At 61.3% G+C, this 57,671-nt stretch carries 41 protein-coding genes and 1 pseudogene; 12 read left to right on the plus strand and 30 right to left on the minus strand.

Annotation, left to right across the window (positions count from 1 at the left end; all coding sequences use genetic code 11):
• Positions 1–1,175 precede the first annotated feature (1,175 nt).
• The 8 genes from AC2ETI_RS28245 to AC2ETI_RS28280 all read right to left on the minus strand — a co-directional run bounded on the left by AC2ETI_RS28245 (position 1,176) and on the right by AC2ETI_RS28280 (position 11,265).
• Positions 1,176–2,093, minus strand: a complete 918-nt coding sequence (locus tag AC2ETI_RS28245) for a phytanoyl-CoA dioxygenase family protein (protein WP_030003108.1) — start codon at positions 2,091–2,093, stop codon at positions 1,176–1,178.
• A gap of 55 nt (positions 2,094–2,148) precedes the next feature.
• A complete protein-coding gene (locus tag AC2ETI_RS28250) occupies positions 2,149–3,447 on the minus strand; it encodes an NtaA/DmoA family FMN-dependent monooxygenase (protein WP_030003109.1) in 1,299 nt (432 codons plus the stop codon).
• A 66-nt stretch (positions 3,448–3,513) separates the two neighbouring features.
• Positions 3,514–4,377, minus strand: coding sequence for a phytanoyl-CoA dioxygenase family protein (locus AC2ETI_RS28255; protein WP_051636671.1), 864 nt, complete (start codon positions 4,375–4,377; stop codon positions 3,514–3,516).
• Positions 4,378–5,644: 1,267 nt separating this feature from the next.
• Positions 5,645–6,013 carry a hypothetical protein gene (locus AC2ETI_RS28260; RefSeq protein ID WP_037121664.1) on the minus strand — a complete coding sequence of 123 codons (369 nt, stop codon included), beginning with the start codon at positions 6,011–6,013 and terminating at the stop codon, positions 5,645–5,647.
• Between the two features lie 2 nt (positions 6,014–6,015).
• Complete coding sequence (locus AC2ETI_RS28265) at positions 6,016–6,789, minus strand: ABC transporter ATP-binding protein (RefSeq protein ID WP_483634703.1); 774 nt, start codon at positions 6,787–6,789, stop codon at positions 6,016–6,018.
• Entirely contained in the window at positions 6,786–7,529 is a 744-nt protein-coding gene (locus tag AC2ETI_RS28270) for an ABC transporter ATP-binding protein (RefSeq protein WP_030003113.1), read from the minus strand. Before AC2ETI_RS28270 ends, AC2ETI_RS28265 begins: the two co-directional genes overlap by 4 nt.
• Positions 7,522–9,780, minus strand: a complete 2,259-nt coding sequence (locus AC2ETI_RS28275; RefSeq protein WP_030003114.1) for an ABC transporter permease — start codon at positions 9,778–9,780, stop codon at positions 7,522–7,524. The genes AC2ETI_RS28270 and AC2ETI_RS28275 overlap by 8 nt, the downstream gene beginning before the upstream one ends.
• 60 nt (positions 9,781–9,840) lie before the next feature.
• Positions 9,841–11,265 carry an ABC transporter substrate-binding protein gene (locus AC2ETI_RS28280; protein WP_030003115.1) on the minus strand — a complete coding sequence of 475 codons (1,425 nt, stop codon included), beginning with the start codon at positions 11,263–11,265 and terminating at the stop codon, positions 9,841–9,843.
• Positions 11,266–12,445: 1,180 nt separating this feature from the next.
• Here AC2ETI_RS28280 and AC2ETI_RS28285 point away from each other — a divergent pair.
• Positions 12,446–12,808: pseudogene (locus AC2ETI_RS28285) on the plus strand (transposase); the annotation flags it as partial.
• Between the two features lie 110 nt (positions 12,809–12,918).
• Here AC2ETI_RS28285 and AC2ETI_RS28290 read toward each other — a convergent pair.
• Together AC2ETI_RS28290 and AC2ETI_RS28295 are read right to left on the minus strand one after the other, a co-directional pair.
• Positions 12,919–13,599: a GntR family transcriptional regulator gene (locus AC2ETI_RS28290; RefSeq protein WP_030003116.1), complete on the minus strand. Its 681-nt coding sequence runs from the start codon at positions 13,597–13,599 to the stop codon at positions 12,919–12,921.
• Between the two features lie 349 nt (positions 13,600–13,948).
• Positions 13,949–14,134, minus strand: a complete 186-nt coding sequence (locus tag AC2ETI_RS28295; protein ID WP_144440164.1) for a hypothetical protein — start codon at positions 14,132–14,134, stop codon at positions 13,949–13,951.
• Between the two features lie 254 nt (positions 14,135–14,388).
• On the opposite strand from AC2ETI_RS28295, the gene AC2ETI_RS28300 reads away from it, so the two are divergent.
• A complete protein-coding gene (locus tag AC2ETI_RS28300) occupies positions 14,389–14,997 on the plus strand; it encodes a TetR/AcrR family transcriptional regulator (RefSeq protein ID WP_276328054.1) in 609 nt (202 codons plus the stop codon).
• A gap of 770 nt (positions 14,998–15,767) precedes the next feature.
• Here the strand turns inward: AC2ETI_RS28300 and AC2ETI_RS28305 are convergent.
• Positions 15,768–16,649, minus strand: a complete 882-nt coding sequence (locus tag AC2ETI_RS28305; protein ID WP_030003119.1) for an LLM class flavin-dependent oxidoreductase — start codon at positions 16,647–16,649, stop codon at positions 15,768–15,770.
• Between the two features lie 184 nt (positions 16,650–16,833).
• Positions 16,834–17,619: an SDR family NAD(P)-dependent oxidoreductase gene (locus AC2ETI_RS28310; RefSeq protein WP_030003120.1), complete on the minus strand. Its 786-nt coding sequence runs from the start codon at positions 17,617–17,619 to the stop codon at positions 16,834–16,836.
• Positions 17,620–17,736: 117 nt separating this feature from the next.
• On the opposite strand from AC2ETI_RS28310, the gene AC2ETI_RS28315 reads away from it, so the two are divergent.
• Complete coding sequence (locus tag AC2ETI_RS28315) at positions 17,737–18,360, plus strand: TetR/AcrR family transcriptional regulator (protein ID WP_030003121.1); 624 nt, start codon at positions 17,737–17,739, stop codon at positions 18,358–18,360.
• A gap of 77 nt (positions 18,361–18,437) precedes the next feature.
• Here the strand turns inward: AC2ETI_RS28315 and AC2ETI_RS28320 are convergent, their stop codons facing one another.
• The gene (locus AC2ETI_RS28320) at positions 18,438–19,886 is read right to left on the minus strand and encodes a DHA2 family efflux MFS transporter permease subunit (RefSeq protein WP_030003122.1); all 1,449 of its coding nucleotides are present in this window, start codon (positions 19,884–19,886) and stop codon (positions 18,438–18,440) included.
• Positions 19,887–20,472: 586 nt separating this feature from the next.
• Between AC2ETI_RS28320 and AC2ETI_RS28325 the strand changes: the two genes are divergently transcribed.
• Both AC2ETI_RS28325 and AC2ETI_RS28330 read left to right on the plus strand, forming a co-directional pair.
• Positions 20,473–21,309 (plus strand): IclR family transcriptional regulator, encoded by an 837-nt coding sequence (locus AC2ETI_RS28325; protein ID WP_037121678.1) that lies wholly within the window; start codon positions 20,473–20,475, stop codon positions 21,307–21,309.
• A 115-nt stretch (positions 21,310–21,424) separates the two neighbouring features.
• Positions 21,425–22,060: a TetR/AcrR family transcriptional regulator gene (locus tag AC2ETI_RS28330; protein WP_051636674.1), complete on the plus strand. Its 636-nt coding sequence runs from the start codon at positions 21,425–21,427 to the stop codon at positions 22,058–22,060.
• Between the two features lie 524 nt (positions 22,061–22,584).
• On the opposite strand, the gene AC2ETI_RS28335 is transcribed toward AC2ETI_RS28330, so the two are convergent.
• The 10 genes from AC2ETI_RS28335 to AC2ETI_RS28380 all read right to left on the minus strand — a co-directional run bounded on the left by AC2ETI_RS28335 (position 22,585) and on the right by AC2ETI_RS28380 (position 35,263).
• The gene (locus AC2ETI_RS28335) at positions 22,585–23,421 is read right to left on the minus strand and encodes an SDR family NAD(P)-dependent oxidoreductase (RefSeq protein WP_030003125.1); all 837 of its coding nucleotides are present in this window, start codon (positions 23,419–23,421) and stop codon (positions 22,585–22,587) included.
• A 1,405-nt stretch (positions 23,422–24,826) separates the two neighbouring features.
• Positions 24,827–25,168 (minus strand): hypothetical protein, encoded by a 342-nt coding sequence (locus tag AC2ETI_RS28340; protein WP_030003126.1) that lies wholly within the window; start codon positions 25,166–25,168, stop codon positions 24,827–24,829.
• The gene (locus AC2ETI_RS28345; RefSeq protein WP_030003127.1) at positions 25,165–27,156 is read right to left on the minus strand and encodes a flavin-containing monooxygenase; all 1,992 of its coding nucleotides are present in this window, start codon (positions 27,154–27,156) and stop codon (positions 25,165–25,167) included. The genes AC2ETI_RS28340 and AC2ETI_RS28345 overlap by 4 nt, the downstream gene beginning before the upstream one ends.
• On the minus strand, positions 27,153–28,070 hold the full coding sequence (locus tag AC2ETI_RS28350) for an SDR family NAD(P)-dependent oxidoreductase (RefSeq protein ID WP_051636675.1): 918 nt from the start codon (positions 28,068–28,070) through the stop codon (positions 27,153–27,155). Before AC2ETI_RS28350 ends, AC2ETI_RS28345 begins: the two co-directional genes overlap by 4 nt.
• Positions 28,071–28,076: 6 nt before the next feature.
• Positions 28,077–28,964: an SDR family NAD(P)-dependent oxidoreductase gene (locus AC2ETI_RS28355; protein WP_030003129.1), complete on the minus strand. Its 888-nt coding sequence runs from the start codon at positions 28,962–28,964 to the stop codon at positions 28,077–28,079.
• 113 nt (positions 28,965–29,077) lie between these two features.
• Complete coding sequence (locus AC2ETI_RS28360; protein ID WP_030003130.1) at positions 29,078–30,040, minus strand: alpha/beta hydrolase; 963 nt, start codon at positions 30,038–30,040, stop codon at positions 29,078–29,080.
• Position 30,041: 1 nt separating this feature from the next.
• On the minus strand, positions 30,042–31,661 hold the full coding sequence (locus AC2ETI_RS28365) for a flavin-containing monooxygenase (protein WP_244891536.1): 1,620 nt from the start codon (positions 31,659–31,661) through the stop codon (positions 30,042–30,044).
• Between the two features lie 157 nt (positions 31,662–31,818).
• Complete coding sequence (locus AC2ETI_RS28370) at positions 31,819–32,787, minus strand: VOC family protein (protein WP_051636676.1); 969 nt, start codon at positions 32,785–32,787, stop codon at positions 31,819–31,821.
• Positions 32,788–32,836: 49 nt separating this feature from the next.
• Positions 32,837–34,021 carry an acyl-CoA dehydrogenase family protein gene (locus AC2ETI_RS28375; RefSeq protein WP_030003133.1) on the minus strand — a complete coding sequence of 395 codons (1,185 nt, stop codon included), beginning with the start codon at positions 34,019–34,021 and terminating at the stop codon, positions 32,837–32,839.
• A gap of 48 nt (positions 34,022–34,069) precedes the next feature.
• On the minus strand, positions 34,070–35,263 hold the full coding sequence (locus AC2ETI_RS28380; RefSeq protein WP_030003134.1) for a 3-ketosteroid-9-alpha-monooxygenase, oxygenase component: 1,194 nt from the start codon (positions 35,261–35,263) through the stop codon (positions 34,070–34,072).
• Positions 35,264–35,625: 362 nt separating this feature from the next.
• Between AC2ETI_RS28380 and AC2ETI_RS28385 the strand changes: the two genes are divergently transcribed.
• Complete coding sequence (locus AC2ETI_RS28385; protein ID WP_030003135.1) at positions 35,626–36,417, plus strand: IclR family transcriptional regulator; 792 nt, start codon at positions 35,626–35,628, stop codon at positions 36,415–36,417.
• A 1,769-nt stretch (positions 36,418–38,186) separates the two neighbouring features.
• Here the strand turns inward: AC2ETI_RS28385 and AC2ETI_RS28390 are convergent.
• The gene (locus AC2ETI_RS28390; protein WP_030003137.1) at positions 38,187–38,945 is read right to left on the minus strand and encodes an SDR family NAD(P)-dependent oxidoreductase; all 759 of its coding nucleotides are present in this window, start codon (positions 38,943–38,945) and stop codon (positions 38,187–38,189) included.
• 126 nt (positions 38,946–39,071) lie between these two features.
• On the opposite strand from AC2ETI_RS28390, the gene AC2ETI_RS28395 reads away from it, so the two are divergent.
• The 4 genes from AC2ETI_RS28395 (at position 39,072) to AC2ETI_RS28410 (ending at position 43,925) form a co-directional block, all read left to right on the plus strand.
• Positions 39,072–39,890 (plus strand): enoyl-CoA hydratase-related protein, encoded by an 819-nt coding sequence (locus AC2ETI_RS28395; RefSeq protein WP_030003138.1) that lies wholly within the window; start codon positions 39,072–39,074, stop codon positions 39,888–39,890.
• Positions 39,887–41,044: an acyl-CoA dehydrogenase family protein gene (locus AC2ETI_RS28400; RefSeq protein WP_051636690.1), complete on the plus strand. Its 1,158-nt coding sequence runs from the start codon at positions 39,887–39,889 to the stop codon at positions 41,042–41,044. Before AC2ETI_RS28395 ends, AC2ETI_RS28400 begins: the two co-directional genes overlap by 4 nt.
• The gene (locus tag AC2ETI_RS28405) at positions 41,041–42,129 is read left to right on the plus strand and encodes an acyl-CoA dehydrogenase family protein (RefSeq protein WP_030003140.1); all 1,089 of its coding nucleotides are present in this window, start codon (positions 41,041–41,043) and stop codon (positions 42,127–42,129) included. Before AC2ETI_RS28400 ends, AC2ETI_RS28405 begins: the two co-directional genes overlap by 4 nt.
• 809 nt (positions 42,130–42,938) lie before the next feature.
• On the plus strand, positions 42,939–43,925 hold the full coding sequence (locus tag AC2ETI_RS28410; RefSeq protein WP_483634704.1) for an alpha/beta hydrolase: 987 nt from the start codon (positions 42,939–42,941) through the stop codon (positions 43,923–43,925).
• Between the two features lie 277 nt (positions 43,926–44,202).
• Here the strand turns inward: AC2ETI_RS28410 and AC2ETI_RS28415 are convergent, their stop codons facing one another.
• The 5 genes from AC2ETI_RS28415 to AC2ETI_RS28435 form a co-directional block, all read right to left on the minus strand.
• Positions 44,203–45,621, minus strand: a complete 1,419-nt coding sequence (locus AC2ETI_RS28415; RefSeq protein WP_051636677.1) for an MFS transporter — start codon at positions 45,619–45,621, stop codon at positions 44,203–44,205.
• Between the two features lie 1,055 nt (positions 45,622–46,676).
• Positions 46,677–47,162 (minus strand): hypothetical protein, encoded by a 486-nt coding sequence (locus AC2ETI_RS28420; RefSeq protein ID WP_030003142.1) that lies wholly within the window; start codon positions 47,160–47,162, stop codon positions 46,677–46,679.
• A 218-nt stretch (positions 47,163–47,380) separates the two neighbouring features.
• Positions 47,381–48,490: an NDMA-dependent alcohol dehydrogenase gene (locus AC2ETI_RS28425; RefSeq protein ID WP_030003143.1), complete on the minus strand. Its 1,110-nt coding sequence runs from the start codon at positions 48,488–48,490 to the stop codon at positions 47,381–47,383.
• A gap of 814 nt (positions 48,491–49,304) precedes the next feature.
• Positions 49,305–49,928, minus strand: a complete 624-nt coding sequence (locus AC2ETI_RS28430; RefSeq protein ID WP_483634705.1) for a Dabb family protein — start codon at positions 49,926–49,928, stop codon at positions 49,305–49,307.
• A 10-nt stretch (positions 49,929–49,938) separates the two neighbouring features.
• Positions 49,939–50,286 carry a hypothetical protein gene (locus tag AC2ETI_RS28435; protein WP_030003145.1) on the minus strand — a complete coding sequence of 116 codons (348 nt, stop codon included), beginning with the start codon at positions 50,284–50,286 and terminating at the stop codon, positions 49,939–49,941.
• Positions 50,287–51,255: 969 nt separating this feature from the next.
• Between AC2ETI_RS28435 and AC2ETI_RS28440 the strand changes: the two genes are divergently transcribed.
• Positions 51,256–52,419, plus strand: a complete 1,164-nt coding sequence (locus tag AC2ETI_RS28440) for a CaiB/BaiF CoA transferase family protein (protein WP_051636678.1) — start codon at positions 51,256–51,258, stop codon at positions 52,417–52,419.
• Positions 52,420–53,184: 765 nt separating this feature from the next.
• Here the strand turns inward: AC2ETI_RS28440 and AC2ETI_RS28445 are convergent.
• The gene (locus tag AC2ETI_RS28445) at positions 53,185–54,666 is read right to left on the minus strand and encodes an aldehyde dehydrogenase (protein ID WP_030003148.1); all 1,482 of its coding nucleotides are present in this window, start codon (positions 54,664–54,666) and stop codon (positions 53,185–53,187) included.
• A 259-nt stretch (positions 54,667–54,925) separates the two neighbouring features.
• On the opposite strand from AC2ETI_RS28445, the gene acs reads away from it, so the two are divergent.
• Positions 54,926–56,857 (plus strand): acetate--CoA ligase, encoded by a 1,932-nt coding sequence (gene acs, locus AC2ETI_RS28450; RefSeq protein WP_483634706.1) that lies wholly within the window; start codon positions 54,926–54,928, stop codon positions 56,855–56,857.
• The last annotated feature ends 814 nt before the right edge of the window (positions 56,858–57,671 follow it).

Raw genomic sequence — 57,671 nt, forward strand, 5'->3', positions numbered from 1 at the left:
AATGCAGCGAAAGCAGTGATCGCAGGGTTCACCACCCGAACCGTTAACTGTTGATAGCACTGTGGAAATGATTCGCCAACATAAGGTTCCGCACGATACCGACGTCAAGGCTCGGCGTCACGATAATAGTGACGCTCGAAGCAGTGCTGGCGTGTGCACCAGAAGTACTACGCACGCGGACTCAGACCATGCTGTCCTGCGGCTGAGCGGCCCCGACCACCGAAACCCACGTGGGCAATTCCGTCGACTCAATACGAATTCTGCTGGCAACATCTGCTCGTCGCCGGCTCACCCTTGATCTCGAGGCAGTCGAATGGAATCCGCAAGGTCGACCATCTCGTCAACTACTCCGTAACCAGTGCTGATACGAGTTGCGAACCCGTGGAGCATCAAACCCTCGCCGAAAGGACTGAACGCCGACTACTAGAACGAACTCATCGACAATGGCCCAGCCCCAGGTACCGAGGTGTCGTTGGCCACCGCGCAATGGTTGCACGCAACCGAGGACCCCGAACGGCCACTAGGACGATCTCACCCGACCGCGCTGAGCAACCCACCAGGTCAGCTGCGCACCCTCAATCCGGCAGAGGCACTCACAATGTGAGCCGTCCGGAATCACATTGTGAGCCCTCCCGCCATGCCGGGGATGAATCTACCGAGGTTCGTCTGAGACCTCATCTCGCTTACCCCGTCGAGGCTGCCACCTCATCCAGCCCAGCTTGTCGTCTCACACGACACCTCCGCCATGGTGTTGTGTCCACTGGTTGGGCCTGGCCCATACACGGCCGTTGACTGGAGCGAAGGTTTGCCTCGGCATCCATCTGGTGCTCGGCGTCGCCGTTCCGAGTCGACATCCGAGCTCCCCAGGGACGGAAGCGCCTCCACAACCCGTCACGAGACGACATCCCCCGCAATGTTCAGCGTCCGTGAGCGCGTCCTGAAATGCCCCTCGAATATTTATGATGGAGAAAGGTCCAAAGGTCTGCTTCGACGGCATCCCGAAATTTGGAACACGTTGAATCCCACATCATTTACCTCCACCTGTGCTGGTATGCATGTTCGAGTGCACACCTGCACAGGCAGACTTCACAGCAAACCATTGGTTGGCCGAGAACTGCACCAGGTGGCGCCACGACATGAATCCATCGCTCCCTCGGCAGGCAGATGCGGTGGAACTAGTAGGCCATCGTGGGTGAGACGCAGAGTTCACGAAGCTCGCTGCCAGCGCCGTCCCATCGTTCGTAATAGCCGATGGTTGTTTCGCTGTAACCGAGCAGTTGGCGGAGCGCGACCGACGCTCCCTGCATGACCTTAGGCTCAACGATAACTGGAAAATTGATCATCGGCCGGTGCCATGGCATGCAGTAGCCGAGGTTGAGGGAAGCTCGTTCACGGTCGGTCGAAATGTTCGCCCCTGCACCATGTAAAAGCTTGTCCGTGTAGATGATCAGTGACCCGAGCGGCGCAATGGCAGGAATGGATTCGTAGTGCGTAGCGCCCGTGATGTCGACGTCTGCGAGATGGCTACCAGGCACAATTCTGGTCGCCCCGTTCTCTTCCTCGAACTCGTCCAATGTCCAGATGAACCGAGCCTGGAATGGGGCCGGCTGGTGGCGGATTCCGGTGCTGGCATCGGTGTGAATGGCTTGCTGACCGCTACCGGGGCGGGTGACATTTGCATCGTAACTGTGCACCAGATAGCTCTCATTGCCCACCGTGGGGCCAAGAATGTACTTAGTCAGTTCCAGCACGACTGGATGCTCCAAAATATCGCGGAACAACGGGTGCCTGTTCGGGAGACGATTGAGGCGACGGTTCTTCTTGTCCGGGTCGAACGCTCCGCCGCTGATCGCTGCTTCGTCTATTGCGGTTTCGCGGACAATTTCGTCAGCCAGGATCTGCCGCATCTGACGAATCTGATCGAGTGGGATTGCACCGGTGAGAATGGCGTATCCGGCACGATCGAGGTCCGCTTTCGCCTGATCGACGCTGTCCGTCGGCGTGGGCAATGGTCCGGCAAAGTCGAGGGGGACGAAGGTCGGCTTCGAACTGCTGCTGTCCGTATTTGTGTGAATTGTGGTGTCTGTGGCCATTGTTTCCGTCCTTGGTCGGTGGTGTGGGGCTCGTCGAGGGTAAGTCGCGGATGGATTAGAACTCGTGAAGTACGTTGCGGAGGGTGTCACCCTTGTACTGATCGCGCACCGCGCCAGCCCTTTGCAAAGCCGGGATCAGCTCGTCAGTCAGTGTTCCCAGATGCGAGGCTAGGCCAGCCCCTTCGATGAGGAATCCGTCGCCGCCGACCTCGTTCATCGCGTCGACCATCTGCTCGGCGATTACCTCCGGGGCGCCGGAGAGATCGAGTCCGCTCGTGTTGTTCCCGAAGTCGAGGGCTTGGCGAAGGGTCTTACCCTCGAGTCCCTGGCCCTTGATGTAATCCATCGCGCTCGTGTGGCCGCCGGCTTCCATGCTCTGGTCGACTGGGCCGTCGAGATCGTACTTCGAGAAATCGACGTCCATCGCGGTAGCCGCCATGACGATCGAGTACTCGAATGCAGCGTCGCTGTGAGCCCTGGGCTTCACTGCTGGACCGGTGAAGTGAACAGGTGTCAGGTAAACGATCTTGCAATCGTCGGGGTTGCGGCCATAACCCACCATTCGTGCCCGCACATCATCCCGGAACGCCTTCATTTCTTCGACACCGTCAGCAGCCAGCCCCACGATTACTTCCGCATACTTGGCTGCAAAGGCACGACCACGAGAAGACGCACCGGCCTGGCAAATAACAGGCTTGACCTGCGGTGAACGCACAGTATTCAAAGGTCCCCGAGATTTGTGGAACTTGCCCTCGAAATCGACTGTGTGGACCTTGTTGTGGTCGACGTACACGCCCGTTTCCGGGTCAGCAACCAACGCCCCCTCCTCCCATGACTCCCAGAGCTTGTTTGCCAACTCCAGATATTCGTCAGCGGCCTCGTATCGAGTTGCGTGTGGCGGCAATGCATCCAATCCGAAGTTGAGAGCCATATTCTTCTCACTCGACGTGACAACATTCCAGCCCACACGCCCGCGACTCAGCGAGTCCAGCGTGGAGAACAGCCGCGCCAGGAGGAACGGCGGATAAGCCGTTGTCGATGCAGTACCGATCACACCGATATGCTCGGTAGCTTGGGCCATCAACGCCATCAACGGCATCGGGTCATGCTTCGGCGAATACACCGCGTGCTTCAAGTCCATTTCCATCGAACTGCCGTACGTTTCAGCGATAGTCAGGGTGTCCTCGAAGAGAATAAAGTCGAACTTGGCCGCTTCGAGCCGACGAGCAAGTTCAATATGGTACGAGCCATCGGACCAGTCTGCGCCGATTGTCTTGTTCTCTTCGGAATCCAACCCCCACGCGGGTGCTCCGAACTTGGTGAAGTAGCCGAGGTGAAACTTACTGTTGGACATGGGTACAACTTTCAGATAGTGGCTGGTTCTATACTGTGGAATGCGAAGCCAATGTGGCGGTCGAGCTCATTCTTCGAAGAGCGCCGGCAACGGATCCGACAATGCGCCCGCGTGGCCCATGCCGTATAACGCGTCGTATCCCATGACCCTCAACAAGTCGGTGGGCAGAGTGCGGGCGATCTTTTGCGGACAAGCCAGGTATTGATTTTCTTCCTGCCGCATCCAAGACACGATGTACGGCAGCGAGAGCGCCCGGCGGATCTCATCGGTTGTGGTGTTGGCACCGCCACCGTGAACGAGCTTGCCCGAGAAAATCAAAAGAGAACCCTTGCTCATCTCGACGGGCACCGTGTCGGCCTGGGTGTAACTCTGCTCTTCGAACTGCTTCTTGTGACTGCCGGGCACGATGCGCGTCCCACCGTTTGCCTCGGTGATGTCGGTGACAGCCCAGATATTGTTGCAGTAGATCTTGAAGTCGGGCGTATACGGATATTCGCCGGCAACCATATCGTCGATGTGCAGCATCTGCGCGGTCTGGCCTGGTTCGATCGAGATCATTTCGGTCGATCCCAGTTGAATTCCGTGGGACGCCGACAGAAAACTCCGACCCACACCCAGAACCAGCGGATTCATGACGAGCTCACGGGCTGTAGGCGAATGCGCCATCAATCGACCCGTACGCCTGGTCTTGGTTCCACTGAAGTACTCATCGCCGTGCACTGACGAATCGATGTGCGGCTGCATCTCCTGCACGATTCGATCCATTGTGTCGCCGGAGACCAGCTCGTCGATGATGACGTATCCGTGTTCGTCCAAGACTGCAACGACTTCCTCGACCGTTGCAGTATTTGGGAGCCTCTGCAACGAAGCGGATGTAGTCAGGTGACCCGATTGGGGCAGTTCATGGTCTTCGTGAAGGGTTGCAGACATGACGAGTTGAGCCTCCTGTAGTCGAGCATGTGACATAAGTGGGCGCCAAACAGTCTGATGCAGTTGGTGTTCCGAAAATACTGACCAACACTGCCCAATGGCGTCAGGGCCATATTCTGCGCCGAAATGTTGTTCATCCAGAGACGGACGATCGTCCGAGTCTCTGCTTTGGAGCCTATGCCCCAACCTCGCACCCAGCAAGACAAACGAACCGATGTTACAAAAACGAAACAACCGGTGAAATTTGGCTGAACCGGCGACGCGCGTGCACCCTCGGCGGCCAAATCACGCGCCTGCCCTGCCGACGTAAGGCACTGCCTTGCAGAATGTTCGCGATTGGCCGGTCGCGGCGCTCCTCGCCGAAGCGCCAGTTAGAAGACGACCGTTCGCCGATCGTTGACGTCCCTACGACCCCGTCGTATCGTTGCATTCGGAAGCCGGGTGGATGTTCGCGTCTTCGACGGGCGAAACCGTCACACATGTTGCGCCACAGCAGCTTTCTGTTTCCAAGACGTTGGAGCACGGCGTCGAAGACATCCAATTAATCGGAAGACGCTTGCTTGCCCGCCGTGGTCGCGGAATACCTCACCTAGTTCGTTTGGTCCCGTGTACCCACGGCAAACACGATCGCCGGAATCCGGTGAGACCGCATTTCTGCTCAACCTTCTCTTCGTGCTTCTTCGAAACAAGCACCGTGCAGTTGGTCCCGCGAATGCTCCGGGCGACGCCGCACTCCTGATTCGGTCAGGTAAGGGTCGACCATGAAACAAGGTCTAAAGTCAGACCGTCGGCGCGGATGCCGGAGGCGGCGTTCATTACGCAGGACATCCTGCCAGCCCCTTTGTGTCGTACGGCAGGCACGCCAATGCTAATTCATACGATTCAAGAAACCGGCAGGCCAAATCCTTGGGGCAGTACCCGACGTGAGTGCGATTTCAGGTGCATCCATGTGTCCCCACGACGCGCCCTCGGCAGTAAACCTCATCCACCTGGCCTGTACGCGTCCCCGAACTTGGCGGCAGCGTATCTACGCATCGAAGCCTTTAGTACCTGATCAAGATACCCTCGATCTATCCGCCGACGCTCGGACCAGCGCGCCCGTTGCCGTTTCGACGCGAGGCAGGACCTGACACGGATCGGTTCCCCATGTAGCGCTCGCTCAAGGCAAACACCTTGAAGATTTATCGGATTCCAGTGGGATGCGTTCGTGCATCCCACTGGCCGGAGACCATCAGGGGGCGTTTCCTGATTGTTTACAGCGTCGATTTCAAAGTTTTCGAGCACCCGTGTCAAGCGCCTGCGAGATCTGATCTGTCTGGGCTTGGCCCTCGAGCAGTTGGCGAACCAACCACAGCCGCAGCACCTTTGCCACCGATGCGGCCAGGAAGAGCGCAGCACCGACCACTGTCAGGGCGAGGAAAACCACGGTGAGAATCTGGTACGACACCAGATCCCGTAGGTCCGAGAGCGTCAGCGAAGAGATGTAGACGACGAAGGCGCCGACCACACCGACGACCATGAGCACCAGGCCTGCGATGCGCGTCGCCGCGTCGCCGCCTGCCTGCTTCTTGTCCAGCTTCAACTCTGCGATGTTCTTCTTGAATTCCTCACGGCGATCTTCGGCGAGAGTAGTCATCGTCATCCTCCTAGATAACTGGTAGAAAGTTCGTTTTCGATGTCGAGGGGATCGCCGGTCTTCACGACGCGTCCCTGCAACATCAGTGCGGCCGAGGTCGCGATGGGCAGCACCGCTCGTGCGAACTGCTCGGCAACCAGAATGGAAATGCCTTCGGCTGCAAGCGAGCCGACGACGTCGTACATCTGCGAGACGATTCGAGGTGCGAGACCCATCGACAGCTCGTCGAGCAGGAGCACCGTCGGGTGAGTGCCGAGTGCCCGAGACAGCGCCAGCATCTGCTGCTCGCCACCGGACATCGATCCCGCCAACTGACCACGCCGCTCCCCCAGGATCGGGAACCTGCCGTACGCAACCTCTTCGAGTTCGGCCAAGCCGACGCCCGTTCCGGTCGCGATCCACAGATTTTCCCGCACAGTGAGGTTGGCGAAGATCCCGCGTCCCTCGGGGATGGAGCAGACCCCCAGCCGAGCCAACTCCGAAGGCTCGACGCCGTTCACGACCTGGCCCGCGAGCCGGAACTCGCCGCGGGTGACCGGAAGGACCCCCGAGCAGATCTTGAGCGTCGACGTCTTGCCACCACCGTTGGGTCCGAGTAGCGCCACCACGGCGCCGGGTTCGAGAACCAGATCGACCCCGTGCAGAACCTCGATGGATCCGTAACCGGCACGGACACCGGAGAGTTCGAGCAGCGGTTCGGGGCGGTCGGCGCCGCGTAATCCCTCGTCGATTTTCACCGCGCCAATTTTCGCCTCGCCAATTTTCGCTGAAGTCATACCGCCTCCTCCTCGGTCCCGATGTAGGCCGCGATCACTTCCGGATCCGTCCGGATCTTCTCCGGATCACCCGAGGCGAGGACTGCGCCGTAGTCGAGCACGTGAATGGTCGAGCACACCTTCATCACCAGCGGAATGTCGTGCTCCACCAGACAGATTCCAAGTCCACCCGTCGCTAGCTCGGTGAGCATCTCGGCAAAGACCTCGGTTTCCTGCTCAGTCTGGCCCGAGGCCGGTTCGTCGAGCAGCAGCACTCGCGGGTCGGTCATGAGCGCCCGTGCAACTTCGACAACGCGGGCGCGTCCGGTGGGGATGTCCGCGACGTCCTTGTCCGCGACATCCGTCAGCCCGGTCAGCTCCAGCAGACGATCCGTCTCGCTGTCCACGTCGATCTTGTTGCGGCCGTTCGCCTTGTGGATGTCTCCGGCGACACGCAGGTTGTCACGTACCGACAGCGAGACGAACAGTTCGAGCCGCTGGAAGGTACGTGCAAGCCCGCGACCTGCCCGCTTGTGCGGCGGTAGCTTCGTCACGTCGACGCCGCCGAGAAACACCTGACCTGACGTGGGTTTCTGCAGCCCGGTGATGGTGTTGAAGAGCGTCGTCTTGCCCGCACCATTCGGTCCGATCAGTCCCGTCACGGTTCCGGGTTGCACGGTGAGCGAAACGTCCTTGACCGCGACGTGCCCACCGAAACGAACGCTCACACCGCGTGTTTCGAGAAGAGGTGTGTCAGACATGGGCGGTCAACTCCTTCGGCGAGCCGCCCTGGTACTGAGGAATCCCCAGTTCGCGGTCGATCTCGTCACGGATCTCGGGGCTGTACGGGACGTCGATCCCGACGTCTTCGGGAACGACTGTCGCCTTGGCAGCCAATTCTTCCGGAGTGAGAACCGCACGGGGCATCACCATCTCACCGATCACCGGCAGCATGAACACCACCGCGATCGTGATGGACGCGAACCACCAGTTGCCCAAAACGCCGGTCAGAGCAAGGACGTAGGTCAGCAGAACGACCGCGGCGCCGCCGATCAGAACCGGCTTGGCATCGGCGAGCCGTCGGTAGCCCTCGATCACGCTGTGCACGGTGCCACTGGGGTTCGCGCCGACACCGATACCGATCAGCGCCGGGCTCACCGCGGCGATGTTGCCCAGCAGCAGCCACATTCCCTCCAACTCCGGTTGCGCCGAAGCCAGATTGGTGAACGAGACCATGATGACGGCAAAACCGATTCCGGCCATGAGCCCACCGAACAGTGCGCCGGTGACGTATCCGATGCCCGCGACGACGGTCAGCATGAGCAGCGAGAGGCTGACCATGATGGCAAAGCTCTCACCCGAGACCGAACCCATCGCGCTCGACATCAGAATGCCGCCGAGACCGGCGATCCCCGAAGAGATCATGAAGACGCTCAGCTTGAGCCGAACCAGGCTCTGGCCGAGCATGGCCGAACCGGCCGGGCTGTCCTTCATCGCAGCGAGTCGGCGCCCGTAGCCGCTGTTACGCAACGCGATGACGCCGACGCCGAGTACCGAGAACAGCGCGGTCACGGTCATCAGGAACACCGTCTCGTTGCTCAGATCGAGCGGGCCGATCTTCAGCGGCGGGAGAGCGATGTTGCCGTCTTTGAACAGCGAATACTTCATGCCGAACATCTCGTGTTCGGTGGTGTCACGAAGGACCATGTTGGAGAGGAACACTCCGAAGGCCATGGTTGCAAGCGCAAGATACAGCCCTCTGAGCCGCAGCGCCGGCAGGGCGACGAGGCCGCCGATGACTGCGGTGACCAGGACTCCGACGACGATGCCCCACAGGTTGAGGTGCGCAGCCAACCCGGAACCGGAGATCCCGAAGTGAAAGGCCACGATGGTGGCGATAGCACCGAAAGACACCGGCGCCAAGTTCAATTCACCCGCGTAGCCGGTGAGGAGTGTGAGCGAGAGCGCGATTATCGCGAACGTCATTCCGATGGTCAGTGTCGTGACGGCGGACGTCACCATCAGCAGACGGATCAGGTACACGATGACGATCAGCGCCACGCCCCAGACGACGGCCTTGCGCACGCTCGGCACGTGGTAGCGCTCACGGGTACGAGTGACCGCACCGCGAAGCCGGTCCTGAGGTAGGACGATGAGTACGACGAACAGCGCGATCATCGGCAGGGAGACACGGAAGTTCGACGTCCAACTCCAACTGGTCGGGAAGTACGCCAACACGTACGTACCGGCAAGGCCGAGAACCACGGCGCCGACAAACGTGCGCGGAATGCTGCGCAACCGGCCGAACATGGCCGCGGCAAACGCGTCGATCACCAAGAGCGTCAACATGTTCGCCTCGAGTGTGCCGCCGCTGATCGGGGTGATCAGGATGCCGGCGAGCACTGCGAGCGTCGAACCCATCGCCCAGGACAGTGCCGCGAGACGCTCCGGGTTGTGGCCGTTGAGGCGCAGTAGTTCCGGATCGTCGACGACGCCGCGCATCGCAACACCGGCGCGGGTGCGTGTGAAAAGAACCCGCAGGCCGACTGCGATTGCGATCGCAACGAGGATGCAGATCAACTCGTGGTAGCGGATGCTCGCTCCGAACACCGTGATCTTGGACTGGTCGCCGAAGAACATCTGCATCGTTCGGGCGGTCTCGGGATGCCAGAACCAGTGCGAAATCGAGAGCATCCCGAGCAGGATCGAGACCGTCACAACGATTTTGGTGACCTCGGCAGTATCGCGCAGGCCCTTCATGATCAGGACGTAGAGCCCGAGACCCATCAATGGACCGACGAGGACCAGTGAAATCAGCAAGGCGACGACGGTGGGAAGTTCCCAGCCGTAGCGCAACTGCCAGTAGATGAACGCACCGAGCATTGCCTGTGCACCGTGTGCGAAGTTGAAGATGCCTGACGTGTTGTACGTGAGCACCAACCCGGAGGCGGCGATCGCGTACACCGACCCCAGGACCAGGCCCAGGATCGTGAAAGTGACAAAAGTGTTCATGGCTGAACCCTCGTTAGGGACTCGGGCGGCGGTTGGCGCGCGCCGCCCGAGTCGGAAGAATCAGGACTGCGGCTTGATGACGTTGGCGTTCTGGTACTTCGTCGACACGCGGTCAGCGCCGAGTTCGGTTCCCCAGGTGCTCTTGTCGGTCGCGACGAGGTACTTGGGGTCGCACTTGAATTCGCCCGCGGTGGACGGGAACGCCTGCGAGTAGGTCCCTCCGGTCAGACCGACAATCAGCCCGCACGAGGCCGGCATGTTCTTGCCGGGATCGGTGACGGCATGCAATCCGCCGCCGTCCCACTCGTGAATGTTCGAGAGTTCGTTCACCATGCACTGACGCGTCAGATCGCTGCCGCACTCGTCCGCGGCGGCCGCCCACAGCAGGAACGACGACGCCGCCTGCATCCCGAGGAGCGCCGTCTTGCCACCCTGCTCGGAGACCAGATCCACGTACTTCTTCACTGCGGGCACCTTGTCCGCGTTCTCGAGCATCTGGAAGATCGAGCCCGCGTTGAGGTTGTCGAGCAGTCCGGTGTCCTTGTTCCAGGTCGCGACTCCGGAGTCGTACCACGTGGCTTCACCGGCGAAGACGGGATCAATGCCGACCTGACCCAGCGATTTGATGAAATTCAGTTCGGCGGGCACCGGCGAACGCGACGTCCAGATACCCTTCGCCCCGCACTCCTTGAACTTCTCGGCAAACGGGAGATAACTCGCCTCGCCCTCGTAGTTCAGCGTGACGCCGCAATCCTTCAGACTGAAACCGGCCGCCTCGGCCATCTCCCGCGACTTCGCAGACGCGGTAATGGTGGCTGGAATGGTGCTGTTAAGGATATCGAAGTCACTAACTGCGTCCGGATGTAGCTCCGCCAATTGGAACCAAGCCGCGGCATTGGCGTAATCAGCCGGGAACGGAACTCCCTGGAACGTCATGGGTCCGTTCGCGGCGTCCGGCGAGACGGTGAAGCCTGGCACTGACACCAGGTTGCAGGCGACACGCGTCTGCTCGGCGGTCTGATCCATCGCGAAGCCGTACCCGACCATCATGAACTGACTCCCGCACGCTTCCTGCATGACCGAGTTGGCCTGCATTAAAGCGGCGTCGTAGTCGGTACCGACGACCTTGCGGCCGTTGATGCCGCCCTGATCGTTGCACCAAGAGATGAGCGCGTTGACGGCATCGCTCATTTCCTTGTTCAGCCCCGGTGACTTCACGTACCCGCGGTCGTCACCGAACCCGATCTTGATCTCGGTGTCGCTGACGCCTTGATCGGTTGCGCCGGTGGCGTCGCCTTCGCCACACGGCGAATCGAGGGTGCCGAACTTCGCATCGGAGGTGCTCGACGCAAGGTCGGCGCCGACGCCGGATCCGCCGACAGCGACGGCGTAGGGATCGTCACCACGATTCGATGCGCAGGCTGACGCCAGAACGGCGGTCGCGGCGAGTGCCACGATCAGCTTCGTGGACTTGTTGGGCTTCACAGTTGGTCGCTCTCCTCGTTGTCCGACTCGGATCCAGTTTTACCGGGGCGCCAAGTCAGCTTGGGTCTGCAGTCCGGCGAGCGTATTCAAGTGCGCGCGTCCGAATTTGCGATCCTCCCGCCCATCGGGAAGAAAAGTGAGTGGCATCACATGCTCGGCAGAGTGTTGTCCAATCGCGTCGTCGCTCATACCCTGTGCACCGAGGCGATGACTTGCAACGGCGCCCGGAAATCCTCACCTTCTACACTCACCGCTCTCGCGTTTCCGCATACCGCTGGCTCACGTTCTGTGTCGACCGCCTGTCGACCGCCTAGCGCAAGCAGTCCTCGGACTACCGATAGCAAAACAGCCTTACCTTGCGGCGAAGCGCGTGAGTCTCTCCCACCCGGAGTGCCCCCACACTCTTCGGTGGTATGCAGCCGAGCGTCTATCCGAGAGGTCAATTTGCTGGATTCGGTCACTTTTACTAACAATCCGAGCGCCAAATAATAGTCACTCTGAATCGCTTGTGAGCGTTTGTAGTGGCCACCCCGGGCCAGTTGCTACAAACACTGACGTGCAATTCACGGTTCGGGAATCTCGTTCTCGTATCCGAAACGCTCCGCCATGATTTCAGCACTGATTCAGGCCGTTTCGGCGCCGCGGACAGCGATTAGGATACCTGGCAGGTGAGACTTGAGGCGAGTAAAACTGACTTCGACGATACAAACGATTTTGTTCCCACAGTGGCAGTAATTTGGAGTAACCTCCGCTTACTTCGATCTGCTAAGCGTGCGAACACGTCGAAATCGTCGACAAGCAGTTCCCGAGTGACCTGCGCATCGCCCTGGCGCACCGGAGGAACATCTGGCACCGACGCGCGGGTATCGACTCCATCGCGCCCACAGGCGACGCGTTGCACCCCTCGCTGCCTACAGTAATCGACGGAGATTACCGGTGGTGAAGCGTCATTCGCCTATCACGTACTGGCGCGCAACAACAGGATTCGGATCCGCTGCCTGAAGGTTATCCTCAGGCCTTCAAAGGAATTCGCGGTAGACTCGTGTCACCAACAGAGATTGGTGGGTAACCATACGTCCTGCTACCCGAAACTCTCTGTCGACGCCACTGCGAGCGCACTCGTGTCGCAATCTGGCGCGATCATCTTGATCCGCACCGCCGAAAATCCGGCCTGACCAAACTCGTCGGGACCCTACAAACCTGGGAGCTACGACACCGTCGTCGGGCCCGTTGCGAGGACCGAATTCGCACATCCAAGGATGCGGTCTGAAGAACCCAACTTCACATGGTTTGGCGCAGAATCAAATCTGGCTGGGGATCGTTACGCTCGCCTCTGAACTGACAGCCTTCATGCAAATGCTAACCCTGAACAGCAGCGTTGCATCCAGAAAGAGCCGAAACGACCTGGCCGAAGGTCGTTTTCGATCGCCGGTCGTACCCCGTCATGCCCGGAAGACGCACCTGCGGCTATCGGTGCGGGCACAGGTCCGGTTTTATCACCCCGGCATCCTCCAGGCCGGAGGCAATGCCGGCACCCACCTGACCCAGCGAATTCCGTTGGCACGAGCGGAAAGAATATGAATCCAGAAAGTGGAATCCGAGAAGGTGATGAAAGGCGTTCTCTCCATTCACCGAATGCGGCAAGGCAGTGTGTTAGTGCGCCAGCGGTGTCACTCCCCCGGCTCGAAGCATCAGACTGGTACTGGCTTCACCCCCGGTGCGGTGCGCATTCATCAAATTCACGAGCTGCTCGTTGTCGCCCACTGACAATGCTGCGATCATTTCGTCGTGCTCGCGCACCACTCGCGCACGCCCTTCGGGATCGTACAGATATACGGCATGGTAAGGCATGGCAAGCGTCCACAATCGACGTAGCTCCGAAACGATCAACTGCAGCGACGACCGGTCGAACATCGAGAAATGAAACTCCCGATTTCGCATCCGCATCATCAGGTAATCCTCCGAATCGGCGGCTGCAGCAATCTCGACGGCCAGATCTTTGACTTCCGCCAGAGCCGCGTCGTCAAAAACCGGTAACGACAGCAGCACTTCCTTCTCGAGCGCAGCTCGCATGAGGTAGATCTGGTCGAACTCCGACTTTTCCAACCGGGCTACTGCGTACCCGACATTGTGTACGTGCCGAACAAGGCCCTCCGACGTAAGTTGCCGCAGTCCCTCCCGAATGGGCAGTCGGCTGACACCCAGGCGCTCCGCCATGGTTTCCTGCCGAATCTGCTGTCCTGGGAGCAATTCCCCGCTGATGATCATTCGCTCGATCTCCGCAACGACTCGAGACGCTGCCTGCTCCGAGACCGATCGCCCCTGAACTTCCACTCGTCCGGTCAAAGTTGACACTGTCTCGGGCTGGCGCGCTTTCGATCTGCGGGACACGAATTTCTCCTCTAGCAAAGTCTTCTTGGCAGTTCCGAAACTCCACGTGGCAATCGGCGTCAATCTCGGATACACCATTGTTGCATCACCCGCGTCTGCTGCCTTGCCTCTCAGCTACATCTCGTCGCCGCCAGGTCTAAAACTCGTAGAGGTTGTTGACCGTTGGAGTTCCGACGAGCGGGAGATTCCATTCACCACGAGCACTCAAACGCTGAGCAAAACTTAAACTCGCAGTGCTACACATGCCGATAAGGTCAGTGGCAGGTCGCCACCACGTGCCGTTACTACGGCATCAGGCGCCACACCCGTACCGTGCGCACGTCTGCTTCGTGATCTCCATCCTGCCCGAGTACGTGATCGAGCCTGCGACGTCGCCTGCGTCGACCGCCAATTCCAGCACTTCGAGGACCAGTTCGGTGTGCATGTGATCCGGCACCACCCACCCCAAATCCTTCCTCGAATGCTGATTCTGAATCACTCCCAGATTATGGTCACATCCACTGCAGGCCAGAAGTGAATTAATCAATTAGTTGGCGTCGAAGTGGCAGTTCGTCTGCGCCCTCGTTCCGGGCCGTACGGTTCCGGACCGGGCAGCGCGAACATCCTTGCTCCACCGACGGGTCACGAACCCCATGCACTCCGTGACCGCGCTACGCTGAGCACACCCAGGCGATGCGGCAGAGGGTACGGGGAGTGAGGAAGGAAGTCCTGAAGTTGAAACACTCGCATTACATGCGGGAGCCAGTACGGCGAACGCTTACCTCTGACGCAGCAATACGAGTGATCAGCCGTGACGGCATAGCTGCAGCCTCGTTGCGAAGAATCGCGCAAGAAGCAGACGTACCGCTGTCGAGCCTCAACCATGTTTACCCAAGCAAGCAGGATCTTCTCAGAGACGCCTGGGACCGTTCCCATCAACTCGTGTTCCAGATCGTCGAAGAGGTCATCGATTCTCGGCCAAAGACCCTACACGGTGCGGTATCGACGCTGATCCTTGCATTCGTCGGAGGTGAACAGCCGATCACTCCACAGTCATCATCGGAATCACGGGCACATATCGAGAATGCCCAGCGCGCGCAATACGAGCTTTACCTGTGGGCGTCTCGAATTCCAGATGGCGGCGACAACGACGTAACCGATTACTCACCTGCGATCTTTAGCATTGAAACATTTTTGAAATCGTATGAATACCCTGGCGTCAATGCGGAGGCCCTGTCTCAAGTAGTCGCTGCAATGATCGACGGCCTGTTCCTGCAAACTATGTCAGGCAATTCCGTCGGGAGCAATCGGGATCGAGTGGACCGAATTTCAGCTGGCCTCATTTCATCCTGTACAGACTGACGGCCACAATGACGAGGTGGTAATTCCCATTACTGCTGGAACGGTACCGACAAGCGCTGGGCTGCACTATCCCCTGCCCATCATCGCGTCCTTGGACGGACCTAATCGAAGGATAGTGACACCGTCAGCCACGCCGGCAGCCGTGATGTCGGAGATGAGACTAAGAAGTCCCGCTTCAGTTCCGACGTATCGAACCGACGTTGGTTCGTCCGAACAGATCGAGGCAAGTTCAGACCTGGCTGTGCGTGCATCGACCGCTGTATACGACTCGATGTCCAAGAACACTGCAACATCGCGGTTTCCCGCACGTGCATCTGCCCGTATTCCCGACGTGCGGCGCTGCGCTTCGCGAAGGTCTTCCGCCTGGATACGAACGATTTCGCCTGGCGAGGCTTCGTCATCGGGCGCGCCCGCCTCGATCCATGTGTCTCCGATACATGTAGCGATGCGAAGAGCAGTATTCACAATGCACCAGCCCTTTTGATGGTTGAGGCGGTGGCGGTTGCGGAACCCTCGACGCGTCGAGAACAGGACGGAATTGCCATTAGCTCATGCCTGATATGTCTACGCGCCAACACGCGTCGGTCGTCTGCCTGGAATCCTCGGTATCACAGGCATCGATGAGCGACGTTACGACAACCGCCAGAGTGGGACGTATGTCCGACTCTCGTTCGAGAATACGTTCGCCTCGGAGAGTCGTCAATGGAAGAAAGAATGGTTTACTAACCGATAACAATGAAACGGTCGCTCGTGGGCGTGAACGAACGGCACTAGATCCCCAGTACTTCCCGAGCCCGGTCGATCTCCGAAGGGTCCGAGGTGGTGGGAATGAGAATCAAGTCGTCGACCCCCGCTTCCCGCGCACCACTTACAGCGTTCAACAGACCCGTGGCGCCGAAGTTGGGAGAAGCCCGCGAGTATTTCGCTGATACATCTGCCCCGTAGGACTGGAAGAACTCGCCCAAGTGTCGAGTGAACTGCTCCTCAGGGTCGGGTCCGAGGGCGAACCACATACACGCCGAGAAATGCGGGACTTCGTCGCGCCCGGCATCGGCCCATGCTTTGACGACCAGTTTCCTTTGGTCGGACAGGTTCTGTCCGTCGAGCTGGATAGTCTGGTTGGGATCATTGACACCATCAGCCCACTGCGCAGCGCGCGCAAGCGCTTTCGGGCCGGACACGCCTGCGACGAGGGGCACTGTGCTGCCCCTATACGGACGGGGGCCGACCGGACCGTAACCTTCCACCGGTGGCTTCTGAGACCAGACATCCTTCATCGCAGCTACATGTTCATCCATTTGCCTTCGGCGAAAAGAAGTTTCGGTTCCAGTCGCGGCGTAATCCTCACCTTGGCCCCCTATCCCAACACCTAGTGTCAGGCGACCCGCTGAAAGCTGGTCTATCGTTGCCATCTCCTTGGCAAAATGGACGGCATTCCGCGTCGGAAGTGTTGCGATTGCAGTCCACAGTTTCACGCGCTCGGTCACAGCCGCGGCAGCGGCGAGCTGAACAGTCAATGCCCAACTGTCGTAGACCAATCGATCGCAGATCGCCAGGCCGTCCCACGGTCCCTCGTCGATCTTCCGGCACCATGTGAGTTCTTCATTGCGTCCGTGAGGAATGAAAGACGGAAGCCCCATTGATAGATCCATTCCGATTGCTCCCTTCGTTTATGCCCCGTTTCGAGCGCTGTGCCACCGAGGCACTATCGTGCTCGATGTCGAGAACTGGGATCCGCCACATTCACAACACCCTGCGGCCCCCGCTGCCAGCGAGTGAGCGTCAGCGGGCACTCCGGTGCCGATTCCGCCGACGCATCCTCAGCGCGGATCGAGTTCAGAAATGTGTACCACCATCGATACGTACCTCGGTACCGGTAATGAATGCGGCATCGTCACTGGCGAGCATCGCCACGACGCCTGCAACCGCGGACGGCTCGGCGAATCCCTCCCCCAAGGCGGGCACCAACTTGGAGAACACCCGGTAATCGGCGTCCTCCGGTATGCCTGGCCCTACGCTCTGGCGACTCTTACCGCTCGCGTCGGTCATTCCAGAGGAAATCGACCCCGGCTGAACCGAGTTGAATCGAATACCCTCCTGCGAATACTCAGCAGCAAGTGCGTGTGTCATCGACTGAATCCCACCTTTACTGGCGGCATAAGCAGACATGTAGGGATGCGCAAAATTGGCGGACGTCGAACTGAAATTCACGACGGCCGACTTGGTGCCCTCCAGCAATGCAGGGAGCGCTTCCCGGATGACCAAAAACGTGCCCGTGAGATTGATGCGGATCACTTGCTCGAAAGCCGACAAGGATGTCGCAGCAGTATGCGATGAGCGAAGAATCCCAGCGGCATTCACCAGCACGTCAAGGCCCCCGAGAACCTGGACCGCGCTGCGGACGCCGGCGATCACCGATTGCTCGTCCGAGACGTCGAGAACCTGAGTTTTCAGGCAATCGGAGCCGTGAGCGTGCTTCTCCACGGTGTCTGCCAATCCAGCCTCACTGATATCGGCCGCCACGACCGAACCGCCCTCGGCGAGGATCCTCAGCACGGTTGCCTGTCCGATTCCTGACCCGCCACCGGTGACGAGAACTCTGCGTCCTTCGAAACGATCCATTTTGACATCCTGTCGTCGATGAGAAAATTCTGAATACGTGGCATTCTATGACATTCTGGCACAAATTGCCATCAATCCGGATGCGGACTGACAGGGACCGACAGATACCATGGGTCGATGTCGGACATAACCGTCTCTTTGATGGACAAGCGCAAGGCCGAGACGGAGCTGGCGATCGCCCACGCCGCCACCGAACTGTGCTTTGAGCAGGACTTCTCGCGAGTTACCGCGGCGGACATCTCAAGACGGGCAGGTGTCTCGCCTCGGACGTTCTATCGCTATTTTTCGACGAAGGAAGACGCAATTGGTCCACTTCTTTCCGCTGGTGCCGACCAGTGGCAATGGCTGGTGGCGAGTTCCGCTGCCGCAGAGAACGGACCGCTGAGAGCAATAGAAGATGCAATCAAAGCTGCACTCGATCCAGAAACGTCCGTCGAGTCAGACTCGGAACAGATGAGACAGTTACTCCGAGTGGTTGCGCGAAACCCCTCCCTCGCGGCAGTGTGGAATCGCGTCAACGGTGACTCCGAAGCTCAACTTCGAAAAGTTCTGGCACAAGTGGTCATTCCAAGAGAAAACGCCCTGACGATACGCATTGTCGCGGCTGCGGCGACCGCTGCGATACGCATCGCATTCGAGAGTTGGGCCGAAACCGACGCGACTGCTAAGGGTCCGCACGGACCGGCCGCAGTGGCGGTGCGCTGTTTTCACAAATTGAGCGGTGGCGTACTACCCGGCTGAAATCATAACGCACAACTACGTTCTGCCTTTTCTTGCCTGATGCGCCAGCGTAAATTGCACGCTGCGGAAAGTGGGCATTATCGTCGGACGCCCTGTTTCTTGATGAAGAACGATCCCGCCACCGCCATCAAAGATATAACGCCACCCCACACGAATGCCGTGTGAATACCTGACTGCTGAGCAGCGACGTCAGCCGCGCCCTCGGAGAGGCGGGAGGCAGCAGTGTTCGACATGATCGTCACGAACAGCGCTGTACCCGCCGCACCAGCCAACTGCTGACCAGTATTGAAAATGGCGCTGCCATGCGAATACAACTCCGCCGGAACCGATCCGAGCGAGGACGTCATCAGCGGTGTCATCACCAACGCCAAACCCGCCATCAGCAGCGAATGTATCCCGACCACCACAGGCAACCCGGTTTCCGTGTCCAGGAATGTCATCAGCCACAACGCGCCACTGACCACCACAGCACCCGGGATAACCAGAGGGCGGGGACCGACACGGTCGAACACCCGCCCGACGAACGGCGCCAGAACTCCCATGAGCAGACCGCCGGGCAAAAGCACCAGACCTGTCTTCAACGTGTCCAAGCCGAGCACATTCTGCAAGTACAGCGGAAGCAGAATCAGCGCACCGAACAACGCCATCATGCTGATCGCCAACATCACCAGCCCGATGCTGAACGTCGGAGTCAGGAACGGCCGCAGATCCAGCAGCGCACGTCCGTCCTCTTGTCGCGACAACTGACGCAGCACGAACACCGCCAGCGCGGCGACGCCGACGCCGAGCGATACCCACACCGGCACCCCGGATCCCTCGGCCGAGTGCCCGAGGCTGCCGAGCCCGTACACGATTCCCCCGAATGCGAACGCGGACAATAGGACCGACAACCCGTCGAACGGAGCCGCGCCGATCGTGGTGAGGTTCCTGACCAACGCCGAACCGACGGCAAACGCGACCAGGGCGATCGGCAACACGATCCAGAACATCCACCGCCAGTCCAGCGAGCGCAGGATCACACCCGAGAGGGTAGGGCCGATCGCCGGGGCGACGGCGATCACGATGGAGATCACCCCCATCATCGATCCACGCTTGTCCACGGGAACCACACGCAAGACTGTGGTCATCAACAGTGGGAGCATGATCGCGGTGCCACCGGCTTGGATCACTCGTCCAGCCAGCAGAAGTTCGAATCCGGGTGCAGATGCCGCGAGGAGCGTGCCGATGCTGAAGAGCGTCATCGCTGCTGCGAAGACTTGCCGGAGGGTGAAGCGTTGGAACAGATAGCCCGTAGTCGGGATGATCACGGCCATGGTGAGTAGGAAGCCGGTGGTCAGCCACTGCGCTGTGCTGGCAGTGATGTCGAGGTCCACCATCAGCCGCGGCAATGCCACGCCCATGATCGTCTCGTTGAGGATCATCACGAACGCGGAAACAACCAGCACGCCGATCAATAATTTGCTGCCCTTGTCCAGGGCTTCCGGTTGCGCGGTGCCTGTGGGAGCCTGTGTTTCTTGAATGTGCATACCGCGATCACGGACTCTCTGTTTCGAAGGAAAATTGCTCTAAATAATTGAAGGTATGAGACGTGTTGCAAGGGTGAGCAACACATGACGAGGTTGGCGTCGACTTTCCTCGATACTCCGACGCCAGCAGCGGACTCCTCACGGACAACGAGAAGATGTTTCGTCGCGGCGTGGCCAACGATCCTTGCGATCGACACAAGCTATTGGAAATCCAACCGAATTCGCGAAGATCGAGCGGATCTGAGGCCAAATCTAAACCACACCAACGATTTCGTGGTCGACATCGCGCTGAGCGCGCTCATTGATGACATGCGTGCAGGCAAATCGCTTGATTCGCCCTCTGCTCCGCTTCATATTAGCTCGTTGACCGATGGTGCCAATCGAACCTACGCGATTGCGCGATGACGCCCTCCCGTTACCCGAGCGACAGCACCACGTTGACGGATTCAGCGCAGTTTGTCCCAACCTGATGCGTCCAGGCCTTCAGCTGTGGAGGAGAGATCACACCGGGGCAGTTGTGATTGCCGTCACCGTGTGACAGCATCTGCCATGTAGACAGATACCAGCTCAGTGAAGGATGTTCACCATGACGTTCCGCGACGAGACCCCGAATGCCGTCGTTGACCGGGTGATCGCGGTCTTGAGCGCTTTCTCTGGCGCAACCACCCTCACGTCGTCCCGAATCGCGCGGCAGACCGGCCTCCCCCGCTCCTCTGTGCATCGCCTGCTCCAGCAGTTGGTCGACCTCGGCGTCGTGACTCGCGACGGCTTCGACTACCAAGTAGGTGTCAAGCTCTACGAGTTGGGCAGCGCTGCGGTCACGCAGCACAGCGTTCACCGTGTGGCGATGCCTCACATGGCCAGACTTAGCCGAACCACTGGTATGAGTGTCTACCTCGCCGCGCTCTCGGGTTCCGATGTCGTGTACATCGACAATGTGTGGACCGACTGGGCGGCACCGCTGCGCCGTGGCATCGTTCATCCTGCGCATATGACCGCGAGTGGCAAGATGCTCCTCGCATGCCTGCTACCCGAGCGCAGACCCGGGATCGACTTCAGCGGCATCCACGCTAAGACGCGCCACAGCATCAGGTCGCAGATCGAGCTGGATCGGGCATTGGCTGCGATTCGAGATTCGGGTGTGGCGCTGAACCGAGAGGAATTCCTGCTCGGTTCGACTTCCTTGGCGGTACAGATCGGCCCGCCGGAAGACGCGTCGACCGCGTTGTCAGTTTGGGGTCCATCCGAATTCGTGCAGAAGCCCGGCATCGAAATGCATCTGCGGCAGACCGGGCGCGCGATCTGGAGGGCTGCACAACGTGGTCCCACCCGGCGGCCGGCATCGCCGCCTTCAGGGGCCCAGCGGTCCGAACGAACCCGATATTCCGCCTCCATGTTCGAGGATGAGCCACGGGTGGGGTGAGCAACGGACACGGTCCCAGAACCCCTACTGAAATCTTCATCCGGCGCGGGCAACCGAGAGGTCGGCCGCCGCATCTGCAACCGGTACCATCGCCCCATTCGAACCAGGAGGAGACATGAGCAGTGCTCGCAGCAGCAGGCTCCTCGAACGCCGCTTTGAGGACGTTCGGCTCACGGTTGCGCTCGCTGCGCGGGACCTGTTCCTTGAGTGCCGTTCCACCGCCGTCACAGTCGAATCCATAGCGCAACGGGCCGAAGTTTCTGAACGGACTTTCTACCGGCATTTCCCGTCGAAGGCCGATCTGATCTCACCGCTGTTCGAACGCTCCAACCGTTCGTTGATCTGCTCCCTCAGTGAGTCCGATCCTGGCATGTGCGACATCGTCGACACGTTGGTCGAGCTCTTCACAAGAGAAGTCGCTGCAGGTCCCGCTCAGCACGCCGAGTTGCTCGAGTTGCTCATGGCCACGCCCGAATATCGATTGCGATGGGAAAGCACTGATCGAAATCTCATCGATGCAATAAGTGAATGGCTAGTAAGGTGGTCCGTGCATCCTCAAGAGCACTTCACCCGCCGTGTCACGGCTCTGACCATCATGACTGCCTCTCGCGCCTCCTACATGGAATGGACGGACAACGGCCGCTCCGGCGGGATCAACGGTCTGCGAGCCCTGCACACCAAGTCGTTCACGGCGCTCGCGCGACCGTGGTTGCCGGAGACTGATCCAACTACAGAGAGCAAACGATCATGATTGCGAAGAGCACCCAAGAAGTCAGACTTACAACGCTGGCGTGCACCGGGGACTGGCTCCCTGGACCTACGAGCGATCGGCCACTTCAACCCCAATGAAGCCCTTCGGAGATTATCGTGACTACGTGACGCGTCGGGAGCCACGGGCGGCTCAACGTCACTGACGGCGAACGCGGAGTGTGCCTGGCACGAAGGTCCGGGCCAGAGGCGAACGCCAATCGACGGAGATCAGCAGTTCGCGCAACACCTCACCCCCTCGCGTGTGATCGCGCCGCCTCATGAATCAGGATCACGCGAGCCGCTTCACGGGATGCTGCTGTTTCCGCTCCCCCAGTCACGTGGGCCGATTCCGCCATTGTGGGATGTAGCTTCACGCCGACCAGCGGCGTGCCAAGGTAACGCGTGGGCCCGGACAGCAGTTACTCCGATCCGGCGTAGTGCGGGAACTTCCTCACGCGCTTACAAGAGCCCCAGCGTCGACTCGCCATTGCGAAGTGCTTTCGTACAGCGCGTTCGAATGTCGGGTCAGCCCGTCATGGTGAAGGGCGCGGCTTGCATCTTGACCAGGTCGACGCGCTGCTGCCACGTGTCGAGCCATTCCGGATGAGGGAAGACATGAGTTCGCCGCGCCGCCATCGCCTTGACCACCATCTCCGCAACTACTTCGGGCGAGATGCCCTCTTGCTCAATTGCCCGGTACACCTTCTCACGCAGCTCCGCGATCTTGGGATCGGCCTGTGCGCGCGGTACATGCCCCTCTGGGGCGTTGCGCTCTTCGTGCCGGATTGCCGTGGCGGTATAGGCCGGGCACAGTACCGCGACACTTACGTTGGGGTGCTCCACGGCGAATTCATTGGAGAGCGCCTCTGACAACGCCACGACGCCTGCCTTGGTAACCTTGTAGTCGGCCTGGTAAGGGCCAGTTGTAAAGCCCGCCATCGAGGCAGTGTTGACGATGTAGGCTTCATCTTGTTCCGCAAGCACCGGCAGAAAAATCCTGCAGCCGTGAATGACACCCCACAGGTTTACACCGACAGTCCATTCCCACGTCATCTCACTGATGGTGCTGAAGCGCTGTATTCCGCCGACGCCCGCGTTGTTACACAGCACGTGGACGGCTCCGAACCGGTCAACGGCCGCATCGCGCAGCCCTTCGACCGATCGAGCGTCTGCGACGTCGGTTTCGACTGCCAGAATCTCGCCCAGCGCCGACAGTTCTTGTGCCGCCAACTCCAGTCGTTGGGCGTCCTTGTCGGCAAGGACAACCTTCATACCTTCCTGGAGAAACCGAACCGACAAGCCGTATCCGATGCCCTGGGCCGCCCCTGTCACAACGGCGATTCGATCACGCAATTCTCTCATAAGATAGCTCCTGTTGAGGCTTCGGTTCAATACCGGTACCCGTTGCGCGCCAATACCTTTCGAAGAATTGAGCCATCGGGAACCGAGTTTGTATCCGTTTGGTCTCGGCAATGTCCGCGGCCGGCGCGATCAACGCGGCGCAGGCCGTCCAGAATCCAGCGATCGGTGATCACGTCCATGTGGCCGCCGGGTAACGGACCTATTTTGGTAGCTTGTCCTTCCTTCAAGCAGTGCTTTCAGAATTTTCGTTATTGTCTGCCGACATTTTCAATGAGTCCTCTACCCTTCCCACCAACCGGGATATCTGTCCGTAACCGACAAGTCCGAGACGAGCATCGTCGTGGCCGTACACCGGCGGATCGACGTGCGACTTCAGCCGAGTTGGTGCAGAAACCTCCGAAAGTGCACGCGCCTAGGCGAGACGCCGAGCGCGGCCAGGTCTCGTCCCTGAAGTGCACTCAGCAGCTTCCGTGCCCCTAGACAACCGAACTCCAGTGGAAGTCTGCAAACTCTCACAGGATGAAAGGGCACGTAATTCTCGGTTCGGCGCCAGGATCTTCCGACCCGACATCGAGGCTCAGACGACCTTGGGGAGTCGAACCTCGAAGCAAATGACGAGAGGGTGTTCCAGCTGTTCCTCAAACCTGGATTCGCATCGACCGCGGGGAGTGACTTCGCCCGGGCGACCTGAATGAGGCAAGACACCGCGCTCTGTGCCTTGCCGCGAGATCCGACTTCGCCTGTGCGGCCGCCACGGCGACTCATGCGTCCTTGGCTGCGGCACCCGATTGGTACCGCCGTCGGAGACGATAAGCACGGCATCGTAAATCCCGTATCTCACTGCCCGACGGTACGACGCGTCAGTCCCGGGTGGCAACAATCTTCGCGCAACACGCTGCCTCACACTCGCGGACCACCGTGCGCAACACTCAGCCGGAACGCTGGGCAATCCGGCCGAATGCTACTCGGTCCCTCGGCATTGACTGGCGCCGACTTGCTGGTTAGCGGTCTCAATGAAGTCGCGGAATGCCTGCCCCGACGGGAAGCTCTAGACAAGACTCGCCCAGTTCAGCTGAGCGGACCGCCTCGTCGATACTCTTCCGAAGAGACGGGCATCCACGCCGTGGATCGCCCACCCGGGTCGAGGAGGCCGAGATAAGCGGGCACTCTGATGCATCCGTCGTCCATTGGATGGAGGTGTGGGCTTGGCTGAATTTCTCCACCAGGACCTTCCGGCCACAAGTGTCGCAACCCAATGCTTGCATCGTCATCGAATGCTCCTCTCCGAACTTATACGAGAGCGAACCTAACCGCTGAGGCGGCAGCGCCGCGGTTGCCATCCCGACCACCGGGAGGGCGCCCGCGGCCCCGATTCCACCTCGGCCAGGAGGCGGAAGTTACGGTGTCACGCAAGCGAATTGGCCGTAGGCGAGTCCCTGAGCTTCTCGACGGCTGCCCGCCTGACGCGAAAAAGCATTCGTGGCGCTCCTCGCTTGAGCTGCCTACAGCCAGGGACTGCAGGCAGTGTGCGGCGTCCGTGACCGTGTTGGATGGTGTCAGCTTCGCGCAGCAGGTTGCTCGGGATCGAGCCCGTTCCGCCGGTGCGGGCGGTGGGTCTCCGACGTACTCGGGCTTCTCCGTGACCAGTGTCGAGAGTCTCGTCTCGTGGGCCGCCTGCGCCGTGCCCAGACCCGACGAGCCCGTCGCTCGTCATGACATCAACCGACATGGTGGTGGTGGCGATCATGCGTTGTCTCCCTTCGCTCCGGCGCCGTCGATGAACTCGAAGTCGACCGGGTTGGGTTCCCGCAAGAGCGTCCAGTAGTCGACCAGTCGCCACGGGCAGGGCACAATTGCGCGCCCCTGGCTGTTGCGGTAGTAGCCGTTCACCGTGGCACCGGGATGCACCCAGACCGTCTTGTCGAGTGCCTCGTCGACCCGGCGGTTGTAGTCGTCGAGCACCTCCTGCTTGACGTCCATCGCGGCGTGATCGTTCTCCAGCAGGTACTGGAGGCACTCGATCACATAATGGACGTGCTCCTCGCTCAGGATGTTGTGGCCGGCGCCGTGGTTTGGCGCCGAGTTCGGGCCTGCGGTCACGAACAAGTTCGGGAATCCGGCCACCTGAATACCGAGGTAGGCGCGCGGGTTGTCACCGCCCTCCCACACGTCCGCGAGGGTTCGGCCGTCGCGGCCGGCGATTTCGATCGAAGTGGTGAACTCCAGCTGAAAACCCGTCGCCAGGATGATGACATCCGCGGGGATGTACTCGCCCTCAGTGGTAAGCACCCCGTCGTGGTCGACGCGTTGGAACGATGCCCGGTGCAGGTTCACGTGGTCACGGGTCAACGCCTTGAAGAACCCAGGGTCCTTCACGATCCGCTTGCCATACGGCCGGAAGTCGGGCGTCAGCTTCTCGATCAGGTCGGGGCGGTCCGCGAAGCTCTTCTGCAGGTATTCAGTCGCCGTTTTGAGCACCATCTCGTTGGCAGCGGAGGCCGAGAAGTGCGTCTGCGCCCACTCCTCGTCGATGCGGGGCAACACGTACAGATTGTCCGATGCGAACCAGTAAGACCGTAGCCGGAACCACTCGTTGAAGCGCGGAATGTTCGCCATCGCCCACCGCTCGCCGTCCGAGACCTCGTGAACGACGGTCTTCTCGGGCACAATCCAGTGCGGCGACCGCACTACCACGTCCATCGACCGAACTTGCTCAACGATGTTCGCGACCACCTGCACGGAGGTGCAGCCTGTGCCGAGCACGACCACCCGCTTGTCCGTCAGGTCCAGGTTCTCGTCCCACTCGGCGGTGTGAATCACTGTGCCACCAAACGAGTTCAGGCCCTCGATGTCCGGGATGTTCGGTGAGTTGAGCATGCCAAGCGCCGTGACCACCGCGGCGGCCCTCTGCACCTCACGGGTGCCGTCGGCTGTCTCTGTCGTCACCTCCCACACGTTCTCACTCTCCAGCCAGATGACGGAAAGCACGCGGGTGTTGAACGAGATGTTGTCGACGATCCCGTAGGCGTCGACGACGCCACGAAGATACTTCTGATACTCGACGCCGGAGGGGTAGTACTTCGACCAATTCGGATTCAGCTCGAACGAGTAAGAGTAGTAGTGGCTCGGCGTGTCGACCGCAGCTCCCGGATAGGTGTTGCGCGACCAGGTTCCGCCGATCTCGTTGCGGGACTCGAACACCCGATACGAGAAGCCCGCCTCGCCGAGTTTGATCGCGGCGTTGATGCCGACAATGCCCGCGCCGATCACGATCACCGAGAACTCGGCCGGGGGCGCGACCGTCACCGGCACCTTGCGTTCGCTTGGCGAGAAACCCGCCTGCTCAAGCAGGATCGGCAAGAATTCGACGTCGACCCGCTCCGAGGTCGCGACAGTCGCCATGCGGCCGAATAGTTCCCGGTCGGGTGTACCGAGACGGTCCATCATGTCTACGGACAGCAGCTCGTGCGCGCGGGATCGAATGTCGGCAATCACGTCTGCCGGGTACTGCCCGGGAGGAGCGGTGGGCTTGATACCTGTCTTGTAGTGGTTGCCCGGCTCTGTGATCGTCAACCGCGACCTGAACTCTTCGAGGAGGCTCGGGTCGCCGGTCACGTGTACGAGAGACATCAGCAACGGCGCGGGATCACAGCTGTCGATCGCTGCGTGCAGCTCAACCTCGCGGTCACCACCGGGCACGTTTTCCGCCACATCTGCGGCTATCGTCTCGGTCATTGTTCACCTTTCGGAAGGGGCACACCCATGCGGAGCAACATCTCGCGTGGGTCGGCCGGTGGTCTGAGATCGAGCAGCTGGCTACCGCGTCGCTGTGCTGAGGCAATGCAGATCTCGTCGTCGGAGTAGATCCAGAAGTCTCCGCGCGCAATCTGCTCGATCATGTGCTCGGCAGCAACGAGGGGGTCCAGCCCCTTCTCGACGTTGTCCCGCTGCATCGCGGCGAACACCTCGTTCGCCGTTTCGTTACCCGTCGGGGCCTCACGTTGAGCCGACGTGAAGATGTCGCTCCGGATCGAATGCGGGATCACCGCGCTGACCTGGATCGGCGCGTCGACCACTGCGAGGTCCTGGTACAGGCTCTCGGTCATCGCTTGAACCGCATGCTTGCTCACGATGTAGGGGGACTGGACGGCGGCACTGTTCAGTCCACCCACGGAGGACAGGTTCGCGATGTACGACGGGGTACCCGCCTGGATCATCCGCGGGACGAACGACCGCAGACAGAAGAACACGCCGTCGACGTTGATCTGCATCACCCGCTGCCAGCGATCACGGTCGATCTCCCACAGCAGACCGGCCGACTCGACACCTGCGTTGTTGATAAGCAGGTCCACCCCGCCGTGGGATTCGAAGACGAACGCCGCCATGCCCTCGACGTCGTCCGGGTCGCTGACGTCCACGCGATACGGCTCGGCGCGTCCACCCTTGGCCACGATCTCCGTGGCGATCTGCTTCGCGCCCGGTTCGTCGACGTCGGCGACGATCACCAGCATGCCGAGATGCGCGAGGTGACGGACGAGTCCCGCTCCGATGCCCGCCGCGGCGCCCGTGACGACAGCGACGCCGTCCGCGAAACGAGTGGGTGCGACGACCGTCGAGTTGGCCGAAGCCTGGTCGGTTTCCTTAGTCATCGCGGCTCAAACACCTGCCGGCTTAATGCTGGGGTTCGCCCACTCGGGCGGCTCCAGCCTCGGGAGAACCTCGAGGCCGTCCAGCGTCATCACCGGAATCTCCTTCGACCACGGGTAGTGGAGGCTGAAGGCCACCAGTCCGGTACGCTCGGCCGCCGGCACCGTGCACATCTCCAGCACCGTCTGAGCCAGGTATTCGACCGGCTCGGCCTCGTAACCCTCGGGCAGCAGCGCCGCAGCACCCGGGGTCCGGACTGCCGTGGAGGGACCGACGACGTTTACCGCGATGTTGTCGTCCTGCACCTCCGCGGCGAGCCCCTCAGAGAACCGATGCAGTGCGGCTTTAACCGATGCATAGATGACGTCGCCGGAGGTCTTGTTGTACTCCCGGAACGGACGGATGGGGCTCAAGCCGGTCGACGACCCGATATTGACGATCCACCCAGCGCCTGCCTTGCGCATGTGTGGAATCGCGGCCTGCGACAACAGGAATGGCACCCTGAGATAGTGCTCGACGGTTCGGTCGAACATCTCCAGATTCATCTTCTCGATGGAACTGTAGTCCGCGAAGCCCGCATTATTGACAAGGATGTCGATGCCACCGGTCGCCTTGACCACGGCCTCGACAAGCCGACTCCGCTGCTCGGCGTCCTCCAAGTCGGCGGGAATGGCGATCGCCCTGCCGCCTGCCTTCTCGATCAGGTCGACCGTCTCGTCAAGCGAGCCCTCGATGATCTGGCTCTCGCCGTTGCGAATCGACTGTACCGGGGTGTTGGAGCGAGCGGTGACGACGACGGTGGCGTCCTCGCTTGCAAGACGTTGCGCGATGCCTCGTCCAATCCCTCGGCTACTGCCCGTCACGAGGGCGGTCATCCCTGTCAATCGGTAGTTCATGGCTTCCTCTACTGTGCGTGCGGCCGGATTCACACCGGTGGTGACTCATGGTCGAACGCATCGGCGGGCGGCGACACCGAATCGACCGCTGGATGGAAAGCGAAATTCGAGGCTCATGTGGGTGATTCGCCACCTAACGCCAACACTTGCCGCATCAACTCCCACAGTTCTGTTCGAGCCGGCCCGGTGAGGGAAAGCTGCGGGAAGGTAAGGAAGCCGTGGAACAACCCGTCGAAGCGGTGCGAGAGGACGGGAACACCCGCAGCGGCGAGTTTCTTCGCGTAGTCGTCCCCCGCTGAACAGGGCGGATCGAGTTCAGCGGTCGCGACGAGTGCCGCGGGGAGTCCCGTCAGCGATGCAGCGCGAGTGGGGACGATGAGTTCGCTGTCGGTACCGTCCGGTGCGTACTGATCCCAGTACCACCTCATCGCTTTGGCGGTGTTGTAATAGCCAACACCGTACTTTTCGTACGACTCGGTGGTGAAGTCGTTGTCAATGAGCGGGTAGATCAGGATCTGCGCCGTGATCCGTGGCCCGCCACGGTCTCTCGCCGCGATTGATACGGTCGCGGCGAGATTGCCGCCCGCGCTGTCACCGACGACCGCGATTCGTCTCGGGTCTCCCTGGTACTCGGCGATTGTATCTGCCGTCCAGCACACCGCCGCGTACACGTCCTCCACCGCCGCAGGTGCCGGGTGTTCCGGCGCGCGCCGATAGTCGACGGACACTACAACGACGCCGAGTGCGTCCGCCATCGATCGGCAGAGCTCGTCATGGCTGTCTAGATCGCAGAAGACGAATCCACCGCCGTGCGCGAAGACGACGACGGGTGCTGGCGACGAGCCGACGGAATGTGGCGTATAGACCCGCAGAGGGAGACCACCTCCCGGACCGTCGATCGTGACATTCTTCACCCGCTTCATGTCCGGCGTCCGAGTGAGCGGAGACCGCCGGGACAGAATGATCTCGCGAACCTCGGTCGCCGAATACGCTGTCACATCCGGAAATCCGGACTCGAGCGCCGCGAGCATTGCCTCGACGTCAGGATGCAGATCGGTCCTGCGTGCGCCCGTCATTTCAGGCTTCCTCCGTAGATGTGACGATCTCGAACCCCTTGTAACCGGCCTCCGCAACCTCGGCGCAGATGCTCCCGTAGTTCGCGAATCCTCCTATGTACGGCATGAACACCCGTGGCTTGCCGGGGATGTTCGAGCCCAAATACCATGAGTTCGCGGTTGGGAACAGGGTGGCCGCAGCCTTGGCGTTGCACTCGGCGACCCACTCGTCCACTGCTTGTTGTGTCGCCTCGATCGACACCGCGTTGTGCTCGTCCAGGTAGTCGAAGCACTTCGCGATCCAGTCGATCTGCAGTTCAGCCATGAGCACCATATTCGCGAGCACGCTCGGGCTGCCAGGTCCTACCATGTTGAACAGGTTGGGGAATCCGGCGGACGAAAGCCCTAGGTAGGTGCGTGGTCCGGCGGCCCAATCCTCGTTCAGGGTGCGGCCACCGCGACCCACGATGTCGATACGCGAGAGCGCGCCGGTCATTGCGTCGAATCCGGTGGCGAATATGAGCATGTCCAGCTCGTGCAGCTGGTCGCCGACTAGGACACCGTTCTCGGTGATCTCGGTGATTGGGGTCTGCCGCAAGTTGACCAGTGTGACGTTGTCGCGGTTATATGCCTCGAAGTAGCCGCTGTCCGTGACGATGCGCTTCGTGCCGATGGGATGGTCGTTCGGGATCAGCTGATCGGCGAGTTCCGGATCGTTCACCATGTCACGAATCTTGGCCTCGACGTACTTGCGTGCGGTGTCGTTAGCCTCGAGGTTGGTGGTCTGATCGGGGAATGCCTTGGCGAACAGGTAACCGCCGCGCTGCCACCACTCGTCGTAGATCCGCGTGCGCTCCTGCTCCTCGACCTCCATCGCGCCCTTGGGATAGGGCGTAAACGGGGTACCACCACCGCTGAGGCGGGCGAGACGCCGCCGCTCGGGGTATCCGGCTTTCACCTGCGCGATCAGTTCCTCGGTCAGCGGCCGATTGCCTGCGGGGATTGAGTAATTGGGGCTCCGCTGGAACACCACGACCTGAGCGGCATCCTTCGCTATCTCTGGAATTGACTGGATTCCGGACGACCCGGTACCGATCACGCCGACACGCTTACCCACGAAATCAACGGGCTCATGCGGCCATTCACCGGTGTGGTAGCTCTCTCCAGCGAAGGAATCCCTACCTGCGATCGCAGGACGGTTGGTCGCAGACAGGACGCCGGTCGCCATCACGCAGAAGCGCGCGGTCACGGACTTTCCGGTGTCGGTGGTCACAGTCCACAATGCCGCTTCTTCATCGTAGACGGTGGAGACGACCCTGGTGAGAAAGTCATACGCGCTGCGCAGATCGAACCTGTCTGCAACGTGCTCGAGGTAGGCAAGGATCTCCTCCTGGGTGGCGAAACGCTCCGACCACGTCCATTCCTGCTGGAGGTCCTCGTCGAACGAGTAGGAATAGTCGATACTCTCGACATCGCATCTGGCGCCGGGGTAGCGGTTGTGGAACCAGGTGCCACCGACGCCCGCGGCGGATTCGAATCCGTGGACGTTCATTCCACGTTGCCGGAACTTGTGCACTGCATACAGCCCGGAGATGCCGGCGCCGATCACGACGACATCGGACGCGTCACTCTGCGTATCCACTCTATTCACTTCCTTGCTGAGGACCATCTCGGGTCTTTGGATTGTGGGTCGGGTGCGTCCTCACCGTTACCTCGATGCGGGTGGCAAAACCGACAGCTGGAGTTTGTTCAGCGACCACGCCCGACGACCCGGGACTGGGCTGTCAGGGCATGACGAATCAATGTGCGGCGTCAGCCTTCGTGACCAACGAGTTGCTGGCAACACGGTCGGCCTCCGCTTGTGCCGCGGCCTTCATCTCCTTAGCCCATAACCATTCGTGGCCCCAGTAGCTGTCGGCCGTGATCTCCTCCGCCGTGTAGTACGACTCGTCCACCAGCTCCCCTGCGGTGCCGTATTCGATATCCCATCCCCCAGGTACACCGACGTAGAACGAGATCATCTTGTCGTTGGTGTGACGACCTAGCGTCGACGAGACGGGGAAATCTCGCGTTTGCACTTGGTCGAAAGCCCGACCGACGGCGTCAAGTTCGTCGACCTCCACCATGACGTGGATGAGGCCCGGGTCACGTCCCTCCAGCGTCGGCATGATGGCGAGACTGTGGTGACGCTGGTTCACACCGAGGAACCGGATCCGTTGCGGTCCCACCTCGGGAGGGGCTGGCATCCGGAAGGCACCACGCGGGAGGAATGCGAGAACCTCCGTGTAGAAGCGGTACGACTCGTCGAAGTTCGCCGTCGGCATCACCACGTGGCCGAGACCCTGCGCCCCAGTGATGAACTTCTGCCCGTACTTGGTGACCACTGGGCTGTGCTCCAGAACCGGCCCGTAAAAAATCTCCAGAGGGGTACCTCCCGGATCTCTCAACGACAGGCCACCCTCGATCTTCCGGCTCTCGCACAGGTCGAACGGCATCGTCTCGTACTCGTATCCGACGGTGTCGAGTTGTGCCGCGAGCCGGCGCAGCGCAAATGCGTCGCGCACCTCCCAACCGACTGCGGTCACCCTGTCAACCTCCCCGTGCACCACGGTGATTCTCGAGGGTCGCTCGTCCATCCGGAAATGCAGCGCATCTTCTTCGTCTCCGACCCCCGGCGCGAAGCCGAGCACCTCGAAGCCGAGCTCGCGCCATCGGTCCATATCCGTAGCCAGGACGCGCACATAACCGAGTCCTTTGATTTCCGTCATTGTCAAGCGTCCTTTCGTAGATTCAACAAGCACCAGCCGGACCCGATCATCAGATCATCACGCGCAGTGGACCGTTGGGCACGTCAACGCCCAGCGAAGCCATGGCCGAACCATGGTAGGGCGTGCTGGAGACGTGGATCGCGTGGTGGAGCCCGCAGTGCGCGTCCCGCCAGAATCGCTGCAACGGGTTGTCCAGCCGCAGAGCGTTGCCACCCGCCCTGTCGAAGACCTCGTCCGCAGCTCGGACGGCTCGCCAGGCCGAACGAACCTGGTTGCGTCGTACCTGAGCACGCAACTCGAAGTCGATCTCCTTGCCCGCGTCCACGAGATCCCAGATGCGGTCGACATTACTCAGCAACTGTTGTCGCGCAGCGTCGATCTCGGCCGCGGCCTCCCCCAGCGCATGCAGCACGTACGGATCGTCCCGGACCGGCGTTCCGGTCGAACCGATGCGCTCGCGCTGGTAGGCAATCCCTGCCGCGAGCACACCTTCACAGATGCCGATTGTGGCGGAGGTGATTCCGAGCGGGAACATCGTCGACCAGGGCATCTTGTACAGCGTCTCCGTCACGCCGTATTTCTGGGCCGCAGTGCCGTCGATGACATCCTGCGCATTCATCACCCGATAGTCGGGGATGAAGGCATCTTTTACCACGATGTCCTTGCTTCCCGTACCACGGAGTCCCATAACCTCCCAGGAATCTTCGACGATCTGGTAATCCGAACGCGGCAGGATAACGTGCAGACCCACCGGCGGCATCAGAGGCTGTCCGTCCTCGTCCCCGACTATCGCGCCGAGGAAGATCCAGTCGCAGTGGTCGGTGCCGGAGGAAAACTGCCAACGGCCGTTCATCCGGTAACCACCCTCTACCGGCACCGCGATTCCGCCCGGCATGTAAGGCGAGGCCTGCCAGGTGTCCGAGTTCTCGCCCAATACCTCGTCCTGAACCTTCGGATCCGCGAAGGCGAGCTGCCAAGGATGCACACCGACGATGCCACCCACCCAACCAGCTGATCCGTAGACGCTGGCCAGCTTCATCACACTTTCGGAGAACTCGCGAGGGTGGGCTTCGAAACCGTTGTATTTCTTGCGCTGCAACAGACGGATGATTCCGGACTGCCGCAACACATCGGCGGTGTCATCTGTAAGCCTGCCAATCGAGTCGGATTCCTGCGCGCCGTCGCGCAATGCGTCGGCATTGGCGACGATGTAGTCGAGCGCTTCGTAACTCATGTGTCTCTTTCTGAGGAATGTGGCCGGGCCGACGTGACTACCGATGGGTCAGGAGGGGACGTCAGCTTGCGCCGTGTTTTCGATCATGGTTCCGAATGCGGTCCGGCCGGCGGCGAGGTTCTCGTCGACCTCTGCTTGCCAACTTGTCAGGGCTCGCTCAGTGTCGATCTCGTACTCGAACCTGTTGACCATCTCCGGCTGGACATCCTCGATGTCCACGTAGAACTGCTCGTACCAGCGGCGCAACTGGTAAACCGGGCCGTCCTCCTCGCACAGCAGAGGGTTGTCGATCCGAGACTTGCTCTTCCAGATCTTCACGTCCTGCTCAAACCCGATTGCAACGCCCTTGGCGATCATCTCGGCGATCGTCTGTGCCTGCTCATCGGGTACGCCGGACGGCTTCTTCGCGATCACCCCGTATTGGAGGCGGAACGAGGTGGGCGAGATCGGATAGTGGCAGTTGATCAGGTAGATATTCGGATCGGCTTCGGGATCCGTACCGCCCGTCCACAGCTTGTCGATCATGTACGAAGGTCCGAAGTACGTTGCATCGGACTGACTTTCCGTGGAGTAGTTGGTGCTCTCACTGAGTCTGACACCGGTCGCGTCGGGACGCGGGAGGGAACGCATCGCCTGAGTCGCCGTATGTCCCTCGAACACGTTGCGGAAGAAGGTCGGCATTCCGTAGTGCACGTAAAAGAAGTGGGCCATGTCGACGATGTTGTCGACGAGCTCACGGCAGTGCGATCCCTCGACCACGATCGAGTTCCAAACCCAATCGGTCCATTCCGGATCGCCGTACTCCGCGATGACAGGGATCGCGAGGTCGCTTGAAGGCTTGGACCCCTGGGGGTCATGCCATACGAAAAGCTGTCCGTTGACCTCGGAAGTCACCCAAGCCCTTGTCCTTGCGAGCGGCGGGACACGGCGCGCATAAGGTATTCCCGAGCACTTCCCATCACCTCGCCACCGCCAATCATGGAACGGGCAGGCAATGGAGTTCCCCTTGACGGTGCCGAGCGCAAGGTTGCCGCCCATGTGACGGCAGAACGCGTCGAGGACGCTGATCTTTCCGTCCTCACCCGCGAAGACCACCAACTCGGTCCCGAAGGCCGACACCTGGTGGGGCTTGCCGTCCGCGAAATCCCCGAGCAGTCCCAGACAGTGCCATCCGCGTGCATACCTCTCGGGGGGCGCCCCGGTATCGATGACGCGAACCTGTTCGGTCTCTGCAGAATTCACTTTTGCCTCCTGATCGGACTGGGCACGACAACTGGTCACCCATCAACTGGGCCCGTCGCGTTTTGAACAGCTTGGCAACTATGGACAGCTCGGTGACATGGGTCTCCCGCAGAACGGGAACACATTCAGATCCCCTACGGCAGGACCACCTTCGAACCGGTCGGCACGCCTGACCTCCGACAAAGGTTGCGGTGGATCATCGCGGGGCCGCGTGCACAAGCGAATCCGCTCGTGTAGCGGGAGGCAATTCACGACGAAGTCGAACCACGGATGGCAGCCGTCACCGGCCGCATTTGATGCACGCAGCATAGGGAAGGTACCGTGACGTGTGTCACGTTGGCAGGATCTGTCAGGAGGAACGGTTGAGCACATCACCCACCGAAGGCCCCCCGGTGTCCGCGGTCGGACGGGTTTCGCTGGTTCTGGAAACCTTCAACTCCGCAGGCCCTCTCACCCTCGCCCAAGTGACGCAAAAGACCGGCATTCCACGGTCCTCAGCGCACCGATTGCTCGAACAGTTGGCTTCGGTCGGCTGGTTGGCACGATCGCCCGAGCAAACCTATGAACTGGGCGTCAAGGCCTACGAAATGGGACAGGCTGCGCTGAACCAGAATCGCTTGCTCCAACATGCACGTCCGGTTTTACACGCATTCGCCCAGCGGACGGGCTACACAATCCAACTCGCGGTGGTAGATGTAGCCGACACCGTGTACCTCGCCAAGGTCAATGGACGTGCCTCGGGTTCGACCCCGACTGCTGTCGGCCAACGCGTGCCCGCGCACCTGACTGCGGTGGGCAAGGTGATCATGGCGAACGCAACCGTTGCGAAGTCGTACTCGCTGGGCGGTCGTCATAAGAACTCGCCGACGTCACCACGTAAAAACTTCGCTCATGCGACATCAAGCCAGTTTGCCCGGGAGTTTGCCCAGGTTCGCGAGAAGGGCGCCGCGTTCGATCGCGGCGATGCATTTCCCGGAATCGGCTGCGTCGGAGTATCGATCGGCCCCCCCGACCACGTTTACGGCAATATGGCCGGGTTGTCGATTTGTGCCTCGATAGGCTCACTAGATCACCAGAAGATGATCGGCCCCCTACGCTCGACCGCACGCGACATTTGGGACAGGTGTGTGGCGGCTGACCTTGCTAGCCACTGACTCCGCTCTGAGTGAGCGTCTTGCGGCACGGATTCGGTCGGTTGCAGTACCCCTCAATTGCTAGATTAGGCAGCCGCGGAGGCATGCTGGCGTGCAGTGATGCCGCCCGCCCCGTGTGAGATGGCACTTAGCCAATGGCGATGCCCGATCCCGGTGGATGCCGGACCCTGGGCAGGTCTCACCAGTAGCTGAGGCCAGCGAATTGTCGGCCGCCTACACACCGGGGACAGTTGAACCGTCACTTCGCCGGACTGCCCCGAAGGAATCAATCATCGTGCCTCCCTCGGTCCTGAGACCGCCCAGCATGAGGCGAACAGCGTGGAACTACGAACCCTCCAAAGCTTGAAGGTACTGTGCCGCAGACGAATCCCTCCACGCTGGCGGTCATCGTAATACCAGGCCTTGGCGAACTCGCCGCATCGACTGATGGTGGATCGCAGGGTGTCCGGATCAACAGCGATCGCGGAATCGCGTCCTGCGATACTCGAAGCCGTGTGCCACAGGCTTGAGTTTCGGAGTTCGCCTGCGGAAGTAGATACACAGATGGCCGGCAATTGGCCAGCCTCCGGCACTGTCGTCCAACACCAACCAGAAGCCATCACCGGCGCCTGCGTTCATGGGTTCCCGCATCGCAAGACCCATCTCATCTAACGGGGGCATCTCGTTGGCGAATCGACTTACAGTCTCGTCCCCAGTAGTCCCGGCACGGACACCGAGGGCGGAACACGGTATCGCCGTTCGGGAACAGCGTCGCGGAGCAAACCATGACTGATCGACCAAGTCGAGTTCAGCCCGGACACGCAGCCTTGTTAGCGAGTCACCGGATCCTGTGACCGGATACGAGGACGACCAGTCCGAGGTAAGCGTGGCCTCCCACTCTCGCCGTAGCTGGGGCATCTCCCTCGAAGCCGACCCCGCGACTAGACACCAAGGTTCGCACCTATCCTGACCCGCTCCCTTCTCCTGCTCGACGAACGATCAGGCCGGTCACCCTTTCCGCCTCCTCCGGGACAAGTTCCTCGGCGGCAGTGTTGACATCAGGCGGGCAACGCCGGATCGATCGCGGACCTGAACGATTCGCGCCACCCCCGCGTGCCCACCATCGGGACGGCGCGCCCCCCGATACCGAACGGATCCGCCGGGACCGAAGGGTAAATGCGCTTCACCCGATCGCCAGTTCGCTCCAGGTGATCGCATTTTCAAACACGCTGCGCCCGTTTCCAGTACGCCCCGCGGCATCGAATTCATCCGGGAAAGGACGATGCTCGAGGGGCAATACCTGCCGACCACTCGAGAAAGTCGACGCCCCCGTCGGGCCAGTCTCTAGATCAGCGCGCTGCGGGTCCTCAGAATTCGGGACCCGACCACAGAGCGAAAATAGGTGAATCCATGGTGAACAGAGTTGTTCACGCCGTCGTGCTCGGATCACGCACACTTCCGATGGTCGTGCCCTAGTTCGCCCTGGGAGTTAAAGGTGTGACTTCGACGCCTCATGTACACACGCACTTGTCATCCTGCCCTCGACGCCGTCAATACTGACCACAATTTTGATGAACTGTTGCGGTGGTCGACGTGCGTCTCCGCTCTTCCGTGAATCGGACTGACAACCGCCTACTCTGCCGTCCCATCACGTTGACGAATGCACCAAAGGAGCGTGTTCGGATCCCTGCCATGCGTGAATTCGTCTCCCTACGTGTAGATCTCGACGCAGCGTCCGAGATCTGACGCACGAATGGGTATCCGCGACATCACGGTGGAGGGAACCTCGTTCAGCGAGTTTGCGATCCTCCGTTGAAGTCCAATGTCTGACCGGTGATTCCACCGGCCTCGTCTGACGCTAAATAGGCACAGAACGCTCCAACCTCGAACGGATCGCCGAACCGTCCGATCGGGATGGTGGTGAGGATCTGCTGGATCATCTCCGGGCTCATCTTGTCCCGGAGGTTCTCCTGGTGTCCGAGCGCCACGTTGTTGGCAGTGACACCGAACTGTCCGGTTTCGGCCGCGAGGTGCCGAATAAAGCCCTCGATTCCACTCTTGCCTGTGGCGTACATCGTCTGATTGATGTTCTGGCCGGTGCGGGCCGAGCCCGACGAGATCTGAACAATTCGCCCCCAGCCTGCCTCGCACATACCATCGATGGCAACCTTGATGCAGTTCATAGCGCCGAAGACGTTGAGGTCGATGGGAGCACGCCACTCCGTGGGAGACAACTCCCGGAATGGCTTGATGACACGCCCTTCGGCGACGCCGGCGTTGTTGACGACGACGTCGACAGGACCGCCGAGTGCGGTCTCCGCGGCGCGAACATGACTGAGCGTGGCGTCATAGTCCGTGACATCGAACGGGGCCGCGACCGCACGACCACCCGACCCGACGATACCCGCAGCCACCTTCCGTGCCCGGTCGCCGCGCAAGTCGTTGACTATCACCGCAGCACCCTGTTGTGCAAGGACTTTCGCGATTCCTTCGCCCACACTCTGTCCTGCGCCGGTGACCAGTGCGATTCTTCCACTCAAGTCGAACACGCCTGCTCCTCTCTGTGGCTTCCGCCCAGTGCGGCTGCCCTTGGTGCAGATCCAGTGCACTGCAGGGAAACTGATTTTGTCAACACATTGGTAACTATTTTGGATCCAATCTGCTACCGTCACGCCATGACTGAAAACGGTCTCGGTACCGAAACTGCAGAGAAGGTCGACGGAGCCCCGGCAACACTCACGTCGTTCAATGGAGGCGTCGCCCGGCTCACCCTCGACAACCCGCGCCGAAAAAACGCGATCACGCTCCATATGGCAGCCGCTATTGTGCGGTTCTGTGATCGGGTCGAGGAAGACGACACCATCGGGGCGGTAGTGGTCGACGCGCGGGGCAGCTACTTCTGTAGCGGGGCCGATACTCGGGATCTCGCGTCGTCGTCGTCCGACCCTGCCTCACCCGACGCGGTGGCCCGCACCAGCGCCATCTACGGCGCTTTTGTCCGCGTTGGCAGTCTTCCAGTCCCGACCATCGCGGTTGTCTCCGGTGGCGCTGTCGGTGCCGGGCTCAACCTAGCGATGGCCGCCGACATCATGGTGGTGACGCCGGACGCCCAACTAGAGAGCGGCTTCCTTGCCCGGAGTATCCATCCTGGCGGCGGCCATCTGTCGTTGCTCGGCCGTTCGCTGCGATGGGCGGACACGATTGCACTGGCAGCGTGCGGGCAGTCACTCACGGGCGCCGAGGCTGCGGCGAAGGGTCTCGCCTACGCGGCAGTCGAAGCGAGCGAGATCTCGCAGTTCGTCGACGCTCTGGTCCGTACCGCAGCGGCGGATCCGCAGTTGACGAGGAGAGTCAAGGCCAGCGCACGTCTGGAACTGGGACCCCCGGCCGTCAGCTGGTCGTCTGCGGTCGAGATCGAACGCGGTGTGCAGATGTGGTCGATGTCACGCAAGGGCAATGCGGCATGGTCGTCCCGGGGACCGAGCGCCTCATGACCGACTCCATGACAGACGTGCCTTCTGCCAGTCCATCCGGTCTCGACAACCTGCGGGCCGAGGTTCGGCGATTCCTCGCCGACGAGCTTGTTGCCAGCACCTTCACCCCTGCTGTGGACAGTTGGATGACCGGATTCGACGCCGAGTTCAGTGCTCGGCTAGCGGCGCAGGGCTGGTTGGGAATGACCGTACCCGCCGAGTACGGCGGTCACGGCCGCACCCCGCTGGAACGATTCGTAGTCAACGAAGAACTGCTCGCCGCGGGCGCGCCAGTGGCATCGCACTGGATCGCGGACCGTCAGATGGCGCCGAGCATCCTCGCGCACGGTTCGGCCGAACAGAGGCAGCGTTACCTCCCCGGGATCGCCTCGGGTACGACCTTTTTCGCGATCGGCATGAGTGAACCCGACGCCGGCTCCGACCTTGCGTCGGTGCGCACCCGCGCCGTGGACAACGGTGACTCGTGGACGATCAGCGGCACCAAAGTGTGGACGACCGGCGCACACACGGCGCATGCCATGGTCCTGCTCGCCCGCACCGATGGACAGCCAAGCGACCGTCAGACCGGGCTGTCGCAGTTCGTCGTCGATATCCCCCACCCGGATATCGAGATCCGCCCGATCCGGAGCATCGACGGGCAAGCGCACTTCAACGAAGTGATCTTCCACGACGCCACGGTTCCCGCGAGCGCGCTGCTCGGTCAGCGCGGCGGTGGCTGGGCCCAGGTAATGAATGAGCTCGCGTTCGAGCGTTCGGGACCCGAGCGGTATCTCAGCACGATGCCGCTGCTGCGTGCGTGGGCGTCACTTCTCGCCCGGACGGGCGCCACGCCCGAACAGCGGGACACTCTGGGCTCCCTCACCGCACAGGCGTGGGGTCTTCGCCGGATGTCGCTGCAGGTCGCGGCCGAACTATCCGCGGGTCGCAATCCCGATGTCCTGGCCGCTATGGTCAAGGATCTCGGATCGATATTCGAAGGCGACCTCGGCGACGCGGTGCGCTCCTCGAGCCTCGCGGTGGCCAAGCTCGGCGGGAACGACCCGTTCGCGACACTTCTTGCACACAGCACTCTGCACACACCGGTGTTCACGCTTCGCGGCGGCACCAACGAGATTCTGCGCGGCATCGTCGCGCGTGGACTGGGGGTTCGATGAGTGACTTCACCGCGGAACTGACGGCGGTCACTGCATCCGTCATCGATCGCATCGGGGTCGATCATCAGACCCCCGCGCGCGCGGTGGACACGGCGATCTGGGAACAGCTACACGAAGGCGGTTTCGCCACCGTCGGGGCGCCCGAGGAGGTCGGGGGCGGCGGAGCGGCGTTGAGCGATGCTTTGGCCGTCGTGTCGACGGCAGCGGGGAAGGGTGCACTCACACCCCTCATCGAACACGGCATCCTGGCCCTGTGGCTGGCCGCTGACGCCGGGTACGCACTCGAATCCACGTCAGCGACTATCGCGATCGGCGACGCCGCGTGCCTTCTTACTCGAAACGGTGAGCAGACGGCCCTCGACGGAACTGTCACAGACGTCGCCTTCGCCGCCGACTGCGACACCGTACTGATCGTCTTGCCTGCCGAACACGGCTCGTCGGGTGCGAGGCTGGCTTCGATACGAACCGATGCCCCGGGAGTGCACGTGTCGGCGGAAACCGACCTTGTCGGTGTCTCGCTCGCCACCATCACCTTCGACGGCGCACCGGTGCTGTTCGACGGTCCCACGGCGATCACCGCCGATGATGTGATCGAGCGCGGTGCACTCGCCTATGCCATAGCGGCCGCAGCGGTGGCCGCGTCCGTCCGCGACCACACGCTGCTTTACGCCACCGAGCGTTCCCAGTTCGGCAGGCCACTGACCCAGTTCCAGGCCGTCCAGCAGCGACTCGCGAGCATGGCGGCCCTGACGACCCTCATGGACATCTCGGCACGCGAAGCGGCATCGGCATACGAATCCGCCGACCGTCGCACGGCACTGACTGCCGTCGCTGCCGCCAAGGTGGTGACGTCGCGGTCGGCTCACCCGGTCGCCGCGAGTGGACACCAGATCCACGGCGCGATCGGTTTCACATCCGAACACGCTCTGGGGCGGTATAGCACCTCGCTGTGGAGTTGGCGTGACCGGCACGGAACGGAGCAGTACTGGGCAGGCGTCCTGGCAGGCCAAGTTCTCGATGACGGAATCGACATCTGGGATCTCGTCACAGGGGTGCCCGGGACGACGACTGCGGAGCAGGCGTGACCGCCAGCGAGGGCGACGCCATGTCTGAGCGCCATCCACGCAATCGATGATCGCGCAGCGTAGCGGGCCCGCATAGCGCGCAGAGCCGCCCTTCGTGGCCAACCGCCGGAGCAACACGCACTACCGGAGGCTCAACGATAATAACGATTCTGTCTCGACCTGCGGGCCGGGCCTGGCCGTGTTGCAGTCGGGCATCCGTTCGGAGGCGCCGACGTCGTAATCGAGAACTTCGAGGTCGGCTGCCGATCCAGGGGGTTTACGTGAGTTCGCGTCCCAGGGCATCGTCGAACACAGGCACAATATTGGTTATGCGCGGCCCGCCTTGCACAGGGGCGGAGTTCGCTCGGACATACTTCGCGCGCGGTGCTCGAAGGCAAGGTGCTGGCGAAATTTCCGGTGTTCGACGCTATCAGCCTCGCCGTGAGGCGGACCCAGTCACCTCCGCGACGGACTGAGCCGAGTTCCTCCGATGCGCCTGGCCAACTGGGACTTTCACTTCGCCATGTCCGAGCCGTCGCCGCTGAGTCTGGTTGTCGCGGAACTGCGGCGCCTGTGGAAGCTTGCCATTCCTTACCGCTAAACCTAATCTCTACGACTTTGGCAGGCGCGCGACAGGGTCGTAGCAGGGCACGAGGCGATGATGATGCCCTCGCCGGAACGACGACGATCGACTTGGCAATCTGATGGACGAACATCGTCGCGGCGGTGAGCGACGCGAGGGAGTGTTGTCCCACAACAGCCAAACGCACTCGGTGAGGCGTACCCACTCTCGCCACGACGATCAAATGAAGAGATCAAGGAGTCAGACCATGAGCTCGAGCACTTCCCCTGAATCACCGATCACCCCTTCGCGTGGTGGGGTCTGGGATCCGGACGTCGCCGTCATCGTCGACCGGATTGTCGCGGCCAACTTGCCGCCTGCGCGGGTTGCCGGTGTCGAAGCGGTGCGGCGCAACCTCGAGGCGATCATCCGCCCCGCCGGGCCCGATATGGAGTCGGTGGTGACGACTCAGTTCGGCGGTCCACATGGAACTGTCCCGGTGCGAATTTACCGACCGGTCGGGGTCCCCGCTATCGGCGCTCCCGGACTCGTGTGGTTCCACGGCGGCGGCATGATCATGGGGACACTGGACTCTTTCGACCGGCTCGCTCGCGACGTCGCCTCCGCTACCGGAGCTGTCTTAATCAACGTCGACTATCGGCTCGCGCCAGAACATCGCTACCCGGTCGGGAACGACGAGGCGTATGCGGCGCTGTGTTGGGCCCACGAATCCGCCGAGGAAATCGGCTTGGACAACACACAGATCGGATTGGGTGGTGACAGCGCGGGCGGCGGGCTCGCCGCGTCGACCGCGTTGCGGGCACGGAACGAAGGCGGGCCGGCCATTGCCCAGCAGGTGTTGTTCTATCCCGGCCTCGAGCGGCGCCGTGACCGGCCCTCGATGCGGGAGTTCGGCGACAGTCCTTTTCTCGTCGCCGAAGACATCGACTGGATGAAGAGCCTGTACCTGGGTGATGATCCGTCGGTCGATGACGAATACGGGGTACCCGCGCTGGCGACATCTCTCGCGGGTCTTCCGCCTGCGGTCATCGCCGTGGGCTACGCTGACCCACTCCGCGACGGCGTCGAAGAGTACGGCGATCGCCTTCGAGACGCGGGCGTTCCCACCGCGCAATTGAGATATCCCGGTGTCGGACACGGTTTCGCTATGCAGGTACCGACGGTGATCCGGGCACGGGCCGCGGTCCGCGAAGTCGGAGCACTGGTCGCGGCACGGTTTGCGTTCACCCCCTGACTGGGCGAGTCTGTGGTCCCGGTTCGAGCCGATGAACGAAACGGTTCGCGGGTCTGTGCCGCCCCGAGAACCTCACTCGCGGTCAGCACCTCTTGTCTAAATCGACGAGCACCTGGGCCACGGAACACGTCGAAATACGGTCGAGGTAATGTCCGTCCGAAGGTGCCTCTGCCCCGTGCCTCTGATCGACATCGTGACAATCGAACAAAGCCAGAACCAGGAACCAGTCAACACTCGGGGGCACTGTCGTGTACGGCACTTCATCTCGGACGTTCGCTCACCGCCCGTACTGTCGCGGGACATCCGCAGCCATTGCATGTTGCTTCCGCGACAAGAATATCGCTGCGACGGTCGCAACTACACCAGCGACCAACGTGGTGACAGTAGCCCCAATGTATCCCGAGGAAGATGGCACTACGAAACTGGTGCCGGCAGCATCGGTGACATTGTTCGCCAGAATCATTCCCACCACTGCGGCGGCCGCAGCGAGCCCTATGATCCGCATCAGCGCGTTCAGACCGTTGGCTTCTCCGGTCTGTTCGATCGGAGTTGCCTCCATGATGAGAGTCGGCAGTGTCGCATACGACATGCCCACAGACGTCCCTATCACGCAGGTGACGCCGACCAAGAAGGCTATAGGGAACTGCCACTCAATCACGAGTGCAACCAACATCGCTGCCACAGCGGTAATTAGCAGTACACCCGCGGTCAGGAGCGTGCTGCGAGCCCCGAAACCCGTCACCATGCGTGCACCGATGTTTGACGACACGAATGCCGCCAGTCCGGCCGGAGCCATAAGCAGACCAGCAGCCATCATGGATACCCCGAGTCCGTGTGGTGCCGAAGATGGCGCCATCAACATCTGGATAGGAACGAGTTCCATCCCGTAGAAGGCGAAGGCCGCCATAACGCCAACGATGTTTGCAAGCAGCACGTCTCGCCGTGCTGCGATGCGTAGATCTAGAAGCGGATTTGGCCGCCGCAGTTCGTAGTACACAAGACCCACGAAAATGACGATTGCCGATCCGCCCAGCGACATGGTGATCGGACTAATCCAACCCCAGTCAGGGCCCTTGCTCAGTGGTAGCAAGAGTGTGAGGAGCAGGGCACTCAGGCCGACCGCACCGACGAGGTCGAACCGCCCGCCAGTCCGGATCACGCTCGGAGGAACGAGGCTGTAGATGCCAACGTAGCAAGCCACCGACCCCCCGACGGCCAGGAAGAACAACAGTCGCCAGCTGTAGACCTCTGCCACGAAAGCAGAAAGAGGCAGCCCGAGCGCACCTCCCACAGCTAATGACGAGCTCATCATTCCGACGGCAGTCCCGAGTTTCGCCGCCGGGACGAATTCCCGCATCACGCTGATTCCAACCGACACGAAGGCCACGCCCAGTCCTTGCAGTGCACGACCGACGAGGAACACCGTGAGTCCTGGCGCGACAGCACAGATCAGTGAGCCCACCGCTACCGCTGCGACGCAGATAAGCAGGAGACGACGTTTCCCGTACATATCCCCGAGGCGTCCCACGATCGGCGTCACCATTGCTCCGACCGCCATCGTCGCGGTGACCGCCCACGAGGCATTCGACGCCGACGTGTCGAGTATTCGCGGCAAGGTTGGGATCAACGGCATGATGAGCGTTTGAGTGAGGGACATTGCTATCCCCGACGTGCACAACACAATGATGCCGATCATCGTCCTGCGAGCACCTCGGACCGTCACCGAGGAGGACGCCCCTACCTTCTCGGCGCCATCTATCGGCCTCGGCGTTGAAGGATCTACATTGGTACGCAACGGTGCTCGCTCCCCCGCCGTTGGCTCGGCGGCAGTCATGATTCTGATATTTTCTACTTTGTGTCGAGTCGCGACCCCGTATCGACCACCAAGCCCTATCGATGGCCGTCGGAGCGCGCTTTTGGGTGTAGCAGGCTCGTTCCTGTTAGCAGGACTCGGAAATACTCGCCGACAATGCTGTGCGCGCGAGGACCAGCTCGCTCGCGGTGAAGGCAATCGACATCTTCATCGAATGGGACATGCCGGCCGAATCGAGTCTGACGGCTGACGGCTGACGGCTGACGCGGATCCGACATGATCATGAGTCGATGGGTCAGATGGGGTCGAATGTACCGCTATCATCGCGACGGACATGAGCTCAGTGATTGCCAGCCCCCGTGCGGATGGACTTCCGACCAGGTGCACTCCGCACCCGACACACGCTGCCGCCACGACCAGCCAGAACACGGGCCATGTGCCTCAGCACCCGAGATGAGCCCCGCCGTAGAGCAAAACAAGAAAGAGCGCGCAAGCTACGATCCGCTCCCCTGACAGTCGGGCGCTGCCTCCTCACAGGCCTTCCGACCGTGGCGCCCCATCCAGGCGTCACCTTATCGCTCCTGGCAGTTGCCAGCCGCGTCATCGACTGCTCCACAATCCTTTTCATTTGAAGGAGTCGAGGCGGCACGTTCACCGTCGCGGGACAATCCGCGGCACGCAGAGCTCGTCAGCAAACATGTCATCGAAGTACTTGATCTCGCCGACACAGTCGCACCCAACTCGGTGTGTTGGTCGTGAAGTCTGGCAGAGCGCCACGATACGCAGGGTGGCGTCAAACTCGATGCTGGTCAGCAAGGACAGAGGTGAACGTGGAAAACGGGATGTTCTGTGGCGACTTCGTGTTCATTGATCGTCATTGTTGTGACCTCCTTTCTCTGGCACCAAATGGCTAGGCCCGCATACAGTCCAAACAGCTCTCAGGGCGCGATCGTAGGCAGGTCCGAGTACGCAACGGATTCCCTGGTGTCGAGCACGACCTGGAGCTTCGCAAGCACCAGTTGTCCTCCGGACTCCTGTGCCGCACCGTGCACGATTCCACTAGACAGTGCGTGCGGACGACCGTCAACGACCTTCGTTACGAATATGTAGGCGCAGAACTCAGTGACCCCGTCACGATGTGACGTGAACAAGATGTTGCTGCAGTGGTGGCGCAAAGGGTACGGACTGGCGAGACGGTGCGTTTCCTGCCATGCCATCACCTCGTCCGCCCCCGTCAAGTCAACGCGAATGAAGTCTTCGTACGCGGTTGCGCCCGTGTCACTCCTGCAGCGGAAGTTGAAGTCGTCGGCGATCAGCGCTCGCAGCGCCTCTGGACACCACTCGTCGTAGTGAAACCACCATCCGTTGACCAACTGGCTCAGCTTGCTGCTATCGCGGGATCCTTCACCGACATGCGACGTCATGAAATGAACTCCTCGCTCTTGACCAGCTTCGTATGGCACGTATGCGTCCTCACACGATGCCGCGTGGTGCATCCGTGCGACACCTCGCGTCTCACTCAGCTGACACGTTCCCAGCTCAGAAGTTATTGCGCGCTAGACCTCCGATATGGGCCCGGGGAGCGGCCACTCGGCGACGTGAGCAGAGAATCAGCGCGAGGGTCTTTTCTCGGCGAGAGCGGTCAGAAGACGATCACTCCTCGGATGATCTCGGCCCGCCTCATGTCCTCGAAACCGTCATTGATCTCATCCAACGTGTATGTCTTGGTGATCATCTCGTCGAGACGAAGCTTTCCTTCCATGTACAAGCGGAGGAGTAGTGGGACATCGGATCGCGGATTTGCATTGCCGTACCACGACCCGCGAATCGACTTTCTCATCGACGTAAGATCGATGAGGCTGATGTCGATACTGGTTTCCGTGGGATCGCCGACCGACACCTGCACGCAAATGCCGCCCTTGCCCAGCAATGCCATAGCAGGCGCCACGTGCTGGCCGGTCATCTTGTCAACAGTGACTACCACAACGTCAGCCATTGCACCCCAGGTCAACTCCCGCAGAAGATCCAGCGCTTCCTCGGCGGATTCGGCGACATGGGTCGCACCGAATCGCTTGGCTTCGGAACGCTTGAACTCTGACGGGTCGACCACCACGACGTGCCTCGCACCGGCCTGCGCTGCTCCCTGCACCGCGCCACAACCGACGCCGCCCATCCCCAGGATCACCACCGAATCTCCAGCCGTCACCTCGCCGACATAAACCGAGGATCCCCACCCGGTGGTGACGCCGCACCCGACCAGGGCTGCCTTGTCCAGTGGAACGTCCGTTGTGATCTTGATGCATGAGGACTCGTGCACGACAGTGTGTTCGGCAAAGGTCCCTGTCACACACATCAGGTGCGCATCCTTGTCGCGGGCACGGTGCCGAGCTGTACCGTCACTGATTTGAAGACCGATACCCAGATGCGCCCCCATGTCGCACACGCTCGACATTCCCTTCGAACAGGCCCTGCACCGGCCACAAGCGGGAATAAAACTGAAGACGACGTGGTCCCCCTGCTCCAGGTCGTGCACGCCCGGACCCACTCGCTCGACAACGCCAGAACCCTCGTGCCCACCGATGAACGGATACTTCATCACGTTCGTTCCGTCACGCATGTGCTCATCCGAATGACACAGGCCGGTCGCGACCAGCCGTACCAATACTTCACCGTATCGGGGCTCGTCGAGTTCGATCGATTCAACCGACCATGGCTCACCTGGCGCCCATAACACTGCTGCACGTGTCCTCATTTTCGATCCATCTCTTTCTCCCTCGAATGCCGTGTTTCTACTCAGTTGATCCGAGCCAGCAACTGACCCGAACGGGCGAAACGCTTTGTTAATCAATGAAGGTCGCGAGACCACGGCCCGAATTCCTAACCGAGCCCGCTGGATGAGGCACCGCCGTACCGGCGGCGAGATCCGTCTGATAACGGCATGCCTGGCTACAGTTACCACAGCATTCACATCCTCGATCCGGCGATAGGGACGGCACCTAGGGGCCTGACGATGTCTCCACCACTTCGTACCGGTCGGCCGATTGGTACACCCTCCAAGCGTCCGATGAACACGTCGGTTCTCGTTAGTCCACCTGGGCCGGGTCTGAAAGCGTCACGACGCACCTCCATCAAGGCTCAATTTGCCGCTTCGCACCCCGTGACGCATATCGATTGCCCACTGCGCGGACAGTTATTGAGCGACGGGGAGCAATCGGATCCACAATCTCCGAAGACCACATGTCCAAGAAACCTCGCAAGCACTCTGATTTGAGACGTTGTCGCTGACGAACATCGTCGCCCTCCGACATCGTGCGCGCCGCCAGAATGACGGTGTAGCGGCGAGATTCCTCGCCGGATTGTTCGGGAGTGAATCGGTCGCCGACGCGACCACGCCGTCTGCTGAGCCTGTCTACGCAGCGAGTGACGTCCCCGCGCAGAATCGCTTGGCGCTGTATCAAATTCGTGCGGTGTTCCGACGCTGGTGCGTAGCCGAGGACCGGGTACTCGGTTCTCGGTGGAGCGCGCCTCGGCCCGCAACGTGCCGGTGACGCGTATGGCCGGCCGACTCACGGTGCGATGGCACAGAAGCTGTGGCACACGCGTTCCTTCACAATCTGGTCGGGACACTCGGGGTCGAACCACCTGTCCACATAGCCCCAGTGCACCGGATGGTGCATGTACGGGCCGAGCAGTCCGTCCAGATCTGTGAACGACTGTTCCCACACGTGCGTCCACTCACTCGCGCCCTGAGAGGCGCCGACGCGGCTGAGCTGCCAGGACATCATCGAATCGATATACGGCGGCATCCTCAGCAGTTCTTTCTCGAATTTCTCCACAAGCGATCGCGCCGCGCTGTCGTCGACCTTGAGGAGGAGCGCCCGATACACCGATGCCTCGTCGGCACGGGGGCGCGCACCCGTCCAGGAAGGGTCGGTACTGCCCCCCCAGTATTCCACCCCGTCGACGTGGCGCGTGTCATCACCTCGGACGGCTTCGTCGATGATATCGCGCGCGACACACCACTCGTCCTGAGTCGGGAACTCTAGGTGCACAAGGACATCGCCCCCGTTGCGCGCGCCCGCCAGGGTCGGAGAGACGAGCGCCCGGGTCGCCCGGCTCGTGTCCGCCGCAAGCCGCACCCGCGCCACGGCGTCTGCCACCTGACCTTCCGGACGTTCGAGGTGAATCAAACGCGTAACTTTATACATCACACATCTCCTCGACGTCCTCGATCCGCGCCGCCATGGTTCGACTACGCTCCTTGACCATCGGTTCGACCTGGGTCCAGAATGCCGTGACGACCGGGTCGAACCTGCGACCGATGGCCGTCTGCCACCATTCTGCGGAGCCGGACACCGCCCACGTCACCGTCACCACGTTGGAATCATCCTCGAACCACACCGGTGGGCTGAGGAGTATTCCGTCCAGAGCCATCCCCAACCTCTGCGCACGAGGTACGTAGTCGACCCTGTACGCGTCGACGAATGCACGAGCTTTGCCCGGCTCGACGAGGATGCGATCGACGATGAAAATCGTGTGGCCGGTCATGCATCCACGCTAGGTCCAAGCGCCACCCGGCTACGCCCGCCTTCCCGTTGACCGGGAGCCAGATCCTCGGCGTCACCGGCGAAGCAGGTGGCCATCCCCAGCACACCATGAAGAAGATCAGGCGGCCGCGAATTACACCCGGTATGCGCCATAGTCTCAGGGGATAGCGACGGCGACAGGGTTACTGACGCCACGGCGACGCTGACAGCGAAAAACGCTCGAGGACCATCACAATCCCTCCGGCGTTTTCACTAGTCCTGTCAATCGGCCCATCGAGCCGGGTTTCCCGTGAAAGGTTCATCGGTTGACACTCCTGGGCGCCGGGGGTGCGAATGCCGACGGGATTGTGCGAAATTGCCACGTATCGAAGATGAAACCCCGAGAGCGAGGGTGGCGCGAAGAGTTCCGGGACGCAGTGTTCACATTTACACGACGAGCGAATGTTTCGCCGTCCGTTGAACTGTTGCGTCAATGTACTCGAAGGTTTTCCGGCTGAGGCCACATCGGTGCTCGTCGTTGATAGTCTCAGCATCCACTGCCGACCCATAATTCGGAGGGCCGACGACGTCCCCAGGTCGGTCGCCTCGGCTCGCCCCCACCAGTCTGCCTCCGCCCGTCGTCGAGCGAATCCAGAACTGGCGGGACAATGTTGAGCGTCGACCCCACGCGCGGACGTCGCGGCGTCGGATCCACTCCGCATCGACATCGCTTTTCTGTTCTCGAAGAACGTCACCAACCCCCGGTTTGCGTTCGCGGCAGCGGGAGAACAGCCAATGAGTCGCACCGCGCATTCCGGGCATCGAGGTCGTCCGTCTTCGGGGACAGGTTTCGCCAAGTCTTGTGCTATCCGAACCCGCGCTCGATTCCGGATACTGGTTCTGAATCCGTTATTGGATCCTATCTTGTTAGAGTTGAAGACAGCTTGCCGAGAACCCGGAATCACCGGGCCCCTCAAGAAGGAGCACACAAATGGCAGACACTCCAGCCGGACCTCTAGCAGGAATCCGAATCCTCGACTTCACCACGACTTTTTCGGGCCCGTATTGCACGCTCCTGCTCGCCGAACTCGGCGCGGATGTCATCAAGGTGGAGGCTCCGGGAGGAGACATCACGCGAAGTCTCGGCGCCTCCCGCGGGCTCGGGCCAGCCAGTGTCTACATCGCGGGAAATCACAACAAGAACAGCATCGAGCTGGATCTCAAGGTGGAGGCGACGCGGGACACTATCCTCGGCCTCATCAAACGAGCTGACTGCCTGGTGCACAACATGCGGCTGCCCGCCGCAGAGAAGCTGGGCATCGGTCCTGAAACAGCACTCGCGGTTAACCCGCGGCTGGTTCACGCCGCTATCACGGGATACGGAAGCGACGGTCCGTACTCCGGCCGCCCCGCGTACGACGACTGCATCCAAGCTGCATCTGGCATGTCCTGGCTTCAGTCGAACGTGGTAGGCAAGCCCTCGTATGTAGCATCGGCGATCGCGGACAAAGTCAGCGGTCAGGCCGCAGCCAACGCCATCCTTGCGGCACTCCTACGACGTGAACGAAGCGGCGAAGGTCAGGCAGTCGAAATCCCGATGTTCGAGACGATGGTTAGCTTTACTATGATGGAGCAGTGGGGCGGCCGCGCCTTTATCCCTGCCGAGGGGCCCACCGGCTACGCGCGCATGAGATCGATCCATCGCCGTCCCTATGAGACGTCGGACGGCATGATTTCGGTGGTGGTCTACCACGAAGGGCATTGGCGCAGGTTCCTCGACTTTGTCGGCCGCGTAGATGTTCTCGAAGAGGACCGGTTCCGGACGGCCCATTCACGGAACCAGCACATCGACGAGCTGTACATCATCCTCGAAGAGATCCTCGCCGGGCGGTCGACTGCCGAGTGGCTGAAAATCCTCGACGATCTCGACATCCCCGCGACGACGGTGAACACCACCGACGAGCTTTTCGACGACCCCCACCTGCAGGCGGTGAACTTCTTTCAGGAAATCGACGACGCAACCGGCGGCCGGTATCTCGTTGCGCGGACCGCGACTCGCTTCCATGGCACTCCGCCGCCCTCGCCCGCGCAAACGGGTGCACTCGGCAGGACGGGAACCAATCAAGCGAAGATCGATCGCTGGCTTGCCGACTGAGTTGCGACCGGGGGTAGGGGTCACAGGGTCGCGCTCCGTTACGGCGCGTCATGGTGGGTCGAGATGTTCAGTGGTGCGTCGACGCGAAGCCGAGACAGGCTGCGCTGGCTATTCAATAAGCGCCCGTTTCCCTTTCGGCGCTCCTCGTGGTGGCGGCCGCAGCCGTGCAGATGCTCTTCACTCTCACCGTTCGTCCACCCGAGCGTGTCCTCCATCGCGCCCATACCCTGGCGTCCCAGAGTTGCCGTGAGGCAGGGAGGTGGCAGCGTTGATGTGCAGCTGGTCGGACGGGGTGAAATCCAGGTCAGCGATTTGCGTGAGGCCAAGGCTGCGACGTGAGCAGGCAGATCAAGTCGGGCGCCCGGGCGACAGAGGCGCGAATTCCTCGGGAGCTTTCGAGGTCGACACGAGCGTCCGGGGACCCGACGTCACCGGGGAACAGCCACGAGCGAGTCTCTGGAGCGAGGGTGCTCACGCGATGATGGCAGTGGCGAATCAGAGGGTCGACGGCGAGCGGTGGCGGCCGGTTGGCCGGCGACCACCCCGCGCCGCGGTCGATGAGCCGTCGGGTTCGGGCTCGCAACTCGACGGCGCGGCTGTGGTGGCGAATAGGTTTCTCGACCTCACTGCCGGTGGTGACGAGTTGCGGACCAGCACCTCGCTGATCCGCGGCTCGCCCGGCTCGATCCTGTCGACTCTTTCTGCCGCTTCACAGCAGTTGCGCCAGGCATCCTTATACTCGAACGTGACCATCGTCGGCGGTGTTCAGAGATTCAATTGCGGCTCTCCTGCCTTGTAATCTGCACTTACGTAGACCGACTGGTACTCGATGTAAGGCGTCATTCCCTCAACACCGAACTCGCGGCCGAGTCCACTAGCCTTGACTCCACCGAAAGGCGCGCCGAGGTCCATTTGGTAGTAATTCACGCCGACGGTGCCGGTGCGGATGCGCCGAGCGACATCGACGCCACGACGCTCGTCGGCAGTCCAGACCGCCCCGGCGAGGCCGTAGTCGCTGTCGTTTGCGATGGCCACCGCCTCATCCAGGTCGTCGTACGCGATGACCGCGATCACCGGCCCGAACACCTCCTCCTGGGCCAGTCGGCTCGTGTTGTCCACGTCAGCGAAGACTGTCGGCTCGACGAACCATCCGTCCTCCAGGCCTTCCGGCACGCCACCGCCCGTCACGAGCCGTGCGCCAGAGGTCTTGGCCTCCTCGATGTAGCCGAGAACGCGATCGCGGTGGACACGGCCTGCCATCGGCCCGCAAGTCACGGCGGGATCGAGCGCGTCACCGACTACCAGACTCTTCGCGACCCGTGCGACCACGTCAACGACCTGGTCGTAGCGAGACCGCGGAGCCAGGATCCTCGAGAGCAGGACACATGCCTGCCCGTTGTTGACGAACGACGTCGCGGCCAGATTCGCCTCGAACACGTCCAGGTCCGCGTCCTCAAGAACGATCGACGCCGACTTCCCGCCCAATTCGAGAGTGACCGGCCGCATCAGCCGTCCACAGACTTCGCTGATGAGACGGCCCGCGGCCGTGCTGCCGGTGAAGGTGACCTTATCGACGTCGGGATGCGCCACGAGCGCGGCGCTGACGTCGCGATCTGCAGGCACGACATTGATTACACCGGCTGGCAGACCGGCCGCCTCTGCCGCGTCTGCGAGCACGAACGCATCCAAGGCAGTCTCTGGAGAGGGCTTAACGACAACTGTGCATCCGGCGGCGAGTGCCGGCGCGAGTTTTGCCATCGCGATGAGGTGCGGAAAATTCCAGGGGATGATGGCCGCAACGACGCCGACCGGAACCTTGCGGACGACTGTCGCCCCCAGATAGGTGTCCCGAAGGTCTTCGAACCAACCCGATTCCGCCATCGCAGCATACTGGTTGAGGGTGGCAACAGGGACGGATACATTCGCACCGTAGGAAGTCGCGAGCGGTGAGCCGTTCTCGCGACTGATCAACTCTGCGGTCGCCTCACCACGTGACTGGAGTTCGGCTGCAAACCGACGCAACATCTCAGCCCTTTCCGCGGGCGTCGTCCGCCCCCACGGCCCGTCGTCAAACGCGGCTCGCGCAGCAGCGACCGCCGCGTCGATGTCGCCGCGGGCGCCAAGCGGAACCGATCCGAGAGGCTTCCCCGTCGACGCTTCCACCAACTCGTACGAATCGGTAGAAATCGGGGCACACCACCGGCCACCAATGAACAACTCGGTTCTCGTGAAGTTCAGATCTGTCATCACACCGCCTCTGTCGGAATACTGTGACTCTCCGCCGAATTGATGCGGGGAGCCTGCTTGGCAACTCGGTCTACATGTCGACCCAGCCCCATTACAGTGGCGCTCATTCGCGGTCATAATCGCAGGAATGTCCACTACGCGGGAAACTTCAATCCACACACGCCACAGAATCGCGACACTAGCTTCCTGCCGACAGCACTCCTTAACCGATGACAGGCCCTGCTGTCTCACTACTCACCAACAGAAAGGCACACGCACTGTGGCGAGTTCCGTCGAAACAGACGTCCCCCAGGCATATCCGCCGAGCGCAGAGTTCGCTGCGGCCGCCAACGCGGGACCGGAGTTGCAGGCTGCCGCAGATACCGACCGCCTCGCTTTCTGGGCGAATCAGGCTGAGCGCCTTCACTGGCACGAGAAATGGACCGACGTCCTCGACTGGACCGACGCCCCCGTCGCCAAGTGGTTCGTCGGCGGAAAACTCAACGTCGCCTACAACTGCGTCGACCGCCACGTCCTCGCCGGCAACGGCGACCGCGTCGCCATTCACTTCGAAGGCGAACCCGGCGATTCCCGCGATCTGACCTACAACGACCTCCTCGCCGAAGTCAGCCGCGCCGCAAACACTTTCACCGACCTCGGCCTCGTCGCCGGTGACCGCGTCGCAATCTACATGCCGATGATCCCCGAAGCGATCGTCACCATGCTCGCCTGCGCCCGCCTCGGACTGACCCACTCGGTCGTCTTCGCCGGATTCTCCGCCACCGCCCTACGCTCACGCATCGACGACGCCCAAGCCAAACTCGTCGTCACCGTCGACGGCCAGTGGCGACGCGGCGCCGCAGCACCCATCAAAACCGCGGTCGACGAATCCGTCGACGGCGCCGACTCCGTCCAGAACGTGTTGGTGGTCAACCGGACCGGCATCGACGTCGACTGGACCGACGGCCGCGACCTGTGGTGGCACGAAACCGTCGCACAAGCCTCACCCGAGCACGAGGCGCAGGCCTTCGACGCCGAACATCCCCTGTTCATCCTCTACACCTCCGGCACCACCGGTAAGCCCAAGGGCATCATCCACACCTCCGGCGGCTACCTCACCCAAGCCTCCTACACCCACCACAACGTCTTCGATCACAAAGCCGGACAAGACGTCTACTGGTGCACCGCCGACATCGGCTGGGTCACCGGACACTCCTACATCGTCTACGGCCCCCTCTCGAACGGCGTCACCCAGGTCGTCTACGAAGGCACCCCCAACTCCCCGAACGAGCACCGCCACTTCGACATCATCGAGAAGTACGGCGTCTCCATCTACTACACCGCACCCACCCTCGTGCGCACCTTCATGAAGTGGGGCCGCGAGATCCCCGACGCCCACGACCTGTCCTCGATCCGCCTCCTCGGATCTGTGGGCGAGCCCATCAACCCCGAAGCGTGGCGCTGGTTCCGCGAGGTCATCGGCGGCAACAAAGCACCCATCGTCGACACCTGGTGGCAGACCGAGACCGGAGCGATCATGATCTCCCCGCTCCCCGGTATCACCGCCACCAAGCCCGGATCCGCCATGGCACCCCTGCCCGGTATTTCCGCGAAGATCGTCGACGACGACGCCAAGCCCCTCGGCCCCGGCGGCAACGGCTACCTCGTCCTCGACGAGCCGTGGCCGGCGATGCTGCGCGGCATCTGGGGCGACATGGACCGTTACCGCGACACCTACTGGTCCCGCTACGCCGAAGAAGGCTGGTACTTCGCCGGTGACGGCGCCAAGTACGACGACGACGGCGCACTCTGGGTCCTCGGCCGCGTCGACGACGTCATGAATGTCTCCGGTCACCGCATCTCCACCTCCGAAGTGGAATCAGCACTGGTGAACCATCACGGCGTCGCAGAAGCCGCCGTCGTCGGCGCCGCCGACGAGACCACCGGACAAGGCATCGTCGCGTTCGTGATCCTGCGCGAAGGCGTCGAGAACACCGGCGACGTCCTCATCGCCGAGCTCAAGGCGCAGGTCTCCACCGACATCAGCCCCATCGCCAAACCGCGTCAAATCACGATCGTGCCGGAACTGCCCAAAACCCGATCCGGCAAGATCATGCGCCGCCTCCTGCGCGACGTAGCCGAAGGCCGAGACCTCGGAGACACCTCAACCCTGGTCGACCCCAAGGTATTCGACGCAATACGCGGCAAATAGGGCCAGTTTCAACGGCAGCACGTAGCCAGGGGGAGCGCGGCAGACTCATACAGGTTGAATCGCGTTTGACGTGGGAGTCGTTCTCGTCGCAGCGGCGTGAGTGTGGTCTTGCTCAACGTTCCTGAGGTTCGTGGTCTCCGTATCGACGCCGAAGCGATTTTGAGGAAATCGCGGTCCCGCTAATCGACACGGACTGCCATGCAAGCTCTACGAGAGTGGGATCATCTCCGAACCGGATTGGGCACATGATCTGGTCGCCGAGGCACTCGAATCCTGCTTCGGGTTGTGGCGCGGAAGAGGCAACTCCACGGCAATGATGGACGCGTGCGTGGCGTGTGTTCTGAGGTAAGCGGGTAGTCTCATTGCCTACCTCTGCCAACTAGTTCCACAACACGGAGCCTTCTCGCGCAGGGCGATTGAAATGACCCCGCCAACCTTTGGGCTGAGTCGGCGTTAGTACAACCATTTTGAGGGTTTGCACATCGCCTTGAGGCGTCGGCTCTCGACCCATACGCTTTGAGCCCCCGGCACTGTTGGCAACTGTCACATCACCTTCGCCTTCACAAGGAAGCGACCAGCCGGCCCAAACCGAGCTGCGCGACGCTTTGCGCAGCACCAGGGAGGTGGCAACGCGACTCCCCTCACCTTGGTCCCGTTCACCTGCCAACACCACTGACTTACCCGCGACGACCATGAAAGTCCAAGTTCGGTTAGTGCTTCAAGGCATGCAGGATGAAGGACTTCATGACACCTGTGTTCGGTCATTCGTCTTTGAACTGCGATCAAGACGGATGTCAATATTCCGATGCATTTT

The sequence above is a fragment of the Rhodococcus sp. MurmanLake-1 genome (assembly GCF_056945715.1).

Bases quoted from the DNA above. Each gene is read 5' to 3' on its own strand.
- AC2ETI_RS28245 (WP_030003108.1), bottom strand. From the start codon at position 2,093: ATGGCCACAGACACCACAATTCACACAAATACGGACAGCAGCAGTTCG.
- AC2ETI_RS28250 (WP_030003109.1), bottom strand. From the start codon at position 3,447: ATGTCCAACAGTAAGTTTCACCTCGGCTACTTCACCAAGTTCGGAGCA.
- AC2ETI_RS28255 (WP_051636671.1), bottom strand. From the start codon at position 4,377: ATGTCTGCAACCCTTCACGAAGACCATGAACTGCCCCAATCGGGTCAC.
- AC2ETI_RS28260 (WP_037121664.1), bottom strand. From the start codon at position 6,013: ATGACTACTCTCGCCGAAGATCGCCGTGAGGAATTCAAGAAGAACATC.
- AC2ETI_RS28265 (WP_483634703.1), bottom strand. From the start codon at position 6,789: ATGACTTCAGCGAAAATTGGCGAGGCGAAAATTGGCGCGGTGAAAATC.
- AC2ETI_RS28270 (WP_030003113.1), bottom strand. From the start codon at position 7,529: ATGTCTGACACACCTCTTCTCGAAACACGCGGTGTGAGCGTTCGTTTC.
- AC2ETI_RS28275 (WP_030003114.1), bottom strand. From the start codon at position 9,780: ATGAACACTTTTGTCACTTTCACGATCCTGGGCCTGGTCCTGGGGTCG.
- AC2ETI_RS28300 (WP_276328054.1), top strand. From the start codon at position 14,389: ATGCGGGAGCCAGTACGGCGAACGCTTACCTCTGACGCAGCAATACGA.
- AC2ETI_RS28305 (WP_030003119.1), bottom strand. From the start codon at position 16,649: ATGGATCTATCAATGGGGCTTCCGTCTTTCATTCCTCACGGACGCAAT.
- AC2ETI_RS28310 (WP_030003120.1), bottom strand. From the start codon at position 17,619: ATGGATCGTTTCGAAGGACGCAGAGTTCTCGTCACCGGTGGCGGGTCA.
- AC2ETI_RS28315 (WP_030003121.1), top strand. From the start codon at position 17,737: ATGTCGGACATAACCGTCTCTTTGATGGACAAGCGCAAGGCCGAGACG.
- AC2ETI_RS28320 (WP_030003122.1), bottom strand. From the start codon at position 19,886: ATGCACATTCAAGAAACACAGGCTCCCACAGGCACCGCGCAACCGGAA.
- AC2ETI_RS28325 (WP_037121678.1), top strand. From the start codon at position 20,473: ATGACGTTCCGCGACGAGACCCCGAATGCCGTCGTTGACCGGGTGATC.
- AC2ETI_RS28330 (WP_051636674.1), top strand. From the start codon at position 21,425: ATGAGCAGTGCTCGCAGCAGCAGGCTCCTCGAACGCCGCTTTGAGGAC.
- AC2ETI_RS28335 (WP_030003125.1), bottom strand. From the start codon at position 23,421: ATGAGAGAATTGCGTGATCGAATCGCCGTTGTGACAGGGGCGGCCCAG.
- AC2ETI_RS28340 (WP_030003126.1), bottom strand. From the start codon at position 25,168: ATGATCGCCACCACCACCATGTCGGTTGATGTCATGACGAGCGACGGG.
- AC2ETI_RS28345 (WP_030003127.1), bottom strand. From the start codon at position 27,156: ATGACCGAGACGATAGCCGCAGATGTGGCGGAAAACGTGCCCGGTGGT.
- AC2ETI_RS28350 (WP_051636675.1), bottom strand. From the start codon at position 28,070: ATGACTAAGGAAACCGACCAGGCTTCGGCCAACTCGACGGTCGTCGCA.
- AC2ETI_RS28355 (WP_030003129.1), bottom strand. From the start codon at position 28,964: ATGAACTACCGATTGACAGGGATGACCGCCCTCGTGACGGGCAGTAGC.
- AC2ETI_RS28360 (WP_030003130.1), bottom strand. From the start codon at position 30,040: ATGACGGGCGCACGCAGGACCGATCTGCATCCTGACGTCGAGGCAATG.
- AC2ETI_RS28370 (WP_051636676.1), bottom strand. From the start codon at position 32,787: ATGACGGAAATCAAAGGACTCGGTTATGTGCGCGTCCTGGCTACGGAT.
- AC2ETI_RS28375 (WP_030003133.1), bottom strand. From the start codon at position 34,021: ATGAGTTACGAAGCGCTCGACTACATCGTCGCCAATGCCGACGCATTG.
- AC2ETI_RS28395 (WP_030003138.1), top strand. From the start codon at position 39,072: ATGACTGAAAACGGTCTCGGTACCGAAACTGCAGAGAAGGTCGACGGA.
- AC2ETI_RS28400 (WP_051636690.1), top strand. From the start codon at position 39,887: ATGACCGACTCCATGACAGACGTGCCTTCTGCCAGTCCATCCGGTCTC.
- AC2ETI_RS28405 (WP_030003140.1), top strand. From the start codon at position 41,041: ATGAGTGACTTCACCGCGGAACTGACGGCGGTCACTGCATCCGTCATC.
- AC2ETI_RS28410 (WP_483634704.1), top strand. From the start codon at position 42,939: ATGAGCTCGAGCACTTCCCCTGAATCACCGATCACCCCTTCGCGTGGT.
- AC2ETI_RS28415 (WP_051636677.1), bottom strand. From the start codon at position 45,621: ATGATCGGCATCATTGTGTTGTGCACGTCGGGGATAGCAATGTCCCTC.
- AC2ETI_RS28420 (WP_030003142.1), bottom strand. From the start codon at position 47,162: ATGACGTCGCATGTCGGTGAAGGATCCCGCGATAGCAGCAAGCTGAGC.
- AC2ETI_RS28425 (WP_030003143.1), bottom strand. From the start codon at position 48,490: ATGAGGACACGTGCAGCAGTGTTATGGGCGCCAGGTGAGCCATGGTCG.
- AC2ETI_RS28435 (WP_030003145.1), bottom strand. From the start codon at position 50,286: ATGACCGGCCACACGATTTTCATCGTCGATCGCATCCTCGTCGAGCCG.
- AC2ETI_RS28440 (WP_051636678.1), top strand. From the start codon at position 51,256: ATGGCAGACACTCCAGCCGGACCTCTAGCAGGAATCCGAATCCTCGAC.
- AC2ETI_RS28445 (WP_030003148.1), bottom strand. From the start codon at position 54,666: ATGACAGATCTGAACTTCACGAGAACCGAGTTGTTCATTGGTGGCCGG.